Here is a 56413-nt window from a genome sequence, read left to right as displayed (position 1 = left end):
GAAGATGTCTACAACCGCGCCAAGATCTTCGACGGCTGGGTCGACGCCATCAATGCGGTCGACGCCTCGGGCGCCAACTGTCACATGTCGTCGGTCGGCATCTGCGCGCTGCTCACCCGCATGGGCTATGCGCCGATCATGCAGATCGCCTGCCGCGACAAGAACCGCATCGCTATCCAGGGCGACGTGCTGGGCGGCGCCGCCATGGGCGTCGCCAATATGCTGTGCCTCACCGGCGACGGCGTGCAGGCCGGCGACCAGCCGGGTGCCAAGCCGGTATTCGACCTCGATTCCATGTCGCTGCTCGAAACCATCCGCATCATGCGCGACAACGGCAAATTCCTGTCCGGCCGCAAGCTGACGACGCCGCCGCAGGTCTTCCTGGGTGCTGCCGTCAACCCCTTCGCGCCGCCTTACGACTTCCGCCCGATCCATCTCGGCAAGAAGATCGCCGCCGGCGCGCAGTTCGCGCAGACTCAGTATTGCTTCGACGTGCCGATGTTCAGAACCTTCATGCAGAAGGCGCGCGACCTCGGCCACACCGAAAAGCTCTTCCTGCTCTGCGGCGTCGGCCCGCTCGCTTCCGCCAAGACCGCGAAATGGATCCGCTCCAACGTGCCGGGCATTCACATCCCCGATGCGGTTATCAAGCGGCTGGAGGGCGCGCAGGATCAGAAGAAGGAAGGCAAGCAGCTCTGCATCGACATCATCAACGAGGTGAAGGAAATTCCAGGCGTCGCCGGCATCCATGTGATGGCCTATCGCCAGGAAGAATATGTCGCCGAGATCGTCGATGAATCCGGCGTGCTGAAAGGCCGCCAGCCTTGGAAGCGGGAGATCCGCCGCGACGACCAGCTGGTCGCCGACCGGCTCGACCACCTGCTGCATGACGAGATAACCGAAACCCAGGTGGATATGGTGAAGACCGCGCACTGATGTATGTCGCCCCGAAATGGGAACCGGTTTTGGGGCAACGACACACATGAACCTAGAGCCTAAGAGCGCGGACGGCACGCATTCACTTGAACCAAATCAGATAACGATATAAAGAAGTCTTTATATCCCGACGGAGAGATCGCATGACCCGCACCATCGTCGCCTCGGCGACCCGAGAAATCGTCATTGGGTTCGATCAGCCTTTCTGCGTGATCGGCGAACGCATCAACCCGACCGGCCGCAAGAAGCTCGCCGCCGAGATGGTGGCCGGCAATTTCGAGACCGTCATCAAGGATGCGCTGGAGCAGGCCGCCTGCGGCGCCACCATGCTTGACGTCAATGCCGGCGTCACCGCCGTCGACCCCAATGCGACCGAGCCGGCGCTTCTGGTGCAGACGCTGGAGATCGTGCAGGGCCTGGTCGACCTGCCGCTGTCGATCGATAGCTCGGTCACCGCCGCGATCGAGGCCGCGCTGAAGGTCGCCAAGGGCCGCCCGCTGGTCAACTCCGTCACCGGCGAGGAAGAAAAGCTCGAGGCCATCCTGCCGCTGATCAAGAAATACAATGTCCCGGTCGTCGCCATCTCCAACGACGAGACCGGCATCTCGATGGACCCGGACGTCCGCTTCGCCGTCGCCAAGAAGATCGTCGAGCGCTGCGCCGATTTCGGCATCCCGGCGCATGACGTCGTCGTCGACCCGCTGGTGATGCCGATCGGCGCGCTGGGCGATGCCGGCCGCCAGGTGTTCGCACTGCTGCGCCGATTGCGCGAGGAGCTCAAGGTCAACACCACTTGCGGCCTCTCCAACATCTCCTTCGGCTTGCCGCACCGCCACGGCATCAACGCCGCCTTCATCCCGATGGTGATCGGCGCCGGCATGACCTCCGCAATCATGAACCCGGTCCGTCCGCAGGAAATGGAAGCCGTTCGCGGCGCCAATGTGCTGAACGGCACCGACGAGAACTGCACCAACTGGATCCGCACCTACAAGGACTATAAGCCGGCCGAAGGCGGTCAAGCGGTTGCGGCTCCAACAGCCGTCAATGCGCCGGGCGAAGGCAACGGCAATGGCGGCCGTCGCCGCGGCGGCCGCGAAGCCCGCATGGCCAGAGGATAAGCGCGCAATCGTGAGCCGCACCGCAAACAAGGCTGGTCCGATCGCATCGTGGATGCGGCCGGACAACTCTGCTTTGCGTTCAGGCCACGCCCAATATGGCGTCGAACAACGCCATTCCCGCCCACGATCCGAAGATGCCTGTTATGCCGCCGACGATGAAATCATCGTCATAGGCGGGCCAGAACGCGTGCAGCAGCAGCGCGCCGACGATCGCGCCGAGGATCCCGGTGGCGAGATATTGCGGATTGCGCAGCCACGAGCCCTTAATCACGCGCACCATGGTGAACGCGGTGAAGATGGCGGAGAGCAGCAGATCCGACATGGTTGGCCCCTGGACCAACGGACTCTCCGCCCAATAGTAAAACGATCCGTTAAACGGCATCGGCGATTGCCATCGAGACACGTGCCAGCATGAATCCTCCCCCCAACATCACCGATCCGCTCGTGCTGTTCATGCCGTCCGGCAAGCGCGGCCGGTTCCCGATCGGCACGCCAGTGCTCGATGCCGCGCGCCAGCTCGGCGTCTATGTCGAAAGCGTTTGCGGCGGCCGCGCCACCTGCGGCCGCTGCCAGATCGAAGTGCAGGAAGGCAATTTCGCCAAGCACAAGATCGTCTCGTCCAACGACCACATCTCGCCCAAGGGCGCCAAGGAAGAGCGCTATGAGCGCGTGCGCGGCCTGCCCGAGCGGCGCCGCCTCTCCTGCTCGACGCAGATCCTCGGCGACCTCGTCATCGATGTGCCGCAGGACACGGTCATCAACGCCCAGACCATCCGCAAGGACGCCGATACCAGGGTGATCGCCCGCGATACGGCGATCCGCATGTGCTATGTCGAGATCGAAGAGCCCGATATGCACAAGCCGCTCGGCGACCTCGACCGGCTCAAGATCGCCCTGATGAAGGACTGGGGTTTCAAGAACCTCGAATTCGACTTTTATCTCATGCCGCAGGTGCAGAGCATTCTGCGCAAGGGCAACTGGACCGCCACCGCCGCCATCCACAAGGATGCCGACAGCGACATCGCGCGCGTCATCGCGCTGTGGCCCGGCCTCAAGAACGAGGCATACGGCCTCGCCTGCGACATCGGCTCGACCACCATTGCCATGCATTTGGTGTCGCTGCTGTCGGGCCGCGTTGCTGCGTCCTCCGGCACGTCCAATCCGCAGATCCGCTTCGGCGAGGATCTGATGAGCCGCGTCTCCTACGTGATGATGAACCCGGACGGCCGCGAAGGCATGACGGTCGCCGTGCGCGAGGCGATCTCCGGCCTCGTCGACAAGGTCTGCGCGGAAGGCAATGTCCAGCGCAACGACATCCTGGATTCCGTCTTCGTCGGCAATCCGATCATGCATCATCTGTTCCTCGGCATCGATCCGACCGAGCTCGGCGGCGCGCCTTTCGCGCTTGCCGTCTCCGGCGCGGTGCGCATCAAGGCCTCCGACATCGGCCTGAAGCTCAACCAGGGCGCGCGACTTTATATGCTGCCCTGCATTGCCGGCCATGTCGGCGCCGACGCGGCCGCCGTCACCCTGTCGGAAGGCCCGCATCGCCAGGACGAGATGATGCTGATCGTCGACGTCGGCACCAACGCCGAGATCGTGCTCGGCAACTCCACGCGCGTCGTGGCGGCCTCCTCCCCGACCGGCCCGGCCTTCGAAGGCGCGGAAATCTCCGGCGGCCAGCGCGCGGCGCCTGGTGCCATCGAGCGCGTTCGCATCGACCCCGAAACGCTGGAACCGAAATATCGGGTCATCGGCTCAGAGCTATGGTCCGATCAGCCGGGCTTCACGGACAGCGTGCAGGCGACCGGCGTCACCGGCATCTGCGGCTCCGGCATCATCGAAGTGGTGGCGGAGATGTATCTCGCCGGCATCATCTCGGAGGACGGCGTCGTCGACGGATCGCTCGGCATGCGCTCGCCGCGCATCGTGCCCAACGGCCGCACCTTCTCCTACGTGCTGAAGGAGGGCGAGCCCAAGATCACCATCACCCAGAACGACGTGCGCGCCATCCAGCTTGCCAAGGCGGCGCTCTATGCCGGCACCAAGCTTCTGATGGAAAAGCAGCACACCGACCATGTCGACCGCATCCATTTCGCCGGTGCGTTCGGCTCCTTCATCGATCCGAAATACGCCATGGTGCTCGGCCTGATCCCGGATTGCGACTTGGACAAGGTCCAGGCCGTCGGCAACGCCGCCGGCGCCGGCGCGCGCATGGCGCTGCTCAATCGCGGCTACCGGCGCGAGATCGAGGAGACGGTGAGCAGGATCGAGAAGATCGAGACGGCGCTGGAACCGAAATTCCAGGAGCACTTCGTCTACGCCATGGCGCTGCCGAACAAGGTCGACCCCTTTCCCAAGCTGGCGGCCGCGGTGAAGCTGCCGCCGCGCAAGGCGATGAGCGAGGACGGCACCGCCGGCGACGCTACCCCACGCCGGCGTTCACGCGAGGAGCGCGCTGCACGGCGCGGTCGGGACTAACGCTTCAGCTCATTCCGCGGCCCCTGCGGCCGCGGCATTGGCTGCCTTCACGGCGCCCTTGGGACGGTGCGGATGCAGCAGCCCGATCAATGGTTTTTCGACGATCAGATAAAGCATCGCCGAGAGCGCAAGCGTGGCGACCAGGATCGTCGCCGGCTGCAACGCTGCCGGCAGGCCGGTCCTCAGGATGACGCCCGTCGCCAGGACGCCGACCACGACATGCCACAGATAGATCGAATAGGACGCATCGCCGAGAAATGTGGGCAACGCAGCCGGCTTGAACGGCCTCGCCCGCTCGGCAAAAACCGCGCCCGCCACGATCAGCGCGGCCGGAAGCCCCCAGCGCAAGGCGCGAGCCATGCCGGCGTCGAACAGCGGACTTGCCGCAAGCAGAAGGAATCCTGCGCCGGCCATGGCCAACCCCACCGCAAGCGGGAGCCGATAGCCCTGGAGCCAGAAGCGCCCAACCACGACGCCGGCGGCGAACTCGAGCACGATTGGATCGGTGAAGGCGCGCGCATATCCAGCGGCAAAAACAAAATGCAGCGCGACGATGGCAACAAGGGCGCCCACGAGGACGCCGAACCGCCAGCGCTCCCCGAGGAACAGCACCAGCGTGAAAACGAGATAGAACATCATTTCATAGCAGAGCGTCCAACCTTGCATGACGATGGGATGCAGCGCGTTCTCCTGCAGAATCGGCAGGAAGAACAGTGACCCAACGAAATTCGGGACGCTGAAGAAATGGCCGTAGAAGAACTGCGGCTTGATCAGGATGCCGGCCGCGGTCAGCAGCGTGACGATCCAATAGAGAGGCACGATGCGGGTGATCCGGCGCCCCATGAAGCGCCAAGGATCAGCCGGCCTGCCGGCCGTCGTCACCCACATGATGAAGCCGCTGATGACGAAGAAGATGTCGACGCCGGCTGCCCCGACGTCGAACGGACCGCCGAACTGCTCGCTGACGTGAAAGCATACCACCGCGCACGCGGCGAGGCCGCGCAGATATTGAACACTATGGATGCTCGTCACGATGCCTCGATCCGATCGCATCATGTTGCGATGCACACGCCCCACGCCGCATTGCACAATAACAATGCAGTCGCTTGCTGCTGTCAACCGCTGATGGCAGCTATCCAGATAGAAACCGGCATAGCAGCCCCTCTAAATTCGTTTGCATGCAAATGTTTCCGGATTCGCGCGATCCGGAAACCGAAACGCTGTTTTCGCGAAATCGATCCGATACATGCGTGACGCATTTAGCGCGCATCGAACGGCGGCCGACCATGCATGTCGCCCAAAAGTGTCTTTTGGGAAACGACATGCGTGAAAGTAGATCCTCGGCTGCCGCTGGTCTTCAAGGGAGATGAAAATGTCGATGTACGATAATCTCAGCCGCTTCGGTGTGACCATCAGGCAGGCTCATGCCAGGAACAAGGCGATCCGCGCGCTCAACGATCTGCCGGCGCATGTCCAGAAGGATATCGGCTGGCCGGCCTCGCCGCCGAGCGACCCGCAGGCAGCCCTTCATGCGCTGCTTCTGGGCACGCCGCGCTGATGACCTTCGCCGACAAATGCAAGTTGCTCGGCAAGCGCCTGGGCCGCGACGCGGCCTCGGCGAACGTCGACAACAAATTGCGCGCGGCGCTACTGCCGAAGCGGCGCTAGAGCAATTCCAGGAAAGTGCGCGGCGGTTGGGCTCGGCAATTCGCCGTAGCCTTCCGCCCGAAATCGCGCAAACAAAGAACCGGCACCATCCGATCACGCCGATGTGCCAGCGTGATCCTTGACATTTTTAACTGAGGTACAATCTTCGCAGAGCGGGGGGAATTCTCTTAGTCGGCTCTGCCGAAGTGCGTGTATCTGCATGCCCAGTTTGAAAAGCCATCTCGTTTCGTTCGTTCTCAGGCACAGCCGCAAGAAGGCGTTTTCCAGTCCCGAGAACCTGCAGCGCTGGATCGCCTACGCCCGCAAGACCGAGGACTATCATCCGCCGGCCGTGCTCAGGGCGCGGCTGGACATCACCGAGACCGAGATCGACGGCTTTCCCGTCTATGAGATCGCGCCGAAGGCGGGCGAAAGCCGGCGCATCCTCTACATGCACGGCGGCGCCTATGTCTTTCAGATCACGTCCTACCATTGGGGGCTGATCGCCGAGATGGCCGAGCGTCTCGGCTTCGGCATCACCGTGCCGGTCTACCCCATCGCGCCGGAGCACGACTTCCATGACATGTTCGGCATGGTCGGCAACGTCTACCGGCGCATGCTCGAAGAGACCGACGCCGAGGACATCGTCTTCATGGGCGATTCCGCCGGCGGCAACATGGCGGTCGTGCTGACCATGATGGCGGCCGAGGAAAGCTTGCCGGCACCGTCGCGGCATGTGCTGATCTCGCCCGGTCTCGACGTCTCGCTTGCAAATCCCGAAGTCTTCGAGGCCGAGCGGCAGGATCCGTGGCTGGGTATTGCGGGTGGGCTGGAAGCGGTGCGGCTCTACAGCGCCGGTTTCGATCGCACCGACTGGCACATCAGCCCGCTTTACGGCAACCTGTCCGTGCTGCCCAAGACGCTGCTGCTGACCGGTTCACGCGACATGCTGACACCGGATAATCTCATCTTCGCCGACCGCGCACGCGCTGCCGGCGTCGAGGTCGACCTGGTCTACGAGGAAGGCATGTTCCACGCCTGGCCGCTGATCGAGATGCCCGAGGCGCGCCGCGCACGCGATTCCATCGTCGATTTCCTCAGCGTTCCGGCACCAGCCCGAGCCCGCGCTCGACGCAGGACGAAAGCTGCTTTCGCAGCCCGCTCCGCGCCCGCGGCCGAATAGCTCAGAACTTGCCGGTTTCCCGGAACAGTTCGAACGTCGCCCGGATATGGTCGGCCACGGCCTTCACCGGCGCGCTCGCATCGGGCGCCACCACCATGGCAAGATTGTAAGTGCCGATCTCGGGCATGCCGTCCTTGGCGCCCAGCGAGACCATATCGTCGCCGAGGAAGGACTTCGGCAGCGGCGCTACCGCGAGATCGGCCATGATCGCGGCGCGCTGGCCGGCCGTGTGTGCGCTCATATAGGCGATGCGGTAGTTGCGACCCTCGCGTCCAAGCGCTTCGAGAGCGCCGGCCCGCCAGGCGCAGCCTTCTTCCCACAGCGACACCGGCAACGGTTCACGCAGATGCGCGCAGCCGCCCTTGGCGCCCGCCCACACGATCGGCTCGGTCAAAAGCACCTCCGCGCCGATCGCGCTGGTCTTGTAGGAATTGGTGAGCAGCGTGATGTCGAGCGCGCGGTCGTCCATGCGGCGCCGCAGATTGATGCTCTGGTCGATGGTGACGTCGACGGCGATCGAGGGATGCGACTGGGCAAAACGCTTCAGCACATGCGGCAGCACGCGCTCGCCATAGTCGTCCGGGGAACCGAGCCGCACCACGCCGACAATGTCGGGGATGATGAATTTCGACACCACCTCGCGGTTGATCGACAAAAGCCGGCGCGCATAGCCGAGCAGCATCTCGCCATCCGTTGTCAGCGTCACCGAACGCGCGTCGCGCGCAAAGACGGAACGACCCAGGATGTCCTCGAGCTTCTTGATCTGCATGGAGACGGCCGACGGCGTGCGGAACACCGCATTGGCGGCGGTGGTGAAGCTGCCAGTCTCGGCAATCGCCACGAAGGTGCGCAGCACATCGAGGTCAAGCAGCGGCAAGGGATGATTGAGCGGGGCGTTCATGGCAGCTTGCCTTCAATTTTTCTGATGCAATCCATCATTCCATTTCGTTTGATTGAACATCACTCCAGGCGCATAGTCAACTCGATCGATACAGGATGCTGCCAAAAGCAGCCATCAAACGACCCTGACACAGTCCTGCAATCGACGTGAAATGAAGCTGAAACAGACCTGACTTAACGCAGTGACGGGCGCCTCCCTGCCCGCATAGAGGAGAAAGAAATGTCTATCCTGTCATCCATCGGTCGGCTTGCGACCGAATTCAGCGCGGCCCGCGCCCGCTACCAGACCGAACGCGCCATCCATGCCCTGCCGATCGAACTGCAGAAGGATATCGGCTGGCCGGAAGCCGCCGACGCCAAGACCGGCATGCGCTTCGGCGTCGGAAGCTGGGCCGGAGCGAAGTAATCAAGTGTGTGTGGAGTTCTGAAGGCCTGCCGGATCAGCTCGGCAGGCCTTTCGTTTGTTTTGAGCCTTTTATTTGCATTCAAATGACTTTTCCAGCCATGCGGCCGCTGCATGACGCATATGAACAAGTCGCATAGCGGGTTAATTTACGAATTAAGCCGCTGTAAATAATCGGGAATTTTGAGCACACCGCCTAAAAACGTAGCAAATGATGTCGCTTTTCATAACAAGCGCTTCGCTTTTGCGATTTAGTTTTTGCTGAAGCGAGCCTATATCCACGCCAGCAAACGAGCTGCCCCACTCCATCAAGCGAAGGCGACCCGTCTGAGCAACCGAATGGAGATGATGATGAAGCTTTTTGCCCGCCTGTTCGCCCGCCGCGAAATGAACCTGACGACCGCTCTCGAGCGTCAGCGTCTCGCCAAGACCATGCCCGGCCAGACCGGCGCCATGAATGCCGCCCGTCTCGGCTTCGTCGCCTGAGGCAATCGGCATCCAAAGCTGAATTCAACGCCGCCCGGTTTAGCCGAGGCGGCGTTTTCATGTGCATTGATGTCGCATTGCCCGGGCGACGGTGCTTTATGCCTCGCTGAATTGCCCATTTGCGACCCATGTCGCAAATTTAATCTTCACTTAGCCGCCTACCCGATTGACAGGAATGATTTTTCCTGCTGTCGCTATGCTGTTCGCGACATCCTGTTCGCGTCATGGCTGCGTGAGGTTTCCCCGTGAATGCCGTAAAGCATCCGATCAAGAGATCGTTTGTATTCTTCCTTATTCCCGATTTCACCATGATCGCCTTTGCGACGGCGCTCGATCCGCTGCGCTCGGCCAACCGGATGCTCGGCTACGAAGCCTATCGCTGGCGGCTGGCCAGCATCGACGGCAAACCGGTGCGCGCTTCGAATGGCGTCGAATGCGCCGTCAACACCTCGCTCGAGGAAGAGCGCAAGAAGATGGCCGGGCCCGATCGGCCGAACATGGCGATCGTTTGCAGCGGCATCAATGTCGAGCGCTACCACAACAAGTCGGCCTTCGCCTGGCTGCGCGAGGAATATAACCGCGGCGTCGCCGTCGGCGGCCTGTGCACCGGCGCGCATATCCTGGCCGCCGCCGGCCTCTTGTCCAACAAGCGTTGCGCCATTCATTGGGAAAACCTGCCGGGCTTTTCCGAGGCATTCCCGAAGGCCAATGTCTTTGCCGACCTCTTCGAGGTCGACCAGAACGTCTACACCTGCGCCGGCGGCACCGCCGCGCTCGACATGATGCTGAAGCTGATCGGCGACGATTTCGACGAAAGCCTCGTCAACCGCGTCTGCGAGCAGGTGTTGACCGACCGCGTGCGCAGCCCGACCGACCGCCAGCGCCTGCCGCTGCGCGCCCGCCTTGGCGTGCAGAACTCCAAGGTGCTGACCATCATCGAGCTGATGGAGGCCAACCTTTCCGAGCCGCTGTCGCTGATCGAGATCGCCGACCATGTCGATCTCTCTCGCCGGCAGATCGAGCGCCTGTTCCGCACCGAAATGGGCCGCTCGCCTGCCCGCTACTATCTGGAGATCCGGCTCGACCGCGCCAGGCACCTGCTCATCCAGTCCTCCATGCCGGTGGTGGAAGTGGCGGTGGCCTGCGGCTTCGTCTCCGCCTCGCATTTCTCCAAATGCTACCGCGAGCTCTACGCCCGCTCGCCGCAGCAGGAGCGCGTCGACCGCAAGCAGTTGCTGGCGGCTTAAGCGGGCGGAGGCGCAGTCGTCTAGGCGGACTGCTCCTGCGCGGTCCGCATTGCTTCGATGCGGATGTCTTCGGTAAGCTGCGCCTTGAGCGCGGAAAATTCCGGGCTGGTCTTCAGCGTATAGTGGCGCGGATGCGGCAGGTCGACCGGCACGTCCGATTTGATGCGGCCGGGCCGGGCGCTCATCACGATCACCCGCGACGCCATGAAGATCGCCTCCTCGATGTCGTGGGTGACGAACAGCACCGTCTTCTTGCGCCGCTCCCAGATACCGAGCAGCAGTTCCTGCATCAGCCCGCGCGTCTGGTTGTCCAGCGCGCCGAACGGCTCGTCGAGCAACAGGATCGCGGGATCGTTGGCCAAGGCGCGCGCGATCGCCGTGCGCTGCTGCATGCCGCCCGACAGCTGCTTCGGCCAATGGTTCTCGAAACCCCTCAGCCCGACGAGATCGACATAGGAAGCGACGATCTCGTTGCGCTCGCGCTCGGGCCTGCCTTGCTCGCGCAGGCCGAAACCGATGTTCTCGGCAACCGTCAGCCAGGGAAACAGCGTGTAGGACTGGAACACCATGCCTCGGTCCGGTCCCGGCCTTGTGACCGCCTTGCCGTCGAGTAGCACGCGGCCCGTGCTCGGCGCCTCCAGCCCGGCGACGATCCTCAGCAGCGTCGACTTCCCGCAGCCGGACGGTCCCAGGATGGTGATGAAATCATTCGCCGAGACGGACAGCTCGACCGGCCGCAGCGCTCGCACCGGCTCCCCGCCCCTGACCCCGGCAAAGGTCCGCGAGACGCCCTCGATCAGAAGCTTGCTCACGCCAGGCTCCATGGATAGAGCCAGCGGTTGAGCGCCTTAAAGGCGAAATCGGACAGAAGCCCGATCAGCCCGATGACGATGATGCCGAAGATGATCTGACCCGTCGCCAGCCGCGACTGGCTGTTGATGATCATGTAGCCGATGCCCGACGAGGAGCCGATCAGCTCGGCGACGATGACATAGGTCCAGGCCCAGCCGAGCACCAGCCGCAGCGTCTCGGCGATCTCCGGCGCGTTGGCCGGCATGATGACGCGCTTGACGATGCCATTGTCGGTCGCCCCCAGCGTGTAGGCGGCTTCGACAAGGTCCCGCCTCGTGGCGCCGACCTTGACCGCGATGATCAGGATGATCTGGAATACCGAGCCGACGAAGATCACCAGCAGCTTTTCGAGCTCGCCGATGCCGGCCCACAGGATCAGCAGCGGAATAAAGGCCGATGCCGGCAGGTAGCGCGCAAAGGACACGAACGGTTCGAGGAAGGCTTCGACCGGCTTCCAGGCGCCCATGGCGATACCGATCGGCACCGCGACGATCGAAGCCAGCACGAAGCCGCCGAAGACGCGCCAGATCGTGATCAGTATATCCAGCCAGAAACGATCCTCCGTAAGCAGCCGCCAGCCATCCTTCAGCATCGACAGCGGATCGGCGAGAAAGATCCGGTTCACATGGCCGCCGAGCGTGATCCACGCCCAGAACGCCACGAACAGAACAAAGAAGGCGATGCCGAGCACGGTTCGCGTGCCCGGTGCAACGGGGTGCAAGGGGCGCAGCATCAGGAAGTCCTTGAGAGGAGGGATCGGCGGCGTGGCACCGCCGATCGGGCGATACGCGATCAGTCGGCGATCGCGCTGGTGTCTGCAAGCGTCGACACATCCGGCGCTTCCTTGATCAGCCCCATCTGCAGCAGCAGCTCTGCCGCGGTCTTGGAGAAGTCCTGAAAATCCTTGGTAAAGAACTGCTTGTTCTCAGCCTTGTCGGCCCATTTCAGGTACTTGGCCGAGTCCTCGAACTCCTTGGCCGACTGCTTCACGTCGGCTCCCATGATCTCGTAGGATTTCTGCGGATCCTTCTTGATCATGTCGAGCGCGTCGAAATAGCTGTCGGCGAGCGCCTTGGCGGCATCGGGATTGGCCTTGAGGAAATCCGGCGTGCAGCCGACCGTGTCCAGCACCATCGGATAGTCGAGCGTGGTCGCCAGGATATGGCCTTGGTCGGCCTTGTCGCGCACGGCTGAGATGAAGGGCTCATAGGTGACGGCGGCATCGTTCTGGCCGGCGAGGAAGGCTTGCGCCGCCGCGTCCGGCTCCAGGTTGACGACGGTGACGTCCTTGGTCGACATGCCGTTCTTGTTGAGCACCCAGGCGAGCAGGAAATAGGGCGAGGTTCCGGGCGCGGACGAGGCGACATTCTTGCCCTTGAGATCGGCGACGGTCTTGATGTCGTTGCGCACGACGATGCCGTCGGCGCCATAGGATTTGTCGAGCTGGAAGATCTGCTTGGTGGTGACGCCGCTGGCGTTCCACACCATCCAGGTCTCGACCGTGGTTGCCGCGCATTGCAGGTCGCCGCTGGCAATGGCCAGCGGGCGGCTCGCCTGCGGCACTTTCTTGAGGGTGACGTCCAGCCCGTGCTTTTCGAAAAGCCCGGCCTGCTTGGCCAAGGTCAGAGGCGCGAAGCCGGTCCAGCCGCTGATGCCGATGGTGAGCGACGTCGCGGCCATCGCCGGCGCGCTAAGCACCGCGGCCGCCGTCAGCGCCGCCGCGAAGATGGAGGTTCTTTTCATTGTGGTTCCCCTTTTTGTGGTGAGCTCGAATTGTCTCACAGACCCCAAAAGGCTTGTCAATGAAGCAGAAGCCGCACTGGACGATGGTCCAATCCGGCGCACGCCGGCGGACCTTGAGGGGCTTCTCGATTGCTCACGGCGTGCCCCAGCCGCGGTTGCGCCACATCTTCTCGCCCGCCAGGCAGTCCGCCGCCGGCCCGTCGTCGGCGAGCACGACCGGCGGATGCGCGGCCTCTTGCGCCGCCCATTGCAGCGAAGCGGGACCGGCAAGCTCGAGCACCAGCTTGCGGCGGATCGCTTCGGGAAACTGCGTCCAGTCATTGACCGGGATCATGAAGGCGCCCGGTCCGCCGATGACGCAGTCGCTGTAATAGCGGTCGAGATTCTCAACGTCGAAGGCGCCGCTGAAACCGCCGCGCGTCATCAACGGCAGCCCGTTGATGGTGATGCCTTGCTTGACCACCTCGTCGCGCGTGAGGTCGACCGGCGCGCCCTGATTGTTGGGCCCGTCGCCGGAGATGTCGATGACGCGCTTGGTTCCCTGGAATCCGCTCTCGGCGAAGAGGTCGCTGCCGAAGCTCAGCGCGCCGGAGATCGAGGTCCGCCGGGCGCTGTCCGGCGGGCTGGCATTGAGTTGCGCCACCACCTTCTCGGCATCGTCGCGGTTGGCGATCACCGTCCACGGCACGATGACGCGCTGCCAGGTCGTGCCCGCCCACTCGACATAAGTTACCGCGATCTTGCCGTAGGCGCCGTCGGCGATGGTCTTCAGCACATTGTCATGCGTCAGCGCCGCGGCATAACCGTGGCGCTGGATCTCAAGCTCGGCCGGCGACATCGAGAGCGAGACATCGACCGCCAGTACCAGCTCGACATCGACGGGTTCGGCGGGAGAAGCTGCCGGCGTCAACCAGAGCGCCAGCGCCAGCGCGGCACTGCCTAAAAAAATATGCCTTGCACGGGCATAAGCAGACATGGAGCAAGGTTAGGCGAAAATCGCCGCGCGCAGAAGCTGGGAATCCGGGCATCGGATTCCGCCGCCACGGAATTGCTCAAAAATACCGCGCGAGATTCGAACGGATGCGTTCCAGCACGCTGTCACCGGAAAGGTCGGGCACGAATTTCGCGCCCGTGATCGCCTCGTAGGCCTGGATATAGACCGCCGAGGCCTGGTTGACGATCTCGTCCGGGATTCTGGGGATAGGATCCTTGTAGGGATCGCAGCGCGCCGACACCCACGACCGGATGAAGTCCTTGTCGAAACTCTGCGGCCGTCCGCCGCTTTCGAACGCCTCGTCGTAGCTCGCCGCGATCCAGTAGCGGCTGCTGTCGGGCGTGTGGATTTCGTCAGCCAGCACGATGGCGCCGTCCGGCGCGGTGCCGAACTCATATTTGGTGTCGGCCAGGATCAGGCCGCGTTCGGCGGCGCGCTGCTGGCCGCGGGCGAACAGTTGCAGCGCATAACGCGATACGGTGTCCCACTGCGCCTGCGTGAGCAGCCGCTGTTCGATGATCTCGGCTTTCGACAGCGGCTCGTCATGGCCGCCGCTGGCGGCCTTGCTGGTCGGCGTGATGATCGCTTGCGGCAGCTTTTCATTGTCGCGCAGCCCATCGGGAAAGATGTGACCGTAGAAGCTCCGTTCGCCCTTCCTGTATTTGGTCAGGATCGAGGTGCTGGTGGTCCCCGCCAGATAGCCGCGCACCACGATCTCGACCGGCAGCATGTCGAGCCGCCTGCCGACGACGACGTTGGGATCGGGATATTCCAGCACGTGGTTGGGGCAGATGTCGGCGGTCTCCTCGAACCAGTAGCGCGCCGTCTGGGTGAGAACCTGCCCCTTGAAAGGTATCGAGGCCAGGATCGTGTCGAACGCGCTTAGACGATCGGTGGCGATGATGATGCGGCGCCCGTCCGGCAGATCGTAGTTCTCGCGCACCTTGCCGTTGTAGCGGTTGGGCAGTTCGGGAATGAAGGCGTCGGAAAGGATGCGCATGGTGCGTGTGGCTTTCGCGGGCTGCTGATGGGCCACATAAGCCGTTGGCCCCCAGCACATCAAGCCAAGCCTGAAGGCCTTCCGAGGAAGGCCAAAGCTTTTCCGACCAGTTGCCGCTATTGCGCCGGTTGTCAGCTCCGCGGCTTGAGGTTCTCCGGGTCGTAGAGCGGCTTGTAGCCGACGCCGGCCACCTCGACCGGATAGGTCTCGCTAAAATACTCGACCTGCAGCTTGCGCCCTTCCTGACAATAGGCCCAGGGCAGATAGGCAAGCGCGATGTTCTTGCCGATGGTCGGACCGTAGGCGACCGAAGTGGTGAAGGAGCGGCGGCCGAGCTCGTCGACCAGCGTCTCGCCCGTCGCGGGATCCTGCACCGGCATGGTGCCGACCGGATAGCGCGCGACGCCCTTGGCGTCCTTGTTGTCGGTCATTACCAGCGTGCACAGGATCGCCGGCTGATGCTCGCGGGCGCGATACTCTAGATGCTTGGCCTTGCCGCAGAAGTCGTTCTCCTTGACCTTCGGACGGGCAAGGTCGGCCTCGAGCAGATTGTATTCGGTCAAGAGATCGGCGTTTTGCAGCCTGAGGCTCTTTTCCATGCGGCGCGTGTTGGCATAGGTCTCGACGCCGAACGGCATGACGCCGGTCGAGCGCAGCGCGTCCCAGACGGCCAGACCGTCCTCGTAGCGCATATGCAGTTCCCAGCCCTGCTCGCCGACATAGGAGATGCGGAAGGCGGTGACGTCCTTGCCGCCGATGCGGATCGGCTTGATTGCCGCGAACGGGAAATTCTCCGGCGTCAGCCCGTTCGGATCCTCGACCACCTTCTGCAGGGTCGTGCGCGCATTCGGCCCCCAGATGCCGATGGTGACGTATTTCTCCGTCACGTCGGTGATGGTGACGTCAAAGCCTTTGTCCTGTGCGGTGCGCTGCATGTAGCGGAAGTCGCGCGGGCCGGCGTCTGCGCCGTCGATCAGCCGGCACCGATCGGCCATGCGGATGACGGTGAAGTCGGCGCGCACCATGCCTTCCTCGTCGAGGAAGTGGGTGTAGATGCCCTTGCCGATATTGTTGTCGCCGCCGATCTTGGCCGCGCACAGCCATTCCAGCAGCGCGACATGGTCGGGCCCTTCGATGTCATACATCGAGAAATGCGACAGGTTGACGATGCCGCAATCCTCGCTCATCGCCAGGTGCTCGGCGTTCGAGACGCGCCAGAAATGGCGATTGTCCCACTCGTTCTCGCGCACCGGCACGCGGTTGCCGTACTTCTCGAGGAGATGCTCGTTGGCCGCGTAGCCATGGGCGCGCTCCCAGCCGCCCAACTCCATGAAATAGCCGCCGAGTTCCTTCTCGCGCTCATAGAACGGCGAGCGGCGGATGTTGCGGCCCTTGGAGAAGGGCTCGCGCGGATGCACCGCCGGATTGTAGACCTTCATCGCCGTTTCGGTGCAGCGATCCCAGATGAACTGTTCCTTGGTCTGGTGCGGGTAGAAACGCGAATAGTCGATCGCGTGATGGTCGATTGACGTACGGCCGTCGGTCATCCAGTCAGCGATCAGCTTGCCCATGCCCGGGCCGTCCTTCACCCAGATGGCGACGGCATACCACAGCCCCCTCACCTTCTGGCTTTCGCCCATCGACGGGCCGCCATCGGTGGTCACCTGCAGCAGGCCGTTGAAGGAATGGCCTTCGTTATATCCGAGCTCACCGAGGATCGGCGTCAGCTCCATGGCGCGCTCCAGCGGCGCCATGATCTGCTCCATATCGAGGTCGCGCTGCGACGGCGAGAGCCGCGCCTGGTCTTTTTCAAGGAGATCGCGCGGGTGGCACAGACGCGGATTGGTCTCCTCGTAGTAGCCCCATTCGATCTGCCCGCCCTCGGCGGTCTTCGGGTCGCCGGTGTCGCGCATATAGGCAGAGTTGCCCTGGTCGCGCAGCAGCGGCCAGCCGATCTCCTTGCCGGTTCCGGCAAACTCGTTGTAGGGGCCGAAGAATGTCAGCGGATGGTCGATCGGCATGACCGGCAGGTCCTCCCCGACCAGCGCGGCGGTGAGCCGGCCCCAAATGCCGGTGCAGACCACGACATAATCGGCCTCGATCGTGCCGCGCTCGGTCACCACACCCTTGATGCGGCCGTTCTCGACGATCAGCTCCTTGGCCGAGGTGTTCGCGAAAGCCTGGAGCTTGCCGGCGGCAACTCCTTGATCGACCAGCTTGCCGGCAACCGTCTGCGAGCGCGGGATGACGAGGCCGGCATCCGGATCCCACAGGCCGCCTTGCACCAGATGCTCCTCGATCAGCGGGAATTTTTCCTTGATCTCGGCCGGCTCGATCAGCCGCGCGCGGGTGCCGAAGGATTTTGCCGAGGCGATCTTGCGCTTGATCTCATCCATGCGGGCGTCGTCGCCGACGCGGGCGACCTCAAGGCCGCCGACGCGGGCGTAGTGGCCCATCTTCTCGTAGAAATCGATCGAGTAGAGCGTCGTCCAGCAGGACAGGAAGTCGTGGCTGGTCGTGTAGCAGAAGTCCGAGGCGTGCGCCGTCGAGCCGATATCGGTCGGGATGCCCGACTTGTCGATGCCGACGATATCGTCCCAGCCGCGCTCGATCAGGTGATGCGCGACCGAAGCGCCGACGATACCGCCCAGGCCGACGATGACGACCTTCGCCTTTTTCGGAAACTCTGCCATTGCCCGCGACTCCGGAATGATGGACGGACGCGTTTGCGCGCCCTTCGAATGGCGCACAATATGCAGAGGTCGCGGATTGAGCTACCGCCTGTTTGCGACACGCCGCAGGTACGGCGCGACCCCGCGCGCAAGCGTGGTACTGGATGCGGTTAAGCTCAGGCGAATGCCCAGACGTCCTCGGCTTGGAAGCCGACCTGATAGCCGGCGGTCTTGAGCTTGACCACGACCTGGCCGATCTCGGCGGCCGGCAGCGCGCCGACCTCGATCTTGATCATGCCCGGGCGATAGCGCTCAAGGTCGAGCTGTTCGAACACCATCCAGTCGGCGCCTTCGCAGTCGACCAGGAAAGCGTCTATGTGGGTGATGCCGTTGCGGTCGAGCAGCGTCTGCAAAATCTCCGACGGCACTTCGATGTCCTTCAGGTGCGGCGCGAACCTGTTGAAGTTGGCGTCCGCCTCGCCCCAGGCGTTCTTGCCCGACATCAGATTGGTGTCGGTGACCGACGAGCAGCCGATGAACTCGATCGGCAGCGTGCCGGCTTCAAGCGCCGCGGCATCGAATGTATGGACCGTGATCGTGCCCTTGGTCCTGGTCACCGCCACCGGCTCTATGACAAAGCGGCTGGTATCCGGATAGTTGGCGCGCAGCCGCTTCTGATTGTACGGGATCGGCTCGACCAGCATCGCGTGCGCCCCCGCAATGCGATGCAGCCAGGGCGTCACGTCGTCGAAAAGCGCGCCGTCGCAGGCGCCGACATTGACCATCTGGAACGGCCGGCCATTGCCGAAACGTGCCTTGAGCGCGGCCTTTGCCAGGAATTTCGTGCCGTGCAGGGAGGGGCCGCGATCGAGCAGGCCGACCGGAAGGCCGAGCGACAGAAGGATGCGCGCGAGACTGGAAAGCGAGCTCATGACTTGTCTCAGGGAATGACCTGCAGCGCGGCGCGGTGCCTGCCTTGGCTTGCCGATGCCCACAGTGCCATCAGCGGGGTGGCCAGGAGCAGCAAGGGCGGCAGAAGATTGGGGAAGTAGATGCGGGTGTCGTGAATCGGGAAAACGGTGAACTTCGCCAGCACGCCGAGCACAAGCGCCGCCAGCAGGATGCCGGCGCGGCGGTCGAGCCGGAAGCCGGCGCGGCTCAAGCTGTACCATCCGGCCAGTGCCAGGACCGATACGCCGACCCAGCTGTTGACACTGATGGCGCGGATCACCGAGGCGGCGAAGGCCTTCAGGTAGGCGGCCACGGAGAACGGCGGCTCGAACCCGTCCATGTTGTAGTGCTGCTCGATACTGGAAAACCAAAGATGCGGCCACCAGCCGGGATGCTGGGCCCAATGCGAAATGGCGAAATAGGCGACGAAAGAGGCCGCGAAGCCTGCCAGCGCGCCCCATGCCTTCTCACGGAAAGCGACGAGCAGCGTCGCGAAAATGGCGAGGAAGACGATGTTGTCGGGCCTAGCCATGAAAGCCAGGAACAGCAGGACCGCCGTCGCCGCCTCGCGCTTGCGCACATAGGCAAAGGTGCCGCCTAGGAACAGCGCCGAGCATAGAAGGTCCGGTGTCGAGGCGCGCGCGGCATCGCCGAGATCGGCCATGATCAGCACCGCGCCGACGACAGGCGCCAGCGCCAGCGCGCCTTCCGCGCGCAGCCAGGCGAGCGTTATGGCGCCGAACAGAAGCACGGAAAACACCTGCACCAGCCGCATCGCCTCGACCGGCGAGACGACATCGCTGAGGCCGGACAGGATCTCAGCATAAAGGAACTTGATCCGGTACATGCCGAGCAGCGAATGGAAGTCGGCAGCGTTCTGCGCCATATGGCTGCGGAAACCGCCGCCGTCGTCGGTCAGCGCCTTGTAATCGCCGGCCGACACGCCCGCCTTGACCATGCCATAGGCATAGTCATGCAGCGCCTGGGGATCGGGATAGGCGCTTTCCTCTGCGATCGCCAGATAAGGCAGCATGTCCCAGTTGGCGTCGGGCATGAACCAGGCGGTCGCGGCGGTCAGCAGGATATAGAGCGAGAAGGCGACCGCGCCGATCGACGCGGCCCATTTCGCGTAAGCTCCCTCGCCCCACGCCAGGCCGGCGCCGGTCAGCCGTTCCAGCGGATTGCTCGGAGCGGACGGCCTGGTCAGCATACTCGGCGGCCTCTATTTACCGACCTGGCTTTTCACGAAATCCTTCACGATCGCCACGATGCCGCGCGACAACAGGCTGTCGAAGGCGTCGACGAAACGATCGACATGCTCGGGCCGGCAGATCAGCGGCGGCTCGAGTCGGATGACGTTGCGGTTGTATTCGGTGAAGGCGACGAGCACGTCGTAGTCGCGCAGCAGCAGCGCGCCGACGAAGCCCGACAGCGAGCCCTTAAGCTTGTCGTCGAGCACGCTCACCACCGGTCTGAGCACCATCGGCAGGGTCTGCGAGAAATCGTGGAACTCGAGCCCGATCATGAGACCCTTGCCGCGCACGTCCTTGATGATTTTCGGATATTTTTCCTTGAGCGCCTGCAGCCGCTGCAGAAGGTAGTCGCCCGTCGAGGCGGCGTTGTCGATCAGCCCCTCATCATAGAGCACGTTGATGCCCTCGATCGCGGTGACGCAGGCCTCGCCCATGCCGCCGAAAGTGGCCATGGCATGGATCATCGCCGTCTTCGGCGTGCCATAGGCCTTCATGTAGACGTCGCGCCTCGCGATCATCGCGCCGACCGCCGCCTTGCCGGCGCCGAGCGATTTCGCCAGCGCCGTCACATCCGGCACCACGCCATAATGCTCGAAGGCATAGAAACGGCCCGAGCGGCCATAGCCGCACTGCACCTCGTCGGCGACCCACAGCACGCCATAGCGGTCGCAAAGCGCGCGCAGCTTCTGCCAGTATTCCATGGGCGCCTGGATGATGCCGCCGCCGCCCTGGATGGTTTCCAGCACGATGACGCCGATCTCCGGATCGGTCTTGAAAAGGCGCTCGACGGCGTCGATGTCGGCGAAGGGAACGCGCACGACATTGTCTGCCACCTTGAAATCGGCTCGGTAGAGCTGGCCGTCGGTGATCGCCAATACGCCCTTGGTCTTGCCGTGGAAGGAATTCTCGGCATAGACGATTTTCGGCCGCTTCGGGCCGGCGGCGCGCTCGGCAAGCTTCACCGCCGCTTCCATGGCCTCAGAACCCGACGAGCCCAGGAACACCATGTCGAGATCGCCGGGCGAGCATTTGGCGATGTTGTGCGCGAGAGCTGCCGCATATTGCGACATGAAGGCGATGGCGATCTCCTGGCGCTTCTCCTCCTGGAATTTCTTCCGGGCTTCCAAAATGCGCGGGTGGTTGTGGCCGAAGGCCAGCGAGCCGAAGCCGCCGAAGAAGTCGAGGATCTTGCGGCCGTTCTGGTCGATATAGAACATGCCCTCGGCGCGCTCGATCTTGACCTTGTGAAAGCCGAGCAGCTTCATGAAATGCAACTGTCCAGGGTTGAGATGCGCCTTGAACAGGTCGGTGATGCGGGCGATGTCCATCGCCTTGGCCTGCTCGACGCTGATCAGGTCGGGCTTGGCGATTGCTGTGGGCGAAAGCGCTGGCGCGTCGACCAGCGTGCGCGTTCCGGTATGTTCCGGCTTGGCCATGACGGTCATCTGAAAAATCTCCCCTTCGCGCTCTATTCGGCGGGAACCTGTCTGGTGGCAACGGCGTGGGCGTCCATCTTGGCGCGATATTCGTTGTAGGCGGCGATCAGCATGTCCTCGTCGCGATATTGCGGCACCCAGCCGAGCTGGCGCTCGGCCTTGGACACGTCGAGCAGGCATTCCTCGTCGGCGATCAGATACTGTTCGGGATCCATGATCGGCATGTTCAACCAATCGAGCAGGTCGAGCGTGCGCTTGACCGCCCAGCCGGGCGTCGGCACCAGGATCGACTTGGAGCCGGCATGCTTGATCAGGTCGCCGAGCAGTTCTTTGACCGGCGGCGGATTGAGGGAGCCCAGATTGTAGACCTCGTTCGGCACGCCGGCTTTCCAGGCCGCGCGGGCGGCTTCGGCGCAGTCGAACACCGAGATGAACTGGTAAGGGTTCCTGCCCGAGCCGATCATCGGCACCGGAAAATTCCAGTCGATCAGCTTGAACAGCTTTTCCAGGATGCCGAGGCGGCCGGGACCGATGATCAGGCGCGGCCTAAACAGCGAGATCGACATGCCGCGCTTGCGCCATTCGGCGGCAAGCTCCTCGGTCTTGAGCTTCGACAGCCCGTACTCGCCGAGCGGCGCGACCGGATGATCCTCTGTCATCGGCAGCACGACCGTGTGGCCGTAGATCATGTCGGTCGTATAGTGGATAAGCTTCGAGGCGCCGGCCTTGTCCATCGCCTTGATGATGTTCTCGGTGCCGTGGAAATTCACCGGGAAGAAGAAATCGTGCCGCTTGGCGCGCACCTGGATCGGCGACAGCATCTTGGCCGAAAGATTGTAGACCATGTCGCCGGCCTTGAGACCGACCGCCGCGATCGAGGCCGGATCGGTGACGTCGCAGGTGACGAAACGCATGGAGCGGTAATGCGACAGGTCGCTCTTGACGATATCGGCGACGACGACATCCTCGCCGTCGGCGGCGAGCTTGGGGGCAAGATGGCGGCCGACGAAGCCGTCGCCGCCGAAGATCACATGTCTCATCGAACGATCTCGCTTATGCCGATCTTGTCGGGATTGATGGATGCTGTCTGATCCTCATGCCCCTGCTCGCCCATTCCCCGGCCACTCTGCGCGATCAGCACCGTGCCGACGCAGATGCAGGCGATGCCGGCGATGCGCCAGCCATTGAGGTCCTCGCGGAAGACGAAATAGGCAAAGATCGCCACGGCGACATAAGCGAGGCTGAGGAACGGATAGGCGAAGCTGAGCTCGACCTTGGACAGCACGTAGAGATGCGATGCCATCGAGATGACGAAGGTGCACAGGCCGAGGAACACCCAGGGGCTGAACACGATCTGCAAGAGCTTGACGAGCGGATTGACGCCTTCGAAGGAGACCGGCCCAATCGACATCATGCCCTGCTTCAGCATCAGCTGCGCTGCGGCATTGGTCATGACCGTAAAGAGAATGAAGATTATGTATTTCATTGTTGCCACCCCGCCCTTGGGCGATCCTATTACAAACCCACAAATATTTCGTGAAGCCTCGACGATGCTTTGAGTAAACCACGGTATAACCTTTCATTTACCACGATTTATTCGACTTTTATCCATTCTGCGGCTTCAAAAACGCCTCTCGTTGCATCCAGTCTTTTTGCCGTCCGTATCCAGAAGCTCGACAGGAAAGCCGGGTCGCGAAGCGCCTCCAGCCGCTGCCATTGCGGGAACGACGCGGCGAATGCCTCAGGTCCCATCCGGGCGTCCTTGTAGGGGTTCACCGCGCCGCCAGCCTCGACCGCGATGCGGTCGAGTTCGGCGAGCAGCCGCAACGTCCTTTCGCCCCGGTTGGGGAAATCGAGCGTCAGCGTATAGCCGGGCCGCGGGAACGACAGCAGCGCCGGCGAGCGGACGTCGCCGAAGCGCTTGAGCACGGTCAGGAACGATCCCTGCCCTGCCCGCCGTGCGGCGTCGAGCAGCACAGGCACGATGCGGCGCGCATTCGCCTCTGGCACCACGCTTTGGTGCTGGAAAAGCCCGCGCGGCCCGTAGAGCCGGTTCCAGTCGCGGACCCCGTCGAGCGGAAAGAAGAAGCCCTGATAGCCTGCCTGGCGCGGAGCCTGGGACTTGCCCTTCTTCCAGCGGTAGGCCGCGTTGAAGACGGTGAGGAAGGGCCGATTGAGGACATTGAATGGTGGCTGCACCGGCACGGAGAACCGGCTGCCGGCGCGCGCCGCGGCGTGCGAGCCGTTTTCGGCATGGTTGCCGGTGAACAACAGGCCGCGTCCGCGTCCGTGGCCGCTGGCAAGCTGATCGATCCAGGCGACGGCATATTCGTTGGCTTGGTCGGCAGCCTCGGCAAGATCGAAGAATTCGCCGAGATCGCGAAACCGCGTCACGCTTTCCATGATGTCGAGCGAGGGAACCCGCATCAGCTTGACCGATGCCGAAAGGATAAGCCCGGTCAGCCCCATGCCGCCGATCGTCGCCCCGAACAGACGGGCGTTGTCAGTCGCCGAACAGCGATGGGTCCGGCCGTCGGACCGAAGCAGCGTCAAAGCCTCGACATGGCAGCCGAAGGTGCCGCGCCGATGATGGTTCTTGCCGTGGACGTCGTTGGCGATCGCGCCGCCCAGTGTCACGAATTGGGTGCCTGGAACCACGGCCGGAAAGAACCCGTAGGGCGCGGCATAAGCGATGATATCGCAAAGCAGCGTGCCGGCATCGGCCTCGAGCACGCCGGTCTCGGCATTGAAGGAACGGATGCGGTCGAGCGGCCGCATGTCGACCACCATGCCCGCATCGTTCTGGCAACTGTCGCCATAGGAGCGGCCATTGCCGTATCCGAGCAGCGAACCGGTCTTCGCCTCGCCGCGTTTAAGCAAGGCGATCGCCTCGTCCGCCGGGATCGCCTTGCGCGCCGGCGGGGTCGCCAGTCCGAAGCTGCCGAAGCGCTCGTGCCCCATCACCAGCCTCCGGCGACGAGGAAGACCGCGCCGATGGCGACGACGATCTGGCTGCGCCAGTCGCGGATGATGAAGACGACCGGGTCGTCATGCATCTCGTCGCGGCGGGCGAGGATCCAGACGCGCATCGTGAGATAAAGCACGATCGGCGCCAGCGGCCATATCAGCCAGGGATGCGGATAGAGCTCGCGCACCGCCGGGCTGTCCATATAGAGCGCCAGGACCAGTGCCGAGGAGAAGGCCGATGCCATGCCGGCCTGGGCGACGATCTCCTGGTCCTCGGTGCGATAGCCGCGGCCGGCGATGCGCTCGCCGGGCGGGATGGCCGTGGTGCGCAACTCGACGAAGCGCTTCACCAGCGCCAGCGACAGGAAGAAGAAGATCGAGAAGGCAAGCAGCCAGAAGGAGACGTCGACGCCGGTGGCGGCCGCGCCCGCCAGCACGCGGATCGTGTAGAGGCCCGCAAGCGTCAGCACATCGATCAGAAGCATGCGCTTGAACGACAGCGAATAGGCGGTGGTGACGGCCAAATAGCCGGCAAGCACGCCAAGGAATTCGATCGGAAGGAAGAGGCTTGCGGCGATGCCGATCGCAAGCAGCGCGACGATCGCGCCGAGACCGAATGGGATCGACAATGCGCCGCTGGCGAAAGGCCGGTTGCGCTTGGTCGGATGCTTGCGGTCGAGCGCGAGGTCGAAGAAATCGTTGAGGATATAGATGGCGGACGCCACGGCGCTGAAGGAAACGAACGCCAGCAGGCACTCCCAGATCATGTTCGGGTTGAAATATTCGTGCGACAGCACCATCGGCACGGCGATCAGCGCGTTCTTCAGCCACTGATGCATGCGCAGCATCTTGACGTAGGTCCTCAGCGCCGGCCTCGGTGAGGGCATGGCATCGGCTTGATGCGCCGCCTGCCAGCGCCGGGCGCTGCGGTCGGGCGCCACCACGAGCGCGTTGCGCGCTGCATCGAACACTTTGAGGTCGTGCCGGCTGTTGCCGGCATAGTCGAAGCCTGCATCGCCATAGGCGGCGACAAGTGCTGCGCATTTCCTGTCGGAGGTCATGTTGTGCGGACCGTCGGTCGCCAGCACATGATCGAAAATGCCGAGATGCGCCGCGATCGCCTCCGCGAATTTGCGCGGCGTTCCCGTCGCCAGCACGATCTTGCGACCCTCCCGGTGCTCGGCGCGCAGCCGGTCAAGCAGATCCTGGCGGTAAGGCAGCGAGGCTGGGTCAATGTCGACGCGGCCGGCGATTTCCTGCTTCAGGCGGGCCGGCCCGCCGATCAGCCAGAGTGGCAGGAGAAAAAAATAGAGCGGGTTCTTCTTGAGCAGGATGAACAGGCCTTCCCACAGAAGGTCCGTTGCAATCAGCGTACCGTCGAGATCGACCGCAAGCGGAATTGCGTTCCTGTCCGACCTCGCGTCCATGGTCCTGCCCCGATAGAGCGCAGGATCCCGAAACTCCGATCACGGAAAGATCACGCGCCAACTCAACCCACGCCGTATGCCGGCGTCCTCGGGTCGGATATAGCGGGTCATGACGCAGCGAACGTTAAAACGTCCGGTTGCAGAGCATTGTCCTACCGGGTTTTCGCCGTCATCGTTAAGTGTCGGCTACCGGAAACGATAAAAGGCCGGACATCGGTCCGGCCTTTGCCAATCTGGCCCCGCAATCTTGCGGGAGCGGTTACTTGATGCGGGCCGCGCCACCCGAGATTTCGACCGTTTCCGAGCCGGTCAGGGCTTCGAGGTCACCATTGGGCAGGGTGACGAAGCAGCCGTTCGAGCAGAACTCCACCGTCTCGCCGGCGGCAAGCGTCAGCTCGCTCTTGGCGCCGCCTTCGGTCACGACCAGGGTCCGCGTCTGAGCGTCCCTGTTGATCGCGCTGGCGGCGAAAGCCGAACCGCCCAGGGCCAGCAAAGCGATGGCGGCAACGACAGACTTCCACATTGCAATTCCGGTGTTTCGCACACCGCCTCTGTTCAAATTTGCAAGGCATTCTCGCCCTTTGCATCGAAGCTTATATGAGTTGTTACCTGAACCGCAACTGAATGCCGCATTCATGCCACAATCGGTTTCGGCGCCGGATGAGCGTAGCGTGTGGCCATTTGCAGGCCGGCCTCATCCGAATGTCGATACCACCTCAGCCCGGGTCGGGCTTGCGGCCCCTGCGCTTCATCTTGGCCAGGCGTTCCCGCTCGGCCGCGGCTTCCGCCTCCAGCCTCTCGCGCTCTGCGAATTCGGCTTCGATCTTGTCGTCGTCGATCGGCCAAGCCTCGTGCTTCTTCGTTTCGACCACGGCGCGCGGCGTCGAGGGTATCTCGATCCTCTCCCCCTCGAAGATATCGAAGATGGCGAAGCGGATGTCGTTCTGAACGACGCTGCCGTTCATGATGTCGGCGACGAACACGCGGATCTCGAATTCGAGCGCGGCCGCCCCGAAATTGGCGAAGAGAACGAACGGCTCGGGATTCTTCAGCACCATCGGATGGGCGCGTGCAATATCCATCAGGACGGCGTGGACGCGCTTGACGTCGCTGCCATAGGCGACGCCGACCTTGATGTCGATGCGCCCGAGCTTGTTGCGATGCGTCCAGTTGCCGACCGCATTGTTGATGAGGTTCGAGTTGGGCAGGATCACCGCCTGCCGCTGGAAGGTCTCTATCTCGGTGGCGCGCACGCTGATCTTCCGCACCGTGCCGCTGACGTCGCCCGCCACGATCCAGTCGCCGACCTTGAACGGCCGCTCGGCAAGCAGGATCAGGCCCGAAACGAAATTCGAGACGACGTTCTGCAGGCCGAAGCCGATACCCAGCGAAAGCGCGCCGGCAACCAGCGCCAGATTGGAAAGATCGATGCCCGCCGCCGAGATGCCGACCAGGCCGGCGACCGCCACGCCGGCATAGCCGACGCCGAGCCGGATCGAGTTGCGCACGCCGGCATCGACCTTGCCGCGCGCCATCACCGATCCGTCCAGCCAACCCTGGAACCAGCGCGTCAGGAAATAGCCGATAGCAAAGACGACGATGCCGCTGAGGATGCCGAGGAAGGAGATGGTCACCGAACCGATCGTGACGCCGGTCGCCAGCTTGTAGGCCCAGGCCTCGATATCGCCGGGCTGGAAGCCCCACATCAACAAGATCAGCGGCAGGAACACCGCCACGATCATCAGGTTGATAGCGATGCTGACGACCAGCCCGAGTTGGTCGAGGGCGGTATCCTCGTAGCTGGACTTTTCCGAAAGCCATCGCCCGACCGACGTGTCGGCGAAGCCGCCCTCCTCCCCGATCGCGCGTGCCGACAGAAAGCCGATATAGGCCGTCACCAGCACCGTGCCGGTCACCACGACCTGGAACGAGACGAAAAGCGCCAGGCCGATATAGCCGAGCAGCGCCGCCGCAATGGTGAACAGGCCGAGGGCGATGGCCATGAAGCGAAGCCATGCCGGCCAGGGCCGCCATGAGCCGTCAGCCGTCCTGAAAGGCCGCAACAGTCCCATCAGGATCAGGATGACGCCGACGATGATAGCGGCGACAAAGCCTCTAGCGATCGTCAGCGAAAGCGGCGATCCCATCTTCTCGTTGACGACCGACAGGAAGTAGTTGAACCCGAGCACCAGCGCCATGGCGGTCGCCAGGCCAACCAGCCAACGCGCCCGGCCGGTCGCGACCGGGATCAGGCGCCAGTTGGGCAGGCGCGGTTCGAGCGCCGCGTTGGTCAGCCGGTTGACGCAGAACACCATGGCGATCACCGTCAGCAAGGCATTGAGGAATGTGCCGATATCGCCACGCAGCACATTGTAATAATTGAAGAAGAACACGGCCGAGGCGAAGAAGACGCCGAGCGCGAGGGTCGGCAGCAGCGTCGACCAGAAGGCCACCGACAGCCGGCTGAGATAGGACGGATCCTCGACGGTCGGGTCGGCCTCGAAGATGCGGCCGAACAGGCGTCTGCCGCCGATCAACAGCACGGCCGCCAGCGCCAGCGCCATAAGCGTCGCCGCAAGGATCGCCTGGAACTTGAACCTGACGGCGAAGCTCGCCCAGGACGACACCGCCTTGTAGAGGCCCGTGAACTGGTCATGCGCGTCGGAAAAGGCCTGCGGGCTCAACGCGTCGGTCAGGTCATAGTGCTTGGTGATGACGCTGCGGAAAAGCTCGCTGCGCATGACGGCGATCTTGTCGATCAAGCCGTTGACGCGAATCGACAGGTTTTGCGCGCTGGCGACGACCGCGTTGATCTGAGCCTTTTCCGTGGCGAGCGCGCCGCGCTCGCTGCTGACGATCACCGGCTCGGCAGGTTGCCCCTGCGCCGGCGGCGGGCCGAGAACCTCCGCGCGATTGTTGATGTCGGTGAGGCGCTGCCGGAATGCCAGCGCGCTGTTCAGCGCCGCGCGCGAAATATCCTCGAGCTGCAACCGGATGTCGACGAGCCCCGGATCGTCCTGGTCGGGGTCGCTCAGTTTCTTTTCCAGGCCGTCGGTCCTGGCCGTCAGGTCCTGGATGGCCTTGGTCTGGTCGGCGATGAGTTGTGACGAGCCATGGCCGATCGCCTGCGCCGACGCGTCCAGCGCCGGCTGCGCGAAGACAGCGACGATGACGACCAGAACCAGGCGTAGCAGGTGGAGGAACATGGCGTTGTTGGCGACTCGCGGCCGAAAATTCTCGAAATTTCCGCTCTTGATAAAGACCGGCATATCGGGCGGCAAGCCGTCCCGATCGTGTCGGCGATAGTCGGCCTGTCGAAAAGCGATGGCGCAATCTTGGCTTTGCGCTTCCCGCCTGCTCTATAGTCTGCCGCCTCGCATCATAAGGACGATAGGAAGAATGGCGGAATATTCAGCCTTCTCGCTGCTCAAGAACGCGCTGACCGGCAACAAGGATTGGAAGCCCGCCTGGCGTAAGCCGGACCCCAAGGCTTCCTATGACGTGATCGTCATCGGCGGCGGTGGCCACGGTCTTTCGACCGCCTATTATCTCGCCAAGGAACACGGCATCACCAATGTCGCGGTGCTGGAAAAGGGCTGGCTCGGCTCCGGCAATGTCGGCCGCAACACCACGGCGGTGCGCTCCAACTATCTCTTGCCGCAGAACACCCGCTTCTACGAACACTCGATGAAGCTGTGGGAGAATCTCTCGCACGACCTCAACTACAACGTCATGTTCTCGCAGCGCGGCTGCCTGAACCTCGCGCACACGCCCGCCCAGCTCGACGATTATGCCAAGCGCGGCAACGCCATGCGCCATCTCGGCGTCGACGCCGAGCTGATGAGCGTCGACCGCATCAAGCGGCTTGTCCCGGCGCTGGATGTCTCAGGGTCGGCACGCTTTCCCGTCCTTGGCGGGCTGATGCAGCCGCGCGCCGGCACGGCCCGGCACGACGCGGTCGCCTGGGGCTATGCGCGCGGCGCCGACCGGCGCGGCGTCGATATTATCGAGAATTGCGAGGTCACCGGCTTCCTGCGCGACGGCGACCGCATCACCGGCGTTTCGACGACGCGCGGCGAGATCCGCGCCAAGAAGGTCGCGCTTGCGGTTGCCGGCAGCACCGGCCGCGTCATGCAGCTTGCCGGCATCTCGCACATGCCGATCGAAAGCCACGTGCTGCAGGCCTTCGTCTCGGAATCGCTGAAGCCTGTCGTCGACACCGTTCTCACCTTCGGCATGGGCCATTTCTACATCTCGCAGTCCGACAAGGGCGGCCTGGTCTATGGCGGCGACCTCGACGGCTACAACAGCTACGCCCAGCGCGGCAGCCTGCCGATCGTCGATGAGGTGATGAGCGAGATGGTGGCGCTGTTTCCCGGCCTGGCGCGCGTGCGCATGCTGCGCTCCTGGGGCGGTCTGTGCGACATGACGATGGACGGCTCGCCGATCATCGCCGCCGGTCCGCTGCCGGGCATGTATCTCAATTGCGGCTGGTGCTATGGCGGCTTCAAGGCGACGCCGGCCTCCGGCTGGTGCTTTGCCTACACCATTGCCAAGGACGAGCCGCACGAATTCAACGCGCCCTTCACGCTCGACCGTTTCTACCGCGGCCTCGTCATCGACGACAAAGGCCAGGGCGCGACGCCCAGATTGCACTAGGGTTTGGATTGAAAATGCTGATCACCTGTCCCTATTGCGGCCCGCGCGACGTCATCGAATTCACTTACCAGGGCGACGGTAACCGCGAGCGGCCGCAGCCCGCCTCGCAGGACCTCGACGCCTGGAACGCCTATGTCTACGACCGGCTCAATCCGGCCGGCGATCACAATGAGATCTGGCAGCATTCCGGCGGTTGCCGCGCGCATCTCAGGGTCGTGCGCAACACGATCTCGCACGAAATCCTGAGCACCGCATTCGCCCGTGGCGGCCACAAGACGGAGAGCCGCTCGTGAGCCCCCGCCGCACAGAGACCGGCGGCCGGATCGACCGGCTGCGCACCATCCGCTTCACCTTCGACGGCGCGCCTTACACCGGTCATGCCGGCGACACGCTGGCCTCGGCGCTGCTCGCCAATGGCGTGACGCTGTTCGGTCGCTCGTTCAAATACCATCGCCCGCGCGGCCTGCTCGCCGCCGGCGTCGAGGAGCCGAACGCGCTGGTGACTGTGCTGCGCGGCGAGGTGCGCGAGCCCAACATCGCGGCGACCATGGTCGAAATCTACGACGGGCTCGTCGCCGTCAGCCAGAACCGTACCCCCTCGCTCGCCTGGGATATCGGCGCCCTCAACCAGCTCGGCGGCAAGCTCCTGTCGGCCGGCTTCTACTACAAGACCTTCATGGGGCCGGTGATCGGCCCGCTGAAGGGCACGCGCTTCTGGATGTTCTGCGAGCATTTCATCCGTCGCGCCGCCGGCCTTGGCAAGGCTGGCACCGCTCCCGATCCGTCTCGCTACGAGCGCATGAACGCCTTTTGCGACGTGCTGGTCGTCGGCTCCGGCCCCGCCGGCCTGATGGCGGCGAAAGCCGCCGCCGACCAGGGCGTCCGCGTCATCCTCGCAGATCTCGAAGCCCATTTTGGCGGCTCCGCCAACTGGTCGGGCGAAATCATCGACGGCATGCCTGCCGCCGAATGGGCCCAGCGCACGGTCGCGCAGCTCGGAGGCAACGACAATGTGCGGCTTTTGCCGCGCACGACGGTGTGGGGCTATTACGACGGCAACACGCTGGCCGCCCTCGAACGGGTGACCGATCATAAGGAAACGCCAGCCAAGGGCGAGCCGCGCCAGCGCTACTGGGCGATCCGCGCCAGCACGGTGGTCCTCGCCACCGGTTCCTTCGAGCGGCCGCTGGTGTTTCCGGGCAACGACCGTCCCGGCGTCATGCTGGCGCATGCGGCGGAACGTTACGTCAATGAATATGGCGTGCTGCCGGGACAGCGCGTCGCGCTCTTCACCAATAACGACAGCGCCTACCGCTCGGCCGTTGCCTTGAAGAAGGCCGGCGCGGCCATCGTTGCCATCGTCGATGTCCGCGCCGACGTCTCGAACGACATGCGCCGGCTCGCCGGCGAGGCCGAGGCCGAGCTTCTGGACGGCCATGCCGTGGTTGCGACCGAAGGCGGCAAGGCCCTCACCGGTCTCAAGGTGCAGCGCTTCGATGCCACGGGCGGCACGCTGAGTGGCGACGAGCGCAGCATCCATGCCGACAGCCTTCTGATGTCGGGCGGCTGGTCGCCGACCATTCATCTCGCCAGCCAGGCGGGCGCCAAGGCTGAATGGGACCCGGCCAGGCAGGCCTTCCTGCCGCCCAGGCCAACGCAGCGCTGGATCGGTGCCGGCGCCTTCACCGGCAGCTTCTCCACCGCCGAAGCCATCGCCGAGGGCCGCGCGGCCGGCGTTTCGGCTGCCGGCGGAACGGCGGCGCCCGCAGCCCTGCCGATCGTCGAGGCCGCACCGGGCGATCCAGATCCGGCACCGGTCTTCGAGATCAAGGCCAAGGGCAAGAGCTTTGTCGACTTCCAGCACGATGTCACCGCCGAGGACGTGCGGCTGGCGCATCGCGAAGGTTTCGTATCGGTGGAGCACCTGAAGCGCTACACCACGCTCGGCATGGCGACCGACCAGGGCAAGAACTCCAATGTGCCTGGCCTTGCGATCATGGCCGAGGCGCTCGGCAAGCCGATCCCCGAGGTCGGCACGACGCGCTTTCGCCCGCCTTACACGGCGGTCTCGATCGGCTCCCTTGCTGCCGAGCGTTTCGGCGACCTCAAGCCCCAGCGGCTGACGCCGATGCATGACTGGCACATCGCCAACGGCGCGACCATGTATTCGGCCGGCCTCTGGTACCGGCCGATGATCTACGGCCTTCCCGGCGAGACGGTCGAGCAGGCCTATGTCCGCGAGGCCAGGGCGACGCGCGAAAGCGCCGGCATCGTCGATGTCTCGACGCTGGGCAAGATCGCGGTGCAGGGACCGCACGCGGCCGAGTTCCTCGACCGCGTCTACACCAACATGTTCTCCAATTTGGCCGTCGGCAAGGCCCGCTACGGCTTGATGCTGCGCGAGGACGGGCTTGCCTTCGACGATGGCACCACCTGGCGGCTTGGCGAGCAGGAATTCCTGATGACCACCACCACCGCCAATGCCGGCAAGGTGATGCAGCATCTGGAATATTTCCTCGACGTCATCTGGCCGGAGCTGAAGGTCACCGTGACCTCCGTCACCGACGAATGGGCGGGTGCGGCGATCGGCGGACCGAACGCGCGGGCCATCCTCGCTTCCTGCGTGACCGGCACCGCCGTCAACAACGCCACCCTGCCCTTCATGGGCATCGTCCATGGCCGGATCGCCGGCGTGCCGGTGATGATCTGCCGGCTGTCCTTCTCCGGCGAAATGGCGTTCGAAGTCTATTCCGGCGCCGGCTACGGCACCCGTGTCTGGGAAGCCCTGATCGAGGCCGGCAAGCCTCTCGGCCTTGTCACCTACGGGCTCGAGGCGCTGGGCACGATGCGGATCGAGAAAGGCCATGTCACCGGCGCCGAGATCGACGGCCGCACCACGGCGCGCGACCTGCATCTCGACTGGATGCTGTCGAAGAAGAAGCCGTTCATCGGCTCGGCCATGATGGACCGCGAAGGCCTGATCGCGCCTGACCGGCTCGAGCTGGTCGGGCTGATCGCGCTCGACAACCGGCCGCTCAACGGCGGCGGCCATATCGTCGAGGAACTGGACGAGGACAATCCGCACGACTCGCTAGGCCACATCACCGCCTGCTGCTATTCGCCGGCGCTCGGCAAATATATCGCGCTGGCCTTGGTCAAGGGCGGCAAGGCAAGGCATGGGACCCGCGCCTTCGTCTCCGACCCGCTGCGCAACCGGTTCGGACCGATCGAGATCGTCTCAAACCATTTCTACGATCCGGACGGGAGCCGCATGCATGGCTGAGCACGAGTTGCCCGAACGCCAATCGCCGCTCGAGCCGGAGTACCATCCGGGTTCACACGGCAATTTCGAACATGGCGTCGACGTCATCCTGTCCGAGACGCGGCCGGGCTCGATCCTGCAGCTCGCCGCCTGGCCGGGTGAAGAGAAGCAGCTGATCGAAATTATCGGCAAGGTCACCGGTCTCGCTCTGCCCGACGGCGCCGGCGGGGGTGTGAGCAACGGTGCGCGTGCCGCCTTCGGCTTCGCGCCGGGAAAATTCACCGTGGTGGACGAGGCCGAAGGTCTGGCCGCGGCCTTCGCCGGCGCCATCACGCCGACCATCGGCACGCTGACGGACCTTTCGCATGGCCGCACCGCGATCCGCATCGCTGGTCCGAAGGCTGAATGGGTGATGGCGAAGTTCTTCGCTATCGACTTCGCCTTGCCGGCGTTCCCGCTCGGCGCCGGACGTTCGACCAACCATCACGACATCTTCGCCCAGATCCAGCGCAGCGGGCCAGACCAGTTCGACATCTACGTCTTCCGCTCCTTCGCGCGCTCCTTCTGGAAGGCCTTGTGCCATGCCTCCGAGGAGGTCGGTTACGAAGTGCAATAGCCCGCTCGGCGTTGTTGGCTTAACATTGGTCCAGACGGCATCTGGCATTATCGACGGCTACAACTGCTGCTTGAGCGCTGGGCCAGCAGGCGCGATAGGTAAGGAATCACGGGCGTTTGCCAGGGCAAACGTCCGCACCGGCAACCAGTTCGACCATGCTCTTCCATGACTGTTGAGATTTCGGCGACGGCCACGACCCGCTTTGCTCCGGCGGAGGGTCCGTCGATGCTGTTGCCGGCAACCGTCGCTTGCGGCGTGTTCATGACCAGTCTCGACCAGAACGTCGTGGTCACCGCGCTGCCCGGCATCGGCGAGAGCCTCGACCGGCCGCCAAGCCAGCTCGGCCTTTTGATCACCGTCTATGTCGCCAGCCTCATCGTCACCATGCCGCTCGGCGGCTGGCTGGCCGACCGCTTCGGCCTGCGCAACGTCTATTGCTTCGCGCTGCTCGTCTTCGCCGGCGCCTCGGCCTTGTGCGGCCTTTCGGAAAACATCTGGATGCTGGTCGGCTCGCGCGCCCTGCAAGGCTGCGGCGGCGCGCTGATGGGCACGCTTGGTCAGGTCGTGATCCTGTCGAGCTTCCCGCGCGACCGCACGCTGAAGATCAACATGTATATTTCGCTCGCCGGCCAATCCGGGCCGCTGGTCGGGCCGCTCGTCGGCGGCGCCCTCACCACTTACGTCTCCTGGCGCTGGATCTTCTACATCAATATCCCGATCGCGCTGACCGCGGCGCTGCTGGCCGCCTCCCTGTTTCCGACGACGACCAAGCCGGTGCGCACGCCGTTCGATTTGCCGGGCTTCCTGCTCGTCGGCTGCGGCATGACGCTGCTGGTCTTCGGCATGGATTCGGTCGCTGCGAAAGATGCGGCCGCCAGCGGCATGGCGCTGGAACTTGGCTTGGCGATCGTTATCCTGACGGTTGCCGCCTTCTACTGCCTGCGCGCGCGCAATCCGCTGCTCGACCTCAATCTCTTGCGCATCCGCACCTTCCGCATCTCCTTCCTGACGGGCGGCGGCCTCGACACGATCGGCCTGAGCTCGGTGGTCTTCCTCTTGCCGCTGATGTTCCAGCTTGGCTTCGGCATGAGCGCCGTGCAGGCAGGATCGCTGACCTTCGTCGCCGCGATCGGGTCGTTGATCATGCGCTTCTTCATGCCGCGCCTTTTGAACCGTTTCGGCTTCAAGCGCGTGCTGGTCACCAATACGCCGATCGTCGCTTTGCTGGTCGCGGGCTTCGCCCTGATGCAGGAGGCCCTCCCGGCCTGGATCGTGCTTGCCTATATTTTCGCCTTCGGCGTCTTCCGCTCGGTGCAATGGGCTTCGACCGGCAATCTCTCCTATTCGGACATCGCACCGGAGCAGCTCGCGCGCTTCAGCGCGCTCTATTACATCCTGTGGCAGCTGGCGGTGGCGATCAGCGTCGGCCTCGCGGCAGCATTGCTGTCGCTGCTTGCCGGCGGCGGCAAGGCCAGCATCTACGACTACCGCATCCTGTTCGTCATCGAAGGGTTGATCACGCTTTGCGCGCTGTCGGCCTACCTGAGGCTGACCCCGAAGGACGGCGCCCATGTCAGCGGCCATGGCGCGCATATGAGCACCGACTGACGCCTCCGCCGACGCTACTTCGCGAACGTCACCCAGTCCTCGAGCGGCGCGCGGTCGGTGCGGAACTCGTTCTCCGGCTTGGACGTGTCTTCATAGCCCAGCGCCATGCCGCAGACGACGATCTCTTCGTCGGGAATATCGAGCACAGGCCTGATCTGACGGTGATAGGGCGCAAAGGCCGCCTGCGGACAGGTATGCAGTCCCCTGCCCCGCGCCGCGACCATGATGTTCTGCAGGAACATGCCGTAGTCGATCCACGACCCTTGGTTCAGCCTCCGGTCGATCGTGAAGATCATGCCGACCGGAGCGTCGAAGAAGATGAAATTGCGGTCGTGCTGGGCGCGCATTCTGTCGACCTCGCGGCGTCCGATGCCCAGCACGCCATAGAGCCCGAAGCCGTTGGCGCGGCGGCGGGTGAGATATGGTTCGAAGAACTGGTCGGGATAGTAGCGGTACTCGTCCCACTCCGCCTTTTCGGCACGGATGCCGGAATTGAGGATGGCGTCACTTATGCGCTGCTTGACCTCGCCCTTGGTCACATAGACGCGCCAGGGCTGCATGTTGGTGCCCGACGGCGCGCGCGCGGCGACCGCCAGGATCGCACGGATCGTGTCGTCATCGACCATATCGGGCAGAAACGCGCGCACCGACCGGCGCGACAGGATCGCATCGTCGACGATCGCCGCGTCCATGGCGATTCGGCTATTCTTCTCCAGCATGGGCCGTCCCTTCGCGCATGGCCGGAACTGCAACCGGTTCCATGGCGACCATCCGCAGACACTAAAACTGTATTGGTCCCCGACCGGACGTCCCCACTCGCCGTTCGTGATCGTGGCTTTGCCTCAACCTCAAAAATCGCGCAAGTAAATCTTGCGGGTTGTGAAAATCCCCTTGATTTTTTCATGACTTTGCCGCTTCATGAAATTTATACGGATTTTTTCACGAGATACGCTTGAGCTCGACTACAGCCAGATCGGAGCAGGATAATGGCGACCGGCTGCTGGCCGGCGACATCCGTGCGCTTCGCAAGGCGCGCGGCCTCACGCTGGCCGAGATTGCCCTCAAGCTCGGCCGGTCGGTCGGCTGGGTCAGCCAGGTCGAGCGCGGCCTCTCGATTCCCTCGCTCGGTGACTTGCGGGCATTCGCCAGCCTCTTCGATGTTCCGATCAGCCTGTTCTTCAGCCATGACGTGCCTGTCGAGCAGGAACGCGGCGTGGTCGTGCGTGCCGGCAGCCGGCGTTCGCTTGGCACAAGTGAATCCGGCCTGGTGGAGGAGCTTCTGTCGCCCGATCTCGGCGGTAGTTTCGAGATGCTGCGCTCGGTGTTCGCGCCGGGCGCGGAGCTGAAGACCGAAGCGCGCCGCCCGACGGAAGAAGCGGGCTATATCGCGTCGGGCACTTTCGAGATCGAGATCGACGGCGTCTGGCATCGTCTCGGCGAAGGCGATTCGTTCCGCTTTGAGGGCAAGCCGTTCCGCTGGCGCAATCCCGGCGCCGAGCCGGCAGTAGTCATCTGGGTGGTTTCGCCACCGGTATACTGACAATGCATGTCATCCAAAAGTGCGCAGCGGTTTGGGATAACGACATGCATCAAAAACAAAACCGAAGCGCGAAGCGCTGAGACTCTGGAGGAAGAAATGGCCGGTTTGCCAACCGCGGCACGCGTGGTGATCATCGGAGGCGGCGTCGTCGGCACCTCCTCGCTCTATCACCTCTGCAAGGCGGGCTGGACCGACTGCGTGCTTCTGGAAAAGAACGAGCTGACTTCCGGCTCGACCTGGCATGCCGCCGGCAACGTGCCGACCTTCTCCTCGTCCTGGTCGCTGATGAACATGCAGCGCTATTCGACCGAGCTTTACCGGGGTCTGGCCGAAGCGGTCGACTATCCGATGAACTACCATGTAACCGGCTCGCTCCGGCTCGCCCATACCAAGGAGCGCATGCAGGAATTCCAGCGCGCCAAGGGCATGGGCCGCTACCAGGGAATGGATATCGACGTCGTCGGACTGGACGAGATCAAGCGCCGCTACCCCTTCATCGAGACGCATGAGTTGAAGGGCGCGCTCTATGACCCGAGCGACGGCGACATCGACCCGGCTCAGCTGACCCAGGCGCTGGCCAAAGGCGCGCGTGACATGGGCGCCAAGATCATCCGCTTCTGCCCGGTCACCGGCGTGCGCCGCGAGAACGGCGAATGGGTGATCGCCACCCCGCAAGGCGAGATCCGCTGCGAGATCGTCATCAATGCGGCCGGCTACCGCGCCGCCGAAGTCGGCAAGATGTTCGGGCGCGACGTGCCGATGATGGTGATGAGCCATCAGTACATCCTGTTTGAGGAAATCCCCGAGCTTGCCGCCTGGACGAAGGAACAGGGCCACAAGCTACCGCTGCTGCGCGACGTCGACACGTCCTATTATCTGCGGCAGGAAAAGAGCGGCATGAATCTCGGCCCCTATGAGCGCAATTGCCGCGCGCATTGGGCGACCCACAACGATCCGATGCCGGAGGATTTTTCCTTCCAGCTTTTCCCCGACGATCTCGACCGGCTGGAGCATTATCTCGCCGACGCCGTCGCCCGCGTGCCGATCCTCGGCACCGCCGGCCTCTCCAAGGTGATCAACGGCCCGATCCCTTACGCGCCGGACGGCAATCCGCTGATCGGGCCGATGCCCGGCGTGCCGAACGCCTTCGAGGCCTGCGTCTTCACCTTCGGCATCGCGCAAGGGGGCGGCGCCGGCAAGGTGCTGGCCGAATGGGTCACCGAGGGCCAGACCGAATGGGACATGTGGTCCTGCGATCCGCGCCGTTTCACCAGCTTCGCCTCGGCGCCCGACTATTGCGTCGCCAAGGGCATGGAAATCTACGGCAACGAATACGCCATCCAGTTCCCGCGCCATGCCTGGCCGGAGGGGCGCAACCGCAAACTGTCGCCGCTGCATGATCGCATCAAGGCGCTGGGCGGCCAGTTCGACGCCTATAATGGCTGGGAGCGCGCGACTTGGTACGCACAACCCGGCGATGATACTTCCGAAGAGTCTACCCTCACCTTCCGCCGCGACGGGCCCTGGCAGCAGCGTGTGCGCGAGGAATGCCTTGCCGTGCGCGACGCCGCCGGCATCCTCGACTTGCCCGGCTTCTCGCGCTTCAACCTCGAAGGTCCGGGCGCGGCCGATTGGCTGGCCTTGCAGGTCACCGGCCTTGTGCCGAAGCCCGGCCGCATCGGCCTCGTCTATTACGCCGACGACAAGGGCCGCATCGTCACCGAAATGTCGGCGGTGCGCCATGGCGAGGACCAGATGACGCTGATCACTGCCGCGGTGGCGCAGTGGCACGATTTCGAATGGCTGAAGTCGCGCCTGCCCGCCGATGCGGCCTTCACGCTCACCGACCGGACGGAGGAATATTCCACCCAGATCCTCGCCGGCCCGAACTCGCGAAAAATCCTGGCCGAAGTCTGCGACGCCGACCTGACGCTGCCCTGGCTGACGCATCAGGAAACAACCATTGCCGGGCGCCGGGCGAAGCTGGTGCGCGTCTCCTTCGCCGGCGAGCTCGGCTGGGAAATCCACACCAAGGTCGCGGACACGGCGACCGTCTTCGACGCCGTCTGGGCCGCTGGCCGGAAGCACGGTTTGAAACCCTTCGGCATGTATGCGCTGGATTCGCTGCGGCTGGAAAAAGGCTACCGCACCTGGAAGGGCGACCTCTCGACCGACTATTCGATCCTGCAGGGCGGCCTGGAGCGCTTCGTCAAATGGGACAAGCCGGACTTCCGCGGCAAGGCGGCTTTGCTCAATGAGAAGCAGCAGGGCGTGAAGAAGCGCTTCGTCACGCTGGTCGTCGAGAACCCCGGCGACTGCGACGCGCCCTATATGTCGACGCTCTGGCATGACGGCACGATCGTCGGCGAGACGACGTCGGGCGGCTGGGGCCACCGGGTCGACAGGTCGATTGCGCTCGGCATGCTGCGCGCCGATCTCACGCAACCGGGCACCGCGATCGAGGTCGAGATTTTCGGCGACCGCTTCAAGGCCATCGTCCAGAACGACGAGCCGCTGTGGGATCCGAAGAATGAGAGGTTGCGGGCATGACCTCCGTCATCCTCACCGACGGCGGCATGGGACAGGAACTGGTCCGGCGCAGCAGGTCCGAGCCGACGCCGCTGTGGTCGGCCAGGGTGCTGATCGACGAGCCGGAACTTGTGCGCGACCTGCATGCGGAATTCATCCGTGCCGGCGCCCGCGTCATCACCATCAACACCTATTCGGCAACGCCGGAGCGCCTGGCGCGCGAGGGCGCCGAAGATTTGTTCAAGCCGTTGCAGAAGCGCGGCATCGAGCTGGCGCGCCAGGCTCGCGACGAGGCGGGCGATGCTGCTATTGCCGGTTGCCTGTCGCCTCTCTTCGGCAGCTACGCGCCGGCGCTGACCATCTCCTTTGAGGACACGCTCGATATCTATCGCCGTATCGTCGCCGAGCAGGCGGATGGCGTCGATTTGTTCCTGTGCGAGACGATGGCCTCCGCCGAGGAGGCGCGCGCGGCGGTCACCGCGGCCTCGGAAAGCGGCAAGCCCGTATGGGTGTCCTGGACGCTCGCCGATCATGGCACGCCGCGCCTGCGCAGCGGCGAAACCATTGCTGCCGCCGTCAGTGCCCTCGACGGCCTGCCGGTCGCGGCCCGGCTGCTCAACTGCTGCGGGCCCGAAGCCATCGCCGCCGCCTTGCCCGAACTCGTTGCCCTGGGTGGACCGGTGGGTGCCTATGCCAACGGCTTCACTTCGGTCGAGGCATTGAAGCATGGCGGGACGGTGGACGTGCTGCACGCCCGCCATGATCTCGATCCGCAAGCCTATTCGGACCAGGCCATCGGCTGGGTCGATGCCGGCGCCGGCATCGTCGGCGGCTGTTGCGAAGTCGGCCCTGCTCATATCGCCGCCCTGCGCGACAAGCTCACGCGGGCCGGTCACCAGATTTCGGGAGTCTCCTGATGCCAAAACCGTCAAAGCGCATTACCGGTATCGTGCCTTCGGGCAAGGATGGCTGGGAAGTCCACTTCGCCGCCTGGACCCGCAAGCAGGCGGGCGAAAACATCATCGTGCTCTCGGTCGGCGACCATGATTTCGACACGCCGTCTGAAACGATTGAGGCTTGCGTGACCGCCGTGCGCGGCAGCAACCATCATTACACGCCGCTGCCCGGCCTGCCGCGCCTGCGCAAGGCGATGGCCGCCGCCGCGACCGCTTGCGCCGGCATCCTCACCGAAGCCGACGAGGTCATCGCCACGCCTGGCGGCCAGGCAGCGCTTTACGCCGCCGTGCAGGGCGTGCTCGACCCGGGCGACCACGCCATCGTCGTCGCGCCCTATTACGCCACCTATCCCAACACATTCAGCGCCGCGGGCGCCAGCTTCACCGTGGTCGAGACGCCCGCGGAAGATGGGTTTCAACCTCGCGCGGAGATGATCCGCGCTGCGCTCAAGCCAAACACCCGCGCCATACTGATCAACACGCCGAACAACCCGACCGGCGCCGTCTACTCGCGCGAACGGCTCGAGCAGCTGGCCGAAATCTGCAAGGAACACGATCTCTGGCTGCTGTCGGATGAGGTCTACTGGACGCTTGGCGGCGGCGAGCACATCTCGCCGCGCTCGTTGCCCGGCATGGCCGAGCGCACGCTGGTCATCAACTCCATGTCGAAGAGCCACGGCATGACCGGCTGGCGCATGGGCTGGCTGACCGGGCCGAAAGCGATGATCGCGCTGATGACCGACCTCAATCTGGTCACGACCTACGGCCTGCCGGCCTTCATCTCCATCGCCTGCGCCGAGGCGCTCGAAAATCACTATGGCGTGAAGGATATCGCCGAGCGTTACGCCGCGCGGCGCACGATCTTCCTCGATGCCATACGCGGCGCCAATGAAGTCACCGTGCGCGGCTCCGACGGCGGCATGTACATCATGCTCGATGTCTCCGCGGTCGAACCCGACGACGAGAAATTCGCCTGGGCGCTGCTCGACAAGGAAAAGGTCGGCGTCATGCCCGGATCGAGCTTCGGCGAGGCCGCCGCCGGGCATATCCGCATCAGCCTCTGCCAGCCCGAACCCGTCCTCAAGGAGGCAGCACTTCGCGTTTGCCGCTTCGCTTCGAACTATCGCCGCGAGGCCGCATGACCAAGACCATCCTGGCCAAGGCGATCCCCGACAAGGCGAGGGCCGTGATCATCGGCGGCGGCGTCTCCGGCTGCTCGGTCGCCTACCACCTGGCCAAGCTCGGCTGGACCGACATCGTGCTCCTGGAGCGCAAGCAGCTCACCTCAGGCACCACCTGGCATGCGGCCGGGCTGATCGGCCAGTTACGCGGCTCGCAGAACATGACGCGGCTGGCGAAATATTCGGCCGATCTCTACGTCAAGCTGGAAGCCGAGACCGATGTCGGCACCGGCATGCGCCAGGTCGGCTCGATCACCGTGGCGTTGACGGAAGAGCGCAAGCACGAGATCTACCGGCAGGCTTCGCTCGCCCGCGCCTTCGATGTCGACGTGCGCGAGATTTCGCCGCGCGAGGTCAAGGAGATGTACCCGCATCTCAACGTCTCGGATGTGGTCGGCGCGGTACATCTGCCGCTCGACGGCCAGTGCGATCCCGCCAACATCGCCATGGCGCTGGCCAAGGGCGCGCGCCAGCGGGGAGCTTCCATCGTCGAGAATGTGAAGGTCACGAAAGTCCATACCAAGGACGGTAGAGTCTGCGGCGTCTCCTGGACGCAGGGCGAGGAGCAAGGCACGATCGAGACAGACATCGTCGTCAACTGCGCCGGCATGTGGGCGCGCGAGCTTGGCCGGCAGAACGGCGTCACCATCCCGCTGCATGCCTGCGAGCATTTCTATCTGGTCACCGAGCCGATCCCCGGCCTCTCCCGCCTGCCGGTGCTGCGCGTGCCGGACGAGTGCGCCTACTACAAGGAGGACGCCGGCAAGATGATGCTTGGCGCCTTCGAGCCGGTGGCGAAGCCCTGGGGCATGGACGGCATCCGTGAGGATTTCTGCTTCGACCAGTTGCCCGAGGACATGGACCATTTCGAGCCGATCCTGGAAATGGGAGTCAACCGCATGCCGATGCTGGGCACCGCCGGCATCCACACCTTCTTCAACGGCCCCGAGAGTTTCACGCCCGACGACCGCTACTATCTCGGCGAGGCGCCCGAGCTTTCCGGTTACTGGATGGCGACCGGCTATAACTCGATCGGCATCGTCTCCTCCGGCGGCGCCGGCATGGCGCTGGCTCAGTGGATCAACGACGGCGAGGCCCCCTTCGACCTGTGGGAAGTCGACATTCGCCGCGCCCAGCCCTTCCAGAAGAACCGCCGCTACCTCAAGGAGCGCGTCTCCGAAACGCTCGGCCTGCTCTATGCCGACCATTTCCCCTATCGCCAGATGGCGACCTCGCGCGGCGTGCGCCGCTCGCCCTTGCACGAGCACCTGAAGGCGCGCGGTGCGGTCTTCGGCGAGGTGGCGGGCTGGGAGCGCGCCAACTGGTTCGCGCGCGAAGGCCAGGAGCGCGAATACCGCTATTCCTGGAAGCGGCAGAACTGGTTCGACAACCAGCGCGACGAGCATCTCGCCGTGCGCAACGGCGTCGGCCTGTTCGACATGACCTCCTTCGGCAAGGTCCGCGTCGAAGGCCGCGATGCCTGCGCCTTCCTGCAGCGGCTCTGCGCCAACGACATGGACGTCGCGCCGGGCAAGATCGTCTACACGCAGATGCTCAACCAGCGCGGCGGCATCGAGAGCGACCTCACCGTGACGCGGCTGTCGGAGACGGCCTATTTCCTGGTCGTGCCTGGCGCCACGCTGCAGCGTGATCTCGCCTGGCTGAGAAAGCACGTCGCCGACGAGTTCGTCGTCATCACCGACGTGACCGCCGCCGAAGCCGTGATCTGCGTCATGGGTCCGGAGGCGCGAAAACTGATCCGGAAGGTCAGCCCGAACGATTTCTCCAATGAGGCCCATCTGTTCGGCACTTTCCAGGAGATCGAGATCGGCATGGGTCTCGCCCGCGCCCACCGCGTCACCTATGTCGGCGAGCTCGGCTGGGAACTCTACGTCTCGACCGAACAGGCGGCCCATGTCTTCGAGGCGATCACCGAAGCCGGCGCAGATGTCGACCTGAAACTCTGCGGCCTGCATACGCTTGATTCCTGCCGCATCGAAAAGGCCTTCCGCCATTTCGGCCACGACATCACCGACGAGGACAATGTGCTGGAGGCGGGCCTCGGCTTTGCCGTCAAGACGAGCAAAGCCGGCTTCATCGGCCGCGACGCTGTGCTCAGGAAGAAGGAAGCCGGCCTGTCACGCCGGCTGGTGCAGTTCCGCCTGAAGGACCCGCAGCCGCTGCTCTTCCACAACGAGGCCATCCTGCGCGACGGCAAGATCGTCGGTCCGATCACATCAGGCAATTACGGCCACCATCTCGGCGGCGCGATCGGGCTTGGCTATGTGCCTTGCCAGGGCGAGAGCGAGACGGATGTGCTGGGCTCATCCTACGAGGTGGAAATCGCCGGCGAGCGCTTCGCCGCGGAGGCCTCGCTGAAGCCGATGTATGATCCCAAGGCGGAACGGGTGAGAATGTAGTTTTCCTCTCGCGGCTTCGGGCAGGATTGCCCGCAGGCGTGAGCAAGAGTCGCTATTACTTGTCCGGCATGGTTGACGGATCGCGAGCACCATTTCGAATACCGACAATCACAATTTCGGCGGCGGATGGCTCATAGTAGATCAGGTAGGGATAAGGCCGCACGACGATCCGGCGCATCGGCCTTTCGTCTGTAGCAAATGCCGGCCAGGGGATGTTCGAGCAATGGATTGATGACTGCGTGGAGTCTGGCTTGGATCCGCTTCGTCCCTTTGGGTGACTGCAACGCGATATTGCCGAGAACCTCTCTAACTCTGCTAACGCCGCCGGCGTGTAACGAAGCTTCACAGGCCGTGCTTCGCCCAAACAGCACGGACTTCTTCGTCGGTTGCAAATTCACCACGCGCAGCCTGCGCTCGGGGCATTGCGAGCGAGGCTTTTTCCTCTCGGCTCAGTTGGTGAACAGGTTCGTCCCCCACATCACCCGCGAGGCGCAAGAGGACACGTGCGTACTCGTCCTGCAATTCAGGAGGCAAGGTGCGAACACGTTGGACTGCATGCTCGAAAAGCTTGGTCATGCCTCTATTATGCACTTCATTTCCGCATAAAAAAGGCGTTCGCCACAATCCCGCAGGATAGCTGAAGTCCCCTAAAACCGCTCGAGCATCCTGCGGACTTTGACCAGAAACCCCGCCCTGCTCTTCGGTGTCGACGAATCCATCAAATAGTGCGCCAGGAAAAAAGTCTTGCAGCGCGTGGCGCATAGCGCCCGCATGCCGCGTAAAATCGTCTTGCGTCCCGGCTGGCCGACGACGACGCTCCACCAGGTCGGCGCGCCGCAGGCGGTGATGACGCCGACCTTGGTTACATGCCGCATCAGCGACGTGATCCGCCCCTTGCCGGCCGGCAGCTTGAAGGCGATGTCGGTCGCCCACACGCGGTCGAACCAACCCTTCAGCATCGCCGGCAACCCGTACCACCAGGTCGGATAGATGAAGAGGATCGCCTGTGCCCATTGCAGATGTTCGAAATGCGGCGCCAGTGCCGGGTCTTGCGGCGCCCGGTCGTTGTAGAAGCGCCGCTCCTCGCAGCTCATCACAGGGTCGAAACTCTCGGCATAGAGGTCGAGCAGCCGCACCTCCCAGCCTCGCCCCCTCAGCACCTCGAGCGCGGTGTCGCGGATCGCCGCGCAATAGCTTTCCGGCACCGGATGGCAATAGACCACCAGCACGCGCATCAGAAGGCGTCCATCGTGGCCGCGACCTTCGCCATGAAGGCGTTGCGCGTCTCGTCGGTCGAAAGGTTCATGGAATAATGCGCGAGATAGGAGACGGGAGCGCCGGGCTTGATGGTCGCCCGCAGCATGCGCTTGACGACCTTGCGCGGCGGATCGCCCATCAGCATGGCGCGAAGGCGGCTGCCGCCATAGGTGGTGATGGCTGCGAGCTTGCGGATGTTGTGCAGCGTCGGCCGCACTTTGCCGTCGACCAGCTTGAACGACACGCCGGGCAGAAAGACGCGGTCGAAAAAGCCTTTCAGGATCGCCGGATAGCCATAGTTCCAGACCGGAAACGACAGCACCAGCGCTTCGGCATTTTGCAGCCTTTCGACATAGCCGGCGACCGCATCGTCCGGCCCGCGCGGGTCGTGGTAGCCGAGCCGCTCGGCGCGCGTCAGCCGCGGATCGAAATCCTCGGCGTAGAGATCGCAATCATCGACCGCATGCCCGGCTGCGGCGAGCCGTTCGGCGATCGTCTTGTGCAGGCCGGCGTTGAAGCTGGTCTCCACCGGATGAGCGTAAAGCACGAGGATTTTCATCAACCCGCCTTCTGCAATCCCTTGAACAGGAACGTGCGGCCGGAGCGATAATCATAGTCAGGGTTTTCCCAGGCGATCATCTTGCCGGGATTGAGCAGGCCTTGCGGATCGGTCTGGCGCTTGAAGGCAAGCTGGATCTCGTCGGTCTGCTTCATGCCGCCCTCTTCCAGCGTGTAGCGGTGCGGGTTGAAGATCGGGCAGCCATTCTCCTCATGGATGCGGATGATTTCGTTGAGCCGCGCCTCGGTGGTGAACTTGACCAGCGGCAGGCCGAAGCAGGTGATGTTGCCGTCGAGCCGCACGAATTCCAGATGCGAGAACACCTCGCCCGGGAACATCGCGTCCATCTTCTCGACCAGCGCCAGTTGGTTGGGGAACGGATAGAGCGACTGCAGATAGGTGATCGACGGGTCGACGCGCAGTGCCCGCAGGGTCGTGTGGTTCCAGGCAAGCTCATAGGCTGGCGGCAGGCCCTTCTTGTCCTCGTCCGTCGCGGTCGCCGCATTGAAGATGACCTCGCCTCCGGCGCGGCGGGTGAAGGCCAGGAAGGCGTCGAGCCCATGCTTCGCGACCATGACGACGCAGATGCTTTGCCCCTCGCGCAGGAATTTCTGGTGCCGCTTGAAATAGAGCTGCGGCACGGGTGCAGCGATCGGCGTGATCAGCTTGGTCAGGATGCCGTCCTGGCAGGCAAGCGCGTTGCCGTAGCGGGCAGCGCCCATGAAATTGTCGAAGCCGACGATGACGTCGATCCAGTCATAGGCGGCGGTCAGCGGCATCTCGACCTCGGTGATGACGCCGTTGGTGCCGTACGCATGGGTCACCTTGTGCAGGTCCTCGCCGGTGAGCTCGAGCGCCTTGGGCTCGGCCTCCATGGTGACGACGCGCAGCCGCAGCACATTGCCGAAATCGCGCAGGCCGCCGAAATTGATCGAGCCGACGCCGCCGGAGCCGCCAGCGATGAAGCCGCCGATCGAAGCAGTGTTATAGGTCGAGGGCGAGAGCCTCAGCTCCTGCCCGGAATGCGCCCGCGTCGCCCTGTCGATCTCTGCCAGCACCGCGCCCGGCCCGGTCACCACGCGCCCCGGCGCGATCGTCTTGATCTCGTTCATCTCGGCAAGGTTGAGCACCACGCCGCCCGACAGCGGCATCGCCTGCCCATAATTGCCGGTGCCGCTGCCGCGCGGCGTCACCGGAACGCCGTGCCTGTGGCATGCGGCAAGCACGCGGATGACCTCGTCCTCGTTCTTCGGCGTGACGATCAGGTCGCCCTTGATGTGGTCGAGCTGCGCCTTCAGCACCGGGCTGTACCAGTAGAAGTCGCGGCTCTTCTGCTGGACGATGGCCGGATGGTCGTCGAGCTTGATCCCCTCGAGATCGCGCTTCAGCGCTGCGATATCCATCATCACACCATCAATTCGTCGAGTTCGGCATAGTCGGGCAATTGGCGTTCGATCGCCCTGCCGTCGCGCACCACGATGCGATCCGATTCGGGCCGCGACAGCAATTCGGTCCAGCTGCGTCCCTTGAAGATGACGAAGTCGGCGCTGCTGCCGACCGCAAGCGTGCCGGCGCCTTCGAGCCGCATCACTTCGGCCGGCGTCGCCGCCACCGCCCTGGGCCAGTCGCCTACGGGGTGGTCGAAATGCAGGATGCGCGTCGCCATTCGGTAGACCTCAAGCATATCGAGATCGCCATAGGCGTAGAAAGGGTCGCGCGTGTTGTCGGAAGCGACCGCCACCTTGATGCCGCGCGCCTTCATCTCGTGCAGGAGCGTCACGCCGCGCCAGCGCGGGGTGGTACCGTTGCTGCGGCGGTCCTGAAGATAGAGATTGCACATCGGCAGCGACACCACGGCAAGCCGCGCCTTCGCCACCTTGTCCAACGTATCGAGCACCTCGAGGTCCGGCTGGCGTGCCAGCGAGCAGCAATGGCCGACCAGGATGTTGCCCTCGAAGCCATTCCACAGCGAAGCCTCGGCGATCTTCTTCAGCGACATGGCCGCGACATCGTCGGTCTCGTCGGCATGGAAATCGAGATCGAGCCCATGCTTGATCGCCTGGGCGAACACCTGGTCGAGCAGTTCCTCGAGGTCGGGCACCATATAGGTGACGACGCCGAGCACACCCTTGGCCGCGGCGACGCGTTTCGCCAACCGTTCGAACCAGGCCTTGTCGCGCACGCCTTCGATGCCGAGCAGGCAGGCTGCCTGCAGGTCGATGCGCCCACGCCATTTTTCCCGCATCGCCTCGAACACCGGCCAGGAGATCTCCTCCTGCGGCGGCACGCTGTCGAGATGCGTGCGCATAGCCTTGGTGCCGTGCGCATAGGCTGAGCGCAGCGAGAAATCCATGCGGCGCGCTACATCCTCGGCGCTCCAGCGCGTGGTACGGTCGGCGCCGGTGGCATTGAGCGCGCCCATGAAGGTGCCGTCCGGATTGGGCTTTCGCGGCCAGATATGGCCCTTGTCGATATGGGTGTGGCAATCGACGAAGCACGGCAGCACGATGCGGCCGGCAAGGTCGATCGCGTCGGCTTCTGCCTTCGACTTGGCATGGGCGACAATGCTCGCGATCTTACCGTCGGCGACGGCGAGCTCAGTCAGCGCGAAACCGTCGGCGTCGAACGGTGCCGCAAGGCCGGGCGTCAGCGAGCGATGAACGCGGGCGTTGATAAGCCGGTAGGATCCAGAGGCAGGTATCAAGGCCTACCCTCCGCTGTCCTATGCAACACCGTTCGGTTGGGTCGGAGACCCGGCGAACGGCTGTGCGGAGACATCGCGAACAGTTTTGCCTTCCTGTCCTTCGTCATCCACGGGCGGAGCGGGAGCGAAGTGGGCGCGTAAACCCGAGGATCCATTCCGTTACGGTCGTCGAAGAATGCGGCGGCACAAAACTGTTCGCGATGTCTCCGCACGCCTGTTCGCTGTGTCTCTGGCCCAAGCAGGCCGTCACCGTTCTTAACCACGCCAATCACCCTAGCGCTCCTGTTTCAGCGCGCTCTCGTGCCAGCGGCGCAAGATGAGATGCGACACCAGCGACAGCACCAGGAAGATCAGGATGCCGGTGAGCGAGATCAGGATCAGCGCCGCGAACAGGCGCGGCGCGTTGAGCCGGTAGCCGGCCTCGATGATGCGGGACGCAAGCCCCGACGACTGCCCTTGCGCGCCGGCGACGAATTCCGCCACCACCGCGCCGATCAGCGACAGGCCGCCGGCGATCTTCAGCCCGCCGAGGAAATAAGGCATCGCCGCCGGCAGGCGCAGATAGCGCAATTGCTGCCAGCGCGTCGCGCCGTTGAGCTTGAACAGGTCCCGCAGATTGCGGTCGACCGAGTTCAGGCCGAGCGTGGTGTTGGAGAGGATCGGAAAGAAGGCGACGATCCAGGCGCAGAGCAGCAGTTTGACGGTCTGGTTGTCCACATAGATGTTGATCAATGGGAAGATGGCGACGATCGGCGTCACCTGCAGCACGATGGCGAAGGGGAAGAACGACATCTCCACCCATTTCGACTGGGCGAACAGCACCGCCAGTCCGACGCCGCCGATCACGGCGAGCAACAGGCTGAAAAAGGTGATCCTGAGCGTCACCAGCAGTGACGAGAACAAGAGCCCCGCATCGTTGTGCAGCGTCTGCAGCACCACGCCCGGCCGCGGCAGGATATATTGCGGGATCTCGTTCCAGACGCAGATGCGGTCCCACAGCACGATCGCCAGCACCATGATCGCCAGCGGCAGCACCCATTTGCCGATGCGCTCCAGCCGCTCCTGGCGGGCGCGGCGCGCCTCTTCCGGATCGAGCGTCAGGACATTGTCGTCAATGGCCGTCATTTTGCGATCCGGCGGTTGAGTTGATGGCGTCGACCAGCACGCCCGAGGCCTGCCGGCAAAGCGCAGCATAGCCCGGCGAGGTGCGGAACGCCTCGTCGCGCGGATAGGGCGCGTTGATGGGGAGTTCGCCATGGACGCGGCCCGGGCGCGCGGCCATGACGACGACGCGGCTGGACAGGAACACGCTCTCGAAGACGCTGTGGGTGACGAAGATGACGGTGAAGCGCTCGTCCTGCCAAAGTTCCAGAAGGTCGTTGTTGAGCTTGAAGCGGGTGATCTCGTCGAGCGCCGCGAAAGGCTCGTCCATCAGAAGGATGCGCGGCTTCGTCACCATGGCCCGCGCGATCGAGACACGCATCTTCATGCCGCCGGAAAGCTCGCGCGGCACGGCGTTCTCGAAGCCGCTGAGGTGGACGCGCGACAGCATTTCCATCACCGCCGGCTCCGCCTTGGCGCGCGACACGCTCTTCAGCCTCAGCGGCAGCCAGACATTGTCGAACACGCTTGCCCAAGGCAGCAGCGTCGGCTCCTGAAAGACGAAGCCAATGTTCGAGCGGTCGATCGCGCCGCGCCAGTCGAGCTGGCCGGAGGTCGGCGTCGACAGGCCGGCTATCAGCCGAAGCGCCGTCGACTTACCGCAGCCGGAGGGGCCGAGCAGGCTCAGGAAATCGCCCTCGCGGATCGCCAGGTCGACCTTACTCAGCGCCGTCACGCCGTTGGAAAAGACCTTGCCTACACTGCGCAATGCCAGCAGCATCGGGGCCTCCCCCGATGCCGCCGGCGTCTCAGCCACTTTCTCCTGGATCATCTCAGGCCGGCCGCCCTACTTCTTCAGCTCCAGCCCGACACCCTTGTTGATGAAGGCCAGCGTATAGGCTTTCTTGATATCGAGGCCCGGCTGCGCGACCTTGGCCTTGACCATCTTGTCGTAAAAACTCTGGATGCGGGCTTCGGTCATCGCGCCGATGCCGAGCTTTTCCGAATCGCCCGAATCGACAACGCCGAATTTCTTCATCTGCTCGATCGAGAAGGCGATCTGCTCATCCGTCATGTCCGGATTGTCCTTCTTGATCATCTCGTTGGCGGCCTTGTTGTCGCCATAGAGGTATTTGTACCAGCCCTTGGCCGAGCCATCGACGAAGCATTGCACCACCTCCGGCCGCTTGTCGATCGTGTCCTGCATCACCTCGATGGTGGTCGCATAGGTATCCCAGCCATAGTCGGCGAGCAGGAACTGGTTCGGCGTGAAGCCGCCCTGCTTCTGCACGGCAAACGGCTCGGACGTCACATAGCCCTGCTGGATCGACTTCTTGTTGGCGATGAAGGGTGCCGGATTGAACGTGTAGGGCACGCGCTTGGCGGCGTCGAAGCCAAGATCGGTGACCATCCATTGGAAGAAGGTCTGAGCGCCTTCGTCGCCCATGATGTACTGGTCGGCGTTCTTGAGGTCCTCCCACTTGTCCAGCCCCACTCCCGGATGGGACATGATGACCTGCGGATCCTTCTGGAAGTCGGACGCGACGACACGCATCGGAATGCCCTGCTGCACGGCATCGAAGGCCGACAGCAGATTGCCGCCCATATAGAAATCGATCTTGCCGGCAAGCAGCATCGGCCGGCCGCTGACCTGCGGGCCGCCCTGCATGATGGTGACATCGAGGCCGCAGGCGGCATAGGTGCCGTCGGCGACGGCCTGGTAGTAGCCGCCATGTTCCGGCTCGGCCAGCCAATTGGTGCCGAACGTCACCTTCTCGTTCGCGGCCGCACCCAGCGTGCCCGTAGCCAGCAGGACGACGGCGCCCGCCAGCATCTTTCCTTGTCCGATCATAAACTCACCCTCTCTTGGCTCCGGCGCGCAACGCGCTGGGCTCGACACCATTGATTCAAGAAGCAAGACACATGCCACCGCCAGGGCCGCCTGCTCGTGCGGCAGTCGTTGCCGAGACCGGACGGGTCATGCCGTACGCGAGGCATCGTGCCTATTTTTTGGACGCCTGTCCATAATCGCTCCTGGCGGCGTCCACGGCATCTTGAATGTTTCATGAATCCGCCACTAGGCTGTTGGCCGACAGGAGAATGCCATGCTCAAATACCTCGCCCCCAAGTCGATCAAACCGCCTTTCGCCCGCTACAGCCACGGCGTCGAAATACCGGCCGGAAAGCGCCTAGTGCTGTGCTCGGGTCAATTGGGCATCGGCCCCGACGATGCCGTGCCTGAGGACGCCGGCGCGCAGACCGAGCTCTGCTTCAAGAACATCGCCGCGATCCTCAGCGAAACCGGGCTGACCTTGAACGACATCGTGCGCATCAACGCCTTCGTCATCGGCCGCGAGCACCTGCAGGCCTATATGGATGTCCGCAACCGGCTCTTTTCCGATCCGGCGCCGGCCTCCACGCTGATGATCGTCTCCGGCTTCGCCCGCCCGGAGTTCAACGTTGAGGTCGAAGTTCTGGCAGCGGGCTAGCTGTTTCCGGGGATAGTCTCTAGACCTCAGGCCGGACAGCAGACCAATCGGGAGACGAAAAGTGACGACAAGACGCGTGTGGTGGGGCGATTACCGGACGACCGAATACGCCTCGATCGACGCCGAAGCGACCATCGCCGTGCTGCCGGTGGCGGCGATCGAGCAGCACGGCCCGCACCTTCCGGTCTCGACCGACACCTCGATCATGGCGGGCATGCTGGAGACGGTGATCGCGCGTCTGCCCGACGATCTCGACATCCGCATCCTGCCGGTGCAAGCGGTCGGCAAATCGAACGAGCACCTGCATGCGCCGGGAACGCTCACCTTGCCCGCCACCACCTTGGTCGACGCCTGGACCGAGCTTGGCCTGTCGGTCGCCCGGGCCGGGGTGAGGAAGCTGATCGTCGTCAATTCGCATGGCGGCAATGAAGAGATCATGGGCATCATTTCGCGCGAATTGCGCGTGCGCGCCAAAATGCTGTCGGTGAAGACGAGCTGGCAGCGTTTCGGCCGTCCGGCCGGCATGTACACCGAGCTCGAGGACCGTCACGGCATCCATGGCGGCGATGTCGAGACATCACTGATGCTGCACTTCCGGCCCGACCTCGTCGACATGAGCAAGGCGGAGAATTTCGTCTCCAATGTCGGGCGCGCCGAAAAGGAATTCGCCCTGCTGCGCCACACCGGCACGCATGCCTTCGCCTGGATCGCCAGCGACCTCAATCCGAACGGCGTGGTCGGCGACGCCTCCATCGCCACGGCCGAGAAGGGCCGGCTGACGGCGGAAATGCAGGCCGACGGTTTTATCAACCTGGTCCGGGATGTGCGCAAGGCGAGGCTTGCCGAGTGGCTGGCGTAGCGGCGGGTCTGCTTTGACTTAAGCTTCGATCCCCAATTCGAAGGGGATCCCCTCAAACGCGTCGGCACCGCGTCCGATGGCTTCGATCGCCGCGATCATGCGGCCGTCACGCTCAAGCAGCATATCGGCGACGGCGATCAGCCGCGGATTGGGCGTGGCCGTCGGCGAGAGGAAGCGCAGCGTCCGGGCGAGTTCCATCTCGTCGCGCTTCGGCGCCAGCGCCGCCGCGATGATGTAGGCCGATGCCGTCGAGCGGCTGACGCCGGCATAGCAATGCACCACCAAAGGCTTTGCCCGATCCCAACGATAGGCGAAATCGAGCAAGGCCCGCACATGCTCCTCGCCAGGCATCGTCATGCCTTCCTGCGCGACAGCGATGTCGTGCATGACGAGATGCAGGTGGTTTTCCGCCAGGATCGAGGCCGGGCGGACCACTTCGGTGCCTGCGGCGAGCAGCGACAACAACCGCTGCGCACCGGTCCTTGCCACGGCCTCGTCGACCTTCGACAGCGAACAAACGTGGATCATTGCCCGAACTCCTTTGGCGCATCCTTGCGCCGCGCGGCCCACGTGGCAAGGGTGCCTTCGAGGCGTTGCCATTCCGCTTCATTGCCCGGCAAACCGACACGCAGCACGTGAGGCCGCTCGGCAAAATGGCGGACCAGCACGCCGCTCGAGCCAAGTGCCGAAAAAAGGCCTGCGGCCTCGGGAAACGACAGATAGCGGAACAGGCTGGTGCCGCCGGCGACCGGAACGTCGAATCGGCCAAGCAGCGTGTCGAGCCGCCCGGCATCCTGCGCCAGGCGTTGCCGCATATCGGCCTGCCACGCCGCATCCGACAAGGCGCGGATGCCATATTCGAGCGCCGGGCCGGCGACCGCCCAGGGCCCGAGCTGCGCATCCAGCCGCTTGGCCGTCAGCGGATCCGCCAATGCGAAGCCGAGTCTCACACCCGCAAGGCCGAAGAACTTGCCGAAGGAGCGCAGCACGATGATGCCGCCCTGCCCGACATCGCCGGCGAGGCTTTGCTCGATCGGGCCGACATCCATGAAGGCCTCGTCGACGACCAGCAGCCCGCCCTTGGCGCGAAGCCGCGCCGCAAGGTCGAGCAGACGGGCCTTTTCGATCAGCCGCCCATCCGGATTGTTGGGATTGACCAGCACCGCAAGGTCCGCCTCGGCCAGCGCGCCGAAATCGCTGACTTCCGCCACGGCATGGGCGGCGATAGCGGCGGCCCGGGCATGTTCGGCATAGGTTGGGCCAAGCACCAGCGCCTTGCCGGGCCGCAGCAGCGAAGCGATGCGCGGCAGGAGAATCTGCGTGCCGGGCGCCGCCGCCACATGCGCCGCCGACGGCGCGCCATAGGCCCTGGCCGCAATTTCGGCCAATTCGCGCAGTTGTCCTGCCTCCGGCAATCGGGACAGCGCTGTGGCGGGCAGATCGAAAAGCGGATAGGAGTGCGGATTGATACCTGTCGAGAGGTCCACGAAAGGTTTTGGCGCATGAGGAAAAAGTGCGTTTGCCCGGCCAAGGCTGCCGCCATGATCAACCGCTGCAATCGCTCCGCTTAGAAGTTTCATGTCCGTCCTGATCGCTTTCCTGTCACTCGCCGTCGAACGGGCCCTTGGCTACCCGGACTGGCTGTTCGGCGCCATCGGCCATCCGGTCACCTGGATCGGCAGGCTGATATCCTTTCTCGATCGCCGGCTCAACCACGCTACGGATTCCGACGAATTGCGTCGCCGACGCGGCGTCCAGGCCTTGCTCGTCATTCTGCTGGTGCCCGGCCTGATCGGCCTGGCGCTGCATGTCCTGCTCTGGATGATGTTCCCTACGGGCCTCGTCATCGCCGCCATCCTCGGTTCCTCGCTGCTGTCGCAGAAAAGCCTCGCAGAGCATGTCGAGGAGGTCGCCGACGCGCTGGAGACCGGCGGCCTGACGCTCGGCCGCATCGCCGTATCGCGCATTGTCGGCCGCGATCCGGAAAAGCTCGACAAGGCCGGTGTCGCGCGTGCCGCGATCGAAAGCCTAGCCGAGAATTTTTCGGACGGCATTGTCGCGCCCGCGTTCTGGACCGGCATCGGCGGCCTTGGCGGAGGTGCTGCCTATAAGGCCGCCAACACCGCCGATTCGATGATCGGCCACCGCACGCCGAAATACGAAGCCTTCGGCCGTGCGGCCGCCCGTTTCGACGATCTGGTCAACCTGCCCGCATCGCGACTCACCGGGCTGCTCATCGTGCTGGCGGCCTTTCTTGTGCCCGGCGCCGATCCGCACTCCGCCTGGCATGTCATGCGACGCGACGCGAGGAAGCACCGCTCGCCCAATGCCGGCTGGCCGGAAGCCGCTATGGCCGGCGCGCTGGGGCTTTCGCTCGCCGGACCACGCAGCTATGGCGGCGAAGTCGTCGAGGACGCCTTCATGGGTGAAGGCGGCCGCCGCGAGGCCGAAAGCACCGACATCCGCCAGGCGCTCAAGCTCTATCGCGTAGCCGACTGGCTGCTGCTTGGCCTGTTCGCGGTCGTCTCGGCGATCGTGATCTACCTGACCATCTTGATCGGCGGCTAAAACTCAATTCCCTGCTGCGCCTTCACGCCGGCGGCGAAATGGTGCTTGGTCAGCCCCATCTCGGTGACGAGATCGGCCGCCTCGACGAGGAGCGGCTTGGCGTTGCGGCCGGTGACGATGACATGCAGATCGCCCCGGCGCGCCTTCAGCGCCGCGACCACCTTTTCCAGATCGAGATAATCGTAGCGCAGCGCGATGTTGAGTTCGTCGAGCACCACGAGGCTCATCGACGGATCGACGATCAGCTCCAACGCCTTGGCCCAGGCGGCTTCGGCGGCGGCGATGTCGCGCTTCAGGTCCTGCGTCTCCCAGGTAAAACCCTCGCCCATCGCATGCCAGACGACACGGTCGCCGAAGGCCGCGAAAGCATCCTTCTCGCCGGTATGCCATTTGCCTTTGATGAACTGCA

Annotated in this window: 52 protein-coding genes (2 of these 52 only partly in view); 21 read left to right on the top strand and 31 right to left on the bottom strand. The window is 64.0% G+C overall.

Annotated elements, in window-relative coordinates:
• Together FJ425_RS17310 and FJ425_RS17305 are read left to right on the top strand one after the other, a co-directional pair.
• Nucleotides 1-936 carry the 3' portion of a methylenetetrahydrofolate reductase gene (locus tag FJ425_RS17310; protein ID WP_140725060.1) on the top strand. It extends 156 nt beyond the left edge of the window, so only the last 936 of its 1092 coding nucleotides appear in the window; its start codon lies off the left edge, out of view; it ends in the stop codon at nucleotides 934-936.
• A 143-nt stretch (nucleotides 937-1079) separates the two neighbouring features.
• On the top strand, nucleotides 1080-2054 hold the full coding sequence (locus tag FJ425_RS17305) for a methyltetrahydrofolate cobalamin methyltransferase (protein ID WP_140541950.1): 975 nt from the start codon (nucleotides 1080-1082) through the stop codon (nucleotides 2052-2054).
• A gap of 79 nt (nucleotides 2055-2133) precedes the next feature.
• Here FJ425_RS17305 and FJ425_RS17300 read toward each other — a convergent pair whose 3' ends face one another.
• Nucleotides 2134-2376, bottom strand: a complete 243-nt coding sequence (locus FJ425_RS17300) for a hypothetical protein (RefSeq protein WP_246677954.1) — start codon at nucleotides 2374-2376, stop codon at nucleotides 2134-2136.
• 89 nt (nucleotides 2377-2465) lie between these two features.
• Here FJ425_RS17300 and FJ425_RS17295 point away from each other — a divergent pair, with 89 nt between their 5' ends.
• Nucleotides 2466-4535 (top strand): ASKHA domain-containing protein, encoded by a 2070-nt coding sequence (locus FJ425_RS17295; protein ID WP_140725055.1) that lies wholly within the window; start codon nucleotides 2466-2468, stop codon nucleotides 4533-4535.
• Between the two features lie 9 nt (nucleotides 4536-4544).
• Here the strand turns inward: FJ425_RS17295 and FJ425_RS17290 are convergent, their stop codons facing one another.
• Entirely contained in the window at nucleotides 4545-5567 is a 1023-nt protein-coding gene (locus FJ425_RS17290) for an acyltransferase (RefSeq protein ID WP_246677953.1), read from the bottom strand.
• A gap of 340 nt (nucleotides 5568-5907) precedes the next feature.
• On the opposite strand from FJ425_RS17290, the gene FJ425_RS17285 reads away from it, so the two are divergent.
• Nucleotides 5908-6093, top strand: a complete 186-nt coding sequence (locus tag FJ425_RS17285) for a hypothetical protein (RefSeq protein ID WP_140541953.1) — start codon at nucleotides 5908-5910, stop codon at nucleotides 6091-6093.
• Nucleotides 6094-6402: 309 nt separating this feature from the next.
• A complete protein-coding gene (locus FJ425_RS17280; RefSeq protein ID WP_140725053.1) occupies nucleotides 6403-7365 on the top strand; it encodes an alpha/beta hydrolase in 963 nt (320 codons plus the stop codon).
• Nucleotide 7366: 1 nt separating this feature from the next.
• Here FJ425_RS17280 and FJ425_RS17275 read toward each other — a convergent pair whose 3' ends face one another.
• Nucleotides 7367-8266: a LysR substrate-binding domain-containing protein gene (locus FJ425_RS17275; protein ID WP_140627085.1), complete on the bottom strand. Its 900-nt coding sequence runs from the start codon at nucleotides 8264-8266 to the stop codon at nucleotides 7367-7369.
• Between the two features lie 219 nt (nucleotides 8267-8485).
• On the opposite strand from FJ425_RS17275, the gene FJ425_RS17270 reads away from it, so the two are divergent.
• From FJ425_RS17270 to FJ425_RS17260, 3 genes are all read left to right on the top strand, one after another.
• Nucleotides 8486-8671 carry a hypothetical protein gene (locus FJ425_RS17270; protein WP_140541955.1) on the top strand — a complete coding sequence of 62 codons (186 nt, stop codon included), beginning with the start codon at nucleotides 8486-8488 and terminating at the stop codon, nucleotides 8669-8671.
• A gap of 348 nt (nucleotides 8672-9019) precedes the next feature.
• Nucleotides 9020-9154 carry a hypothetical protein gene (locus FJ425_RS32330; protein WP_081482193.1) on the top strand — a complete coding sequence of 45 codons (135 nt, stop codon included), beginning with the start codon at nucleotides 9020-9022 and terminating at the stop codon, nucleotides 9152-9154.
• A 308-nt stretch (nucleotides 9155-9462) separates the two neighbouring features.
• On the top strand, nucleotides 9463-10401 hold the full coding sequence (locus FJ425_RS17260) for a GlxA family transcriptional regulator (protein ID WP_254633786.1): 939 nt from the start codon (nucleotides 9463-9465) through the stop codon (nucleotides 10399-10401).
• A 20-nt stretch (nucleotides 10402-10421) separates the two neighbouring features.
• Here the strand turns inward: FJ425_RS17260 and FJ425_RS17255 are convergent, their stop codons facing one another.
• The 15 genes from FJ425_RS17255 to FJ425_RS17185 form a co-directional block, all read right to left on the bottom strand.
• Nucleotides 10422-11213: an ABC transporter ATP-binding protein gene (locus tag FJ425_RS17255; protein ID WP_140725050.1), complete on the bottom strand. Its 792-nt coding sequence runs from the start codon at nucleotides 11211-11213 to the stop codon at nucleotides 10422-10424.
• Nucleotides 11210-11983 carry an ABC transporter permease gene (locus FJ425_RS17250; protein ID WP_140628143.1) on the bottom strand — a complete coding sequence of 258 codons (774 nt, stop codon included), beginning with the start codon at nucleotides 11981-11983 and terminating at the stop codon, nucleotides 11210-11212. The genes FJ425_RS17255 and FJ425_RS17250 overlap by 4 nt, the downstream gene beginning before the upstream one ends.
• A gap of 62 nt (nucleotides 11984-12045) precedes the next feature.
• On the bottom strand, nucleotides 12046-12996 hold the full coding sequence (locus FJ425_RS17245; RefSeq protein WP_140627082.1) for an ABC transporter substrate-binding protein: 951 nt from the start codon (nucleotides 12994-12996) through the stop codon (nucleotides 12046-12048).
• A gap of 133 nt (nucleotides 12997-13129) precedes the next feature.
• Nucleotides 13130-13972, bottom strand: coding sequence for a DUF1194 domain-containing protein (locus tag FJ425_RS17240; RefSeq protein ID WP_140627080.1), 843 nt, complete (start codon nucleotides 13970-13972; stop codon nucleotides 13130-13132).
• 76 nt (nucleotides 13973-14048) lie between these two features.
• Nucleotides 14049-14990 (bottom strand): phosphoribosylaminoimidazolesuccinocarboxamide synthase, encoded by a 942-nt coding sequence (locus FJ425_RS17235; protein ID WP_140725047.1) that lies wholly within the window; start codon nucleotides 14988-14990, stop codon nucleotides 14049-14051.
• 131 nt (nucleotides 14991-15121) lie between these two features.
• Nucleotides 15122-17683 carry an FAD-dependent oxidoreductase gene (locus FJ425_RS17230; protein ID WP_140627076.1) on the bottom strand — a complete coding sequence of 854 codons (2562 nt, stop codon included), beginning with the start codon at nucleotides 17681-17683 and terminating at the stop codon, nucleotides 15122-15124.
• A gap of 155 nt (nucleotides 17684-17838) precedes the next feature.
• Nucleotides 17839-18594 carry an FkbM family methyltransferase gene (locus FJ425_RS17225; RefSeq protein WP_140627074.1) on the bottom strand — a complete coding sequence of 252 codons (756 nt, stop codon included), beginning with the start codon at nucleotides 18592-18594 and terminating at the stop codon, nucleotides 17839-17841.
• Between the two features lie 8 nt (nucleotides 18595-18602).
• Complete coding sequence (locus tag FJ425_RS17220; protein WP_140725044.1) at nucleotides 18603-19823, bottom strand: hypothetical protein; 1221 nt, start codon at nucleotides 19821-19823, stop codon at nucleotides 18603-18605.
• A 12-nt stretch (nucleotides 19824-19835) separates the two neighbouring features.
• A complete protein-coding gene (locus tag FJ425_RS17215) occupies nucleotides 19836-21311 on the bottom strand; it encodes an aspartate aminotransferase family protein (RefSeq protein ID WP_140627071.1) in 1476 nt (491 codons plus the stop codon).
• A 23-nt stretch (nucleotides 21312-21334) separates the two neighbouring features.
• The gene (locus FJ425_RS17210; protein WP_140627069.1) at nucleotides 21335-22342 is read right to left on the bottom strand and encodes an NAD(P)-dependent oxidoreductase; all 1008 of its coding nucleotides are present in this window, start codon (nucleotides 22340-22342) and stop codon (nucleotides 21335-21337) included.
• Nucleotides 22339-22788: an EamA family transporter gene (locus FJ425_RS17205; RefSeq protein ID WP_140627067.1), complete on the bottom strand. Its 450-nt coding sequence runs from the start codon at nucleotides 22786-22788 to the stop codon at nucleotides 22339-22341. The genes FJ425_RS17210 and FJ425_RS17205 overlap by 4 nt, the downstream gene beginning before the upstream one ends.
• A 107-nt stretch (nucleotides 22789-22895) precedes the next feature.
• Nucleotides 22896-24263, bottom strand: a complete 1368-nt coding sequence (locus FJ425_RS17200; RefSeq protein ID WP_140627065.1) for an FAD-binding oxidoreductase — start codon at nucleotides 24261-24263, stop codon at nucleotides 22896-22898.
• Nucleotides 24263-25696, bottom strand: coding sequence for a UbiA family prenyltransferase (locus FJ425_RS17195; protein ID WP_140627063.1), 1434 nt, complete (start codon nucleotides 25694-25696; stop codon nucleotides 24263-24265). Before FJ425_RS17195 ends, FJ425_RS17200 begins: the two co-directional genes overlap by 1 nt.
• Nucleotides 25697-25955: 259 nt before the next feature.
• On the bottom strand, nucleotides 25956-26219 hold the full coding sequence (locus FJ425_RS17190; protein WP_027167119.1) for a hypothetical protein: 264 nt from the start codon (nucleotides 26217-26219) through the stop codon (nucleotides 25956-25958).
• Between the two features lie 193 nt (nucleotides 26220-26412).
• The gene (locus tag FJ425_RS17185; protein ID WP_140627061.1) at nucleotides 26413-28902 is read right to left on the bottom strand and encodes a mechanosensitive ion channel family protein; all 2490 of its coding nucleotides are present in this window, start codon (nucleotides 28900-28902) and stop codon (nucleotides 26413-26415) included.
• 193 nt (nucleotides 28903-29095) lie between these two features.
• Here FJ425_RS17185 and FJ425_RS17180 point away from each other — a divergent pair, with 193 nt between their 5' ends.
• The 5 genes from FJ425_RS17180 to FJ425_RS17160 all read left to right on the top strand — a co-directional run bounded on the left by FJ425_RS17180 (nucleotide 29096) and on the right by FJ425_RS17160 (nucleotide 35841).
• Complete coding sequence (locus FJ425_RS17180) at nucleotides 29096-30355, top strand: sarcosine oxidase subunit beta (protein WP_140627059.1); 1260 nt, start codon at nucleotides 29096-29098, stop codon at nucleotides 30353-30355.
• A gap of 14 nt (nucleotides 30356-30369) precedes the next feature.
• Complete coding sequence (locus tag FJ425_RS17175; protein ID WP_140627057.1) at nucleotides 30370-30648, top strand: sarcosine oxidase subunit delta; 279 nt, start codon at nucleotides 30370-30372, stop codon at nucleotides 30646-30648.
• Nucleotides 30645-33638, top strand: a complete 2994-nt coding sequence (locus tag FJ425_RS17170; RefSeq protein WP_140627055.1) for a sarcosine oxidase subunit alpha — start codon at nucleotides 30645-30647, stop codon at nucleotides 33636-33638. The genes FJ425_RS17175 and FJ425_RS17170 overlap by 4 nt, the downstream gene beginning before the upstream one ends.
• 7 nt (nucleotides 33639-33645) lie before the next feature.
• Nucleotides 33646-34233 carry a sarcosine oxidase subunit gamma gene (locus FJ425_RS17165; RefSeq protein WP_140628140.1) on the top strand — a complete coding sequence of 196 codons (588 nt, stop codon included), beginning with the start codon at nucleotides 33646-33648 and terminating at the stop codon, nucleotides 34231-34233.
• Between the two features lie 165 nt (nucleotides 34234-34398).
• Nucleotides 34399-35841, top strand: a complete 1443-nt coding sequence (locus FJ425_RS17160) for an MFS transporter (protein ID WP_140627053.1) — start codon at nucleotides 34399-34401, stop codon at nucleotides 35839-35841.
• 14 nt (nucleotides 35842-35855) lie between these two features.
• On the opposite strand, the gene FJ425_RS17155 is transcribed toward FJ425_RS17160, so the two are convergent.
• The gene (locus FJ425_RS17155; RefSeq protein WP_095764905.1) at nucleotides 35856-36560 is read right to left on the bottom strand and encodes a nitroreductase; all 705 of its coding nucleotides are present in this window, start codon (nucleotides 36558-36560) and stop codon (nucleotides 35856-35858) included.
• 233 nt (nucleotides 36561-36793) lie between these two features.
• Between FJ425_RS17155 and FJ425_RS17150 the strand changes: the two genes are divergently transcribed.
• The 5 genes from FJ425_RS17150 to FJ425_RS17130 all read left to right on the top strand — a co-directional run bounded on the left by FJ425_RS17150 (nucleotide 36794) and on the right by FJ425_RS17130 (nucleotide 44467).
• The gene (locus FJ425_RS17150) at nucleotides 36794-37381 is read left to right on the top strand and encodes an XRE family transcriptional regulator (protein ID WP_140627050.1); all 588 of its coding nucleotides are present in this window, start codon (nucleotides 36794-36796) and stop codon (nucleotides 37379-37381) included.
• Between the two features lie 96 nt (nucleotides 37382-37477).
• Complete coding sequence (locus tag FJ425_RS17145; RefSeq protein WP_140627048.1) at nucleotides 37478-39931, top strand: FAD-dependent oxidoreductase; 2454 nt, start codon at nucleotides 37478-37480, stop codon at nucleotides 39929-39931.
• On the top strand, nucleotides 39928-40827 hold the full coding sequence (locus FJ425_RS17140) for a homocysteine S-methyltransferase family protein (protein WP_140627046.1): 900 nt from the start codon (nucleotides 39928-39930) through the stop codon (nucleotides 40825-40827). The genes FJ425_RS17145 and FJ425_RS17140 overlap by 4 nt, the downstream gene beginning before the upstream one ends.
• Complete coding sequence (locus FJ425_RS17135) at nucleotides 40827-42008, top strand: pyridoxal phosphate-dependent aminotransferase (RefSeq protein ID WP_140627044.1); 1182 nt, start codon at nucleotides 40827-40829, stop codon at nucleotides 42006-42008. Before FJ425_RS17140 ends, FJ425_RS17135 begins: the two co-directional genes overlap by 1 nt.
• Complete coding sequence (locus tag FJ425_RS17130) at nucleotides 42005-44467, top strand: FAD-dependent oxidoreductase (protein WP_181175955.1); 2463 nt, start codon at nucleotides 42005-42007, stop codon at nucleotides 44465-44467. Before FJ425_RS17135 ends, FJ425_RS17130 begins: the two co-directional genes overlap by 4 nt.
• 55 nt (nucleotides 44468-44522) lie before the next feature.
• On the opposite strand, the gene FJ425_RS32325 is transcribed toward FJ425_RS17130, so the two are convergent.
• The 9 genes from FJ425_RS32325 to FJ425_RS17085 form a co-directional block, all read right to left on the bottom strand.
• Entirely contained in the window at nucleotides 44523-44645 is a 123-nt protein-coding gene (locus FJ425_RS32325) for a hypothetical protein (protein ID WP_281405761.1), read from the bottom strand.
• A 164-nt stretch (nucleotides 44646-44809) separates the two neighbouring features.
• Nucleotides 44810-45043: a hypothetical protein gene (locus tag FJ425_RS17120; protein ID WP_140725041.1), complete on the bottom strand. Its 234-nt coding sequence runs from the start codon at nucleotides 45041-45043 to the stop codon at nucleotides 44810-44812.
• 71 nt (nucleotides 45044-45114) lie between these two features.
• Nucleotides 45115-45702, bottom strand: a complete 588-nt coding sequence (locus FJ425_RS17115; RefSeq protein WP_140725038.1) for an NAD(P)H-dependent oxidoreductase — start codon at nucleotides 45700-45702, stop codon at nucleotides 45115-45117.
• Entirely contained in the window at nucleotides 45702-46283 is a 582-nt protein-coding gene (locus FJ425_RS17110) for an NAD(P)H-dependent oxidoreductase (protein ID WP_181175953.1), read from the bottom strand. The genes FJ425_RS17115 and FJ425_RS17110 overlap by 1 nt, the downstream gene beginning before the upstream one ends.
• Nucleotides 46283-47686 carry an FAD-binding oxidoreductase gene (locus FJ425_RS17105; protein ID WP_140725106.1) on the bottom strand — a complete coding sequence of 468 codons (1404 nt, stop codon included), beginning with the start codon at nucleotides 47684-47686 and terminating at the stop codon, nucleotides 46283-46285. The genes FJ425_RS17110 and FJ425_RS17105 overlap by 1 nt, the downstream gene beginning before the upstream one ends.
• A 2-nt stretch (nucleotides 47687-47688) precedes the next feature.
• Nucleotides 47689-48987, bottom strand: coding sequence for a cytosine deaminase (locus FJ425_RS17100; RefSeq protein ID WP_140725031.1), 1299 nt, complete (start codon nucleotides 48985-48987; stop codon nucleotides 47689-47691).
• Between the two features lie 273 nt (nucleotides 48988-49260).
• The gene (locus tag FJ425_RS17095; RefSeq protein WP_140725028.1) at nucleotides 49261-50112 is read right to left on the bottom strand and encodes an ABC transporter permease; all 852 of its coding nucleotides are present in this window, start codon (nucleotides 50110-50112) and stop codon (nucleotides 49261-49263) included.
• On the bottom strand, nucleotides 50099-50920 hold the full coding sequence (locus FJ425_RS17090) for an ABC transporter ATP-binding protein (protein ID WP_140725025.1): 822 nt from the start codon (nucleotides 50918-50920) through the stop codon (nucleotides 50099-50101). The genes FJ425_RS17095 and FJ425_RS17090 overlap by 14 nt, the downstream gene beginning before the upstream one ends.
• Before the next feature lie 15 nt (nucleotides 50921-50935).
• Nucleotides 50936-51940, bottom strand: a complete 1005-nt coding sequence (locus tag FJ425_RS17085; protein ID WP_140725022.1) for an ABC transporter substrate-binding protein — start codon at nucleotides 51938-51940, stop codon at nucleotides 50936-50938.
• Between the two features lie 253 nt (nucleotides 51941-52193).
• Between FJ425_RS17085 and FJ425_RS17080 the strand changes: the two genes are divergently transcribed.
• Together FJ425_RS17080 and FJ425_RS17075 are read left to right on the top strand one after the other, a co-directional pair.
• A complete protein-coding gene (locus FJ425_RS17080) occupies nucleotides 52194-52577 on the top strand; it encodes a RidA family protein (protein ID WP_140725019.1) in 384 nt (127 codons plus the stop codon).
• A gap of 61 nt (nucleotides 52578-52638) precedes the next feature.
• Nucleotides 52639-53436, top strand: coding sequence for a creatininase family protein (locus FJ425_RS17075; RefSeq protein ID WP_140725016.1), 798 nt, complete (start codon nucleotides 52639-52641; stop codon nucleotides 53434-53436).
• Nucleotides 53437-53454: 18 nt separating this feature from the next.
• On the opposite strand, the gene FJ425_RS17070 is transcribed toward FJ425_RS17075, so the two are convergent.
• Together FJ425_RS17070 and cobD are read right to left on the bottom strand one after the other, a co-directional pair.
• The gene (locus FJ425_RS17070; RefSeq protein WP_140627022.1) at nucleotides 53455-53964 is read right to left on the bottom strand and encodes a tyrosine phosphatase family protein; all 510 of its coding nucleotides are present in this window, start codon (nucleotides 53962-53964) and stop codon (nucleotides 53455-53457) included.
• Complete coding sequence (cobD, locus tag FJ425_RS17065) at nucleotides 53961-55016, bottom strand: threonine-phosphate decarboxylase CobD (RefSeq protein WP_140725013.1); 1056 nt, start codon at nucleotides 55014-55016, stop codon at nucleotides 53961-53963. Before cobD ends, FJ425_RS17070 begins: the two co-directional genes overlap by 4 nt.
• Here cobD and cbiB point away from each other — a divergent pair.
• Entirely contained in the window at nucleotides 55015-56004 is a 990-nt protein-coding gene (gene cbiB, locus FJ425_RS17060) for an adenosylcobinamide-phosphate synthase CbiB (RefSeq protein ID WP_140689797.1), read from the top strand. The two genes, cobD and cbiB, sit on opposite strands and share 2 nt — an antisense overlap.
• Here the strand turns inward: cbiB and cobO are convergent.
• On the bottom strand, nucleotides 56001-56413 hold the 3' portion of the coding sequence (gene cobO / locus FJ425_RS17055; RefSeq protein ID WP_140725010.1) for a cob(I)yrinic acid a,c-diamide adenosyltransferase. 217 nt of this gene lie beyond the right edge of the window; 413 of the gene's 630 nt are visible here — the last part of the coding sequence; its start codon lies off the right edge, out of view — the gene reads right to left on this strand; the stop codon is at nucleotides 56001-56003. The two genes, cbiB and cobO, sit on opposite strands and share 4 nt — an antisense overlap.

The sequence above is a fragment of the Mesorhizobium sp. B2-7-2 genome, assembly GCF_006440775.1.
GTDB lineage: Bacteria > Pseudomonadota > Alphaproteobacteria > Rhizobiales > Rhizobiaceae > Mesorhizobium.
Note: the sequence above shows the minus strand (reverse complement) of the source record. Positions and strands in the feature narration are given on the sequence as shown.

What these genes read in the sequence shown, in the direction of transcription:
- FJ425_RS17305 (WP_140541950.1), top strand. Translation starts at nt 1,080, where the DNA reads ATGACCCGCACCATCGTCGCCTCGGCGACCCGAGAAATCGTCATTGGG.
- FJ425_RS17300 (WP_246677954.1), bottom strand. Translation starts at nt 2,376, where the DNA reads ATGTCGGATCTGCTGCTCTCCGCCATCTTCACCGCGTTCACCATGGTG.
- FJ425_RS17295 (WP_140725055.1), top strand. Translation starts at nt 2,466, where the DNA reads ATGAATCCTCCCCCCAACATCACCGATCCGCTCGTGCTGTTCATGCCG.
- FJ425_RS17285 (WP_140541953.1), top strand. Translation starts at nt 5,908, where the DNA reads ATGTCGATGTACGATAATCTCAGCCGCTTCGGTGTGACCATCAGGCAG.
- FJ425_RS17280 (WP_140725053.1), top strand. Translation starts at nt 6,403, where the DNA reads ATGCCCAGTTTGAAAAGCCATCTCGTTTCGTTCGTTCTCAGGCACAGC.
- FJ425_RS17275 (WP_140627085.1), bottom strand. Translation starts at nt 8,266, where the DNA reads ATGAACGCCCCGCTCAATCATCCCTTGCCGCTGCTTGACCTCGATGTG.
- FJ425_RS17270 (WP_140541955.1), top strand. Translation starts at nt 8,486, where the DNA reads ATGTCTATCCTGTCATCCATCGGTCGGCTTGCGACCGAATTCAGCGCG.
- FJ425_RS32330 (WP_081482193.1), top strand. Translation starts at nt 9,020, where the DNA reads ATGAAGCTTTTTGCCCGCCTGTTCGCCCGCCGCGAAATGAACCTGACG.
- FJ425_RS17260 (WP_254633786.1), top strand. Translation starts at nt 9,463, where the DNA reads ATGATCGCCTTTGCGACGGCGCTCGATCCGCTGCGCTCGGCCAACCGG.
- FJ425_RS17245 (WP_140627082.1), bottom strand. Translation starts at nt 12,996, where the DNA reads ATGAAAAGAACCTCCATCTTCGCGGCGGCGCTGACGGCGGCCGCGGTG.
- FJ425_RS17240 (WP_140627080.1), bottom strand. Translation starts at nt 13,972, where the DNA reads ATGTCTGCTTATGCCCGTGCAAGGCATATTTTTTTAGGCAGTGCCGCG.
- FJ425_RS17235 (WP_140725047.1), bottom strand. Translation starts at nt 14,990, where the DNA reads ATGCGCATCCTTTCCGACGCCTTCATTCCCGAACTGCCCAACCGCTAC.
- FJ425_RS17230 (WP_140627076.1), bottom strand. Translation starts at nt 17,683, where the DNA reads ATGGCAGAGTTTCCGAAAAAGGCGAAGGTCGTCATCGTCGGCCTGGGC.
- FJ425_RS17225 (WP_140627074.1), bottom strand. Translation starts at nt 18,594, where the DNA reads ATGAGCTCGCTTTCCAGTCTCGCGCGCATCCTTCTGTCGCTCGGCCTT.
- FJ425_RS17220 (WP_140725044.1), bottom strand. Translation starts at nt 19,823, where the DNA reads ATGCTGACCAGGCCGTCCGCTCCGAGCAATCCGCTGGAACGGCTGACC.
- FJ425_RS17215 (WP_140627071.1), bottom strand. Translation starts at nt 21,311, where the DNA reads ATGACCGTCATGGCCAAGCCGGAACATACCGGAACGCGCACGCTGGTC.
- FJ425_RS17210 (WP_140627069.1), bottom strand. Translation starts at nt 22,342, where the DNA reads ATGAGACATGTGATCTTCGGCGGCGACGGCTTCGTCGGCCGCCATCTT.
- FJ425_RS17205 (WP_140627067.1), bottom strand. Translation starts at nt 22,788, where the DNA reads ATGAAATACATAATCTTCATTCTCTTTACGGTCATGACCAATGCCGCA.
- FJ425_RS17200 (WP_140627065.1), bottom strand. Translation starts at nt 24,263, where the DNA reads ATGGGGCACGAGCGCTTCGGCAGCTTCGGACTGGCGACCCCGCCGGCG.
- FJ425_RS17195 (WP_140627063.1), bottom strand. Translation starts at nt 25,696, where the DNA reads ATGGACGCGAGGTCGGACAGGAACGCAATTCCGCTTGCGGTCGATCTC.
- FJ425_RS17190 (WP_027167119.1), bottom strand. Translation starts at nt 26,219, where the DNA reads ATGTGGAAGTCTGTCGTTGCCGCCATCGCTTTGCTGGCCCTGGGCGGT.
- FJ425_RS17185 (WP_140627061.1), bottom strand. Translation starts at nt 28,902, where the DNA reads ATGTTCCTCCACCTGCTACGCCTGGTTCTGGTCGTCATCGTCGCTGTC.
- FJ425_RS17180 (WP_140627059.1), top strand. Translation starts at nt 29,096, where the DNA reads ATGGCGGAATATTCAGCCTTCTCGCTGCTCAAGAACGCGCTGACCGGC.
- FJ425_RS17175 (WP_140627057.1), top strand. Translation starts at nt 30,370, where the DNA reads ATGCTGATCACCTGTCCCTATTGCGGCCCGCGCGACGTCATCGAATTC.
- FJ425_RS17160 (WP_140627053.1), top strand. Translation starts at nt 34,399, where the DNA reads ATGACTGTTGAGATTTCGGCGACGGCCACGACCCGCTTTGCTCCGGCG.
- FJ425_RS17155 (WP_095764905.1), bottom strand. Translation starts at nt 36,560, where the DNA reads ATGCTGGAGAAGAATAGCCGAATCGCCATGGACGCGGCGATCGTCGAC.
- FJ425_RS17145 (WP_140627048.1), top strand. Translation starts at nt 37,478, where the DNA reads ATGGCCGGTTTGCCAACCGCGGCACGCGTGGTGATCATCGGAGGCGGC.
- FJ425_RS17140 (WP_140627046.1), top strand. Translation starts at nt 39,928, where the DNA reads ATGACCTCCGTCATCCTCACCGACGGCGGCATGGGACAGGAACTGGTC.
- FJ425_RS17135 (WP_140627044.1), top strand. Translation starts at nt 40,827, where the DNA reads ATGCCAAAACCGTCAAAGCGCATTACCGGTATCGTGCCTTCGGGCAAG.
- FJ425_RS17130 (WP_181175955.1), top strand. Translation starts at nt 42,005, where the DNA reads ATGACCAAGACCATCCTGGCCAAGGCGATCCCCGACAAGGCGAGGGCC.
- FJ425_RS32325 (WP_281405761.1), bottom strand. Translation starts at nt 44,645, where the DNA reads ATGCGCCGGATCGTCGTGCGGCCTTATCCCTACCTGATCTACTATGAG.
- FJ425_RS17120 (WP_140725041.1), bottom strand. Translation starts at nt 45,043, where the DNA reads ATGACCAAGCTTTTCGAGCATGCAGTCCAACGTGTTCGCACCTTGCCT.
- FJ425_RS17115 (WP_140725038.1), bottom strand. Translation starts at nt 45,702, where the DNA reads ATGCGCGTGCTGGTGGTCTATTGCCATCCGGTGCCGGAAAGCTATTGC.
- FJ425_RS17110 (WP_181175953.1), bottom strand. Translation starts at nt 46,283, where the DNA reads ATGAAAATCCTCGTGCTTTACGCTCATCCGGTGGAGACCAGCTTCAAC.
- FJ425_RS17105 (WP_140725106.1), bottom strand. Translation starts at nt 47,686, where the DNA reads ATGGATATCGCAGCGCTGAAGCGCGATCTCGAGGGGATCAAGCTCGAC.
- FJ425_RS17095 (WP_140725028.1), bottom strand. Translation starts at nt 50,112, where the DNA reads ATGACGGCCATTGACGACAATGTCCTGACGCTCGATCCGGAAGAGGCG.
- FJ425_RS17090 (WP_140725025.1), bottom strand. Translation starts at nt 50,920, where the DNA reads ATGATCCAGGAGAAAGTGGCTGAGACGCCGGCGGCATCGGGGGAGGCC.
- FJ425_RS17085 (WP_140725022.1), bottom strand. Translation starts at nt 51,940, where the DNA reads ATGATCGGACAAGGAAAGATGCTGGCGGGCGCCGTCGTCCTGCTGGCT.
- FJ425_RS17080 (WP_140725019.1), top strand. Translation starts at nt 52,194, where the DNA reads ATGCTCAAATACCTCGCCCCCAAGTCGATCAAACCGCCTTTCGCCCGC.
- FJ425_RS17070 (WP_140627022.1), bottom strand. Translation starts at nt 53,964, where the DNA reads ATGATCCACGTTTGTTCGCTGTCGAAGGTCGACGAGGCCGTGGCAAGG.
- cbiB (WP_140689797.1), top strand. Translation starts at nt 55,015, where the DNA reads ATGTCCGTCCTGATCGCTTTCCTGTCACTCGCCGTCGAACGGGCCCTT.
- cobD (WP_140725013.1), bottom strand. Translation starts at nt 55,016, where the DNA reads ATGAAACTTCTAAGCGGAGCGATTGCAGCGGTTGATCATGGCGGCAGC.